Source organism: Azorhizobium sp. AG788 (assembly GCF_943371865.1).
Lineage (GTDB): Bacteria > Pseudomonadota > Alphaproteobacteria > Rhizobiales > Xanthobacteraceae > Azorhizobium.
Genome location: NZ_CALRWL010000011.1, coordinates 1 through 55,748, shown reverse-complemented (window position 1 = coordinate 55,748; position 55,748 = coordinate 1). Strand labels below are relative to the sequence as shown.

Genomic DNA, 55,748 nt, shown 5'->3' with positions numbered 1-55,748 from the left:
GCCTGACGCTCGCGGTGATGCCCAAACTGATGGATTATGAAGTGCCCATGCTGGTGGAGACCTCCTCCTCCGGCAAGATCACCACCTCGGGCAATCCCTATATCTTCCGCATCTCGCCGCCCTCGGCGCTGGAGGCGGAACTGTTCGCGCCCAAGGTGGACAAGCTGGGCCTGAAGAAGGTGGATTTCCTGGTCATCAACAATGACTGGGGCCGCGGCGCCTCGCTGGATTTCGGCGCCATGTTCAAGACCAAGGGCGTGCAGGTGGGCCTGGTGGAGACCATGGACCCTGCGGCGCAGGACATGAGCGCGCAGCTGGCCAAGATCAAGGCCTCCGACAGCGACACCATCATCATCACCACGGCGGTGGACCAGCTGACCCTCATCTTCAAGCAGATGGCGGCGCTGGGGCTTAAGAAGCGGGTGATCACCACCGGCGGCTCGCAGAATCCGGACCAGATCATCGCCCAGGCCGGGGCGGCGGCCGAGGGCACCATGCACCTCACCACCTTCCTGCCGTGGGATCCGGCCCAGACCCCCGATCCCGCCGCCACCGCTTATTTCCTCGGCGAGTGGAAGAAGCGCGGCTTCGAATTCGCCGGCGCCACCGAGAGCTTCCGCGGCTATGACGGCATCCGCACCATCGCCGCCGCCATCGAGAAGGGCGGCGCCGCCGAGCCGAAGGCGATCCAGAAGGGGTTCTGGGAAGTGAAGCTCACCGGCCTCAACGGCCCCATCGCCTTCGCCAAGTCCGGCCCCGAAGGCAAGGAGAGCGGCCAGAGCAAGCCTCTGGTCTATCTCATCAAGATCGAGGGCGGGAAGGTCAGCCTGGTCAATCTCTGACGGGCTGTGCCGGCAGGGGCGCAGGTCCCTCCCTTGGTCATGGCCGGGCTCGGCCTGGAGGGGTGCTCCTAGCCCTTCCTCCACACCCTCTCCATTCGTCATGGCCGGGCTTGTCCCGGCCATCCACGCGGTTGGGCTTGGACACGTCCTCTGACGTTGGCGCAAGCCGCGCGGCGTGGATGCCCGGCACAAGGCCGGGCATGACGACCGGTAGAGTCATTCGGGTCTGACGACCGAGGGCGCATCGAGCGCCTTTGTGGTCGCAAACGGCCACCAATCCCCGCCCGGCGCCGTGCCGGGCGGGGCCTTCTCTGACCAATTCCTGATCTTCCGCTCATTTCGGAGCCGCCCGTGACGCAAGCCCTGCAACATCTCGCCAATACGCTGGTGCTCGGCGGCACCTATGCGCTGCTGGGCATCGGCCTGACGCTGATCTTCGGCATCATGAATGTGGTGAATTTCACCCATGGCGCGCTTTATACCTTCGGCGCCTATGCCGCCTACATCGCCTCGGTGGCGCTGGGGCTGGACTTCTTCCTGGCGCTGCCGGTGGCCATCCTCGCCGGGCTGGTGCTGGGGGCGGTGATCGAGTTCGTGCTGCTGCGCCCGCTGCGCGGCTCGGATATCGATACCACCATGCTGGTGATGATCGGCGCCGGCATCATCCTGCAATCGGGCACATTGTGGATCTTCGGCGGCGTCGCCAAAGCCATTCCCTCGCCCTTTCCCGATGCGCCATTGCAGATCGGCCCGGTGTCCTTGTCCTGGCTGCGGGTGTTCGTGTTCGCCGCCGCGCTGGCGCTGATCGCGATCACCTATGGCGCCATCAACGGCACCAAATTGGGCCGGGCCATGCGCGCCAGCTTCCAGGATGCGGACACGGCGGCGCTGATGGGGGTGAATGTGGGCTTCATCTACACCGCCACCTTCGCCATCGGCTCCAGTCTGGCTGCTGCCGCCGGCGCCTTGCTGGGGCCGGTCTATGTGGTGTTCCCGCAGATGGGCGATCTGGCGGCGGTCAAAGCCTTCGCCATCGTCATTCTCGGCGGGCTCGGCTCCATCACCGGCGCCACCATCGGCGGCTTTATCCTTGCCTTGGCGGAGGAATTTGGGGCCGGCTACGTGTCCTCGGGCTATCGCGACGCCATGGGCTTTCTCATCATCATCGCGGTGCTGCTGGTCAAGCCCACCGGCCTGTTCGCCCGCGCGGAGCGGATCGGATGATGCGCTATTTCCCCCTTCTCCTCCTGGTCATCCTGGCGCTGCTGCCGCTGGGCTTGAGCGATCCCTATCTGCTCAATGCGCTGATCCAGACCGGCATCTTCACCATCGGCGCCATGAGCCTCAATCTGCTGCTGGGCTATACCGGCCAGCTCAGCCTCGGGCATGTGGCCTTCTTCGGCATCGGCGCTTATGTGAGCGCGCTCACCGCGCTGGGCTTCGATGCGGAGCTGCTGTTCGGCTGGCGGGTGGTGCATGAGCCGTGGCCGCCGGTCGTCGGCTTCGTCCTGGCGGTGTTGATCGCCGGCGCAACGGGCTATCTGGTGGGGCGGCTGTCGTTCCGGGTGCGTGGGGCCTATTTCGTTATCGTCACCATCTCGTTCGCCGAAGTGGTGCGGCTGGTGGCGCTGAATTGGGTGGAGCTGACCCAGGGGCCGCTGGCGCTCACCGGCATTCCCGCCATGCGCCTCGGCTTGCCGGGCGTGGGCGAGATGATCTTCCGCACCAAGGTGCAGAATTATTATCTGGTGCTGGCGGTGGCGGCGCTCAGCTATCTGGTGGTGATGCGCTTCACCCGCTCGCGCTTCGGCCGCGCCATGCGCGGGCTGAAGGAGAATGAGGCACTCGCCCTCTCCGTGGGGGTGAATGCCACCCGCACGCTGACCATCGCCGCCACAGCCTCTGCCGCCATGGCCGGGGCGGCGGGCTCGCTTTATGCGCATTATTTCCGCATCGTCGATCCGGATATCTTCATCTTCGCCACCACGGTGACCATGGTCATCATGGTGGTGAGCGGCGGCAAGGGCACCTTGGCCGGCCCGGTGGTGGGCGGGCTGATTTTCGGCCTTCTGCCGGTGGCGCTGCGGCCGGTGATGGCGCCGGAGGCGCAGTGGATCGTCTATGGCGCGGTGCTGATCCTGATCCTGTTCGTGATGCCCCGCGGCATCGTGCCGAAGCTGGAGGATCTGTTCGCCCCCCGCCGCCGGAAACCGATGGCGGCGCCCAAACCCCTGGAAGCGGAGGGCCAGCCATGAGTGTTTCGGTCAGCGAAGCAAAGCCCATCCTGTGCGTGGATCACGTGGCGGTGCGCTTCGGCGGCCTCACCGCCATCGCCGATCTGCATTTCGACGTGCGCCCCGGCGAGATCCTCAGCCTCATCGGCCCCAATGGCGCCGGCAAGACCACGGCGTTCAACGTCATCACCGGCTTCCTCAAGCCCACGCAGGGGGAGGTGCGGTTCCAGGGCGTGCCGCTGGCGGGGCTGAAGCCGCACGCCATCACCCGGCTGGGGCTGGCGCGCACCTTCCAGCGCACCAGCGTGTTCGCCAATGACACGGTGCTGGAGAATGTGCTGATCGGCCTCCATCGCGAGGGCTCGGGGCGGCTGATCGACGCCATCTTCAACCTGCCGCGCGAGCGCGCCGCCGAGCGCGCGGCGCGGGACACGGCCTATGGCATTCTCGATCTGGTGGGCCTGGCCCACCGGGCGGACGAGATGGCGGGGGCCTTGTCCTATGGCGAGCAGCGCCTGGTGGGGGTGGCGCTGGCGCTGGCCACCCGCCCGGCCATGCTGCTGCTGGATGAGCCGGTATCGGGCATGAATGCCTCCGAGACCCAGGTGTTCGTGCAATTGCTGCGCACCATCCGCGCGCGCGGCGTCACCATCCTTTTGGTGGAGCACGACATGCCCATGGTGATGGAGGTGTCCGACCGCATCGTGGTGCTGAACTATGGCCGCCTCATCGCCGAAGGCCCGCCGGCGGCGATCCGCGCCAATCCGGCGGTGATCGAGGCCTATCTGGGCAAGAGCGCCGCCAAAGCGGCAGAGCAGGAGGCCGCCCATGCTTGAGATCACCGATCTGGTCTGCGCCTACGGGCAGGTGAGCGCGCTCAAGGGCCTGTCGCTGGAGGTGGGAGCGGGGCGGCTGGTGGCTTTGGTGGGCGCCAATGGCGCCGGCAAGTCCACCACCTTGCGCGCCATCTCCGGGCTGGTGAAGCCGCGCTCCGGCACGATCCGGTTCGAGGGCCAGGATGTCACCGGCGCTGATCCCCGCCGCATGCTGGCTTTGGGCATCGCCCATTGCCCGGAAGGCCGGCGGGTGTTTCCGCATATGAGCGTGGCGGAAAATCTCGCCATGGGCGCCTATCTGCGCAATGACCCCGCCGGGGTGCGGGCGGATTATGCGCGGGTCTACAACGACTTTCCCCGCCTGGCCGAGCGTCGCTCTCAGGCGGCGGGCACGCTGTCGGGCGGCGAGCAGCAAATGCTGGCCATCGGCCGGGCGCTGATGTCGCGGCCCAAGCTGGTGCTGTTCGATGAGCCCTCGCTGGGGCTGGCGCCGAACATCGTCGAGCAGGTGCTCACCATCATCCGCGCCATCCGCGATGGCGGCGCCACCGTGCTGCTGGTGGAGCAGAATGCCTATGCGGCGCTGGAACTGTGCGACCACGCCTATCTCTTGGAGGCGGGGCGCATCGTCATGGAGGGCTCCGGCGAGGCGCTGATCGCCGATCCCCATGTGCGCGCCGCCTATCTGGGCGGCGAGGTGGAGGCGGCGGACCGCATCAGCGCCTGAGCCCCGCAGCTAGGGGGAGAGCCCCACGCTGCGCATGATCACGCGGAACGCCAGGGCGAACAGCCCCAGCGCGCCGACGCTCAGCGCCCAGATCAGCACCAGCCAGCCGATCCGCTTCAGCCAGGAGGGGCGCTCGGCGGCGGGGGTCAATGGTAGCCCTCCCCCGCCTTCACCTTGCCGCGGAACACATAATAGGACCACGCGGTATAGGCCAGGATGATGGGGATGATGAACAGCGCCCCCACCAAAGTGAAGCCCATGCTCTCGGCCGGGGCGGCGGCGTCCCAGATGGAGACCGAGGGCGGGATGATGTTGGGATAGAGGCTGATGGCCAGCCCACTATAGCCGAAGAACAACAGCGCCAGGGCCAGCAGGAACGGCGCGGCATGGGTCTCCCGCTGCAGCACCTTCAGCATCAGAGCCACCGTGCCCAGCACCAGCACCGGAATGGGCGCGAAGAAGAACAGGTTCGGCAAGGTGAACCAGCGCTGCGCCACCTCTTCATGCACCAGCGGCGTCCATAGGCTCACCAGGCCGATCACCACCAGCAGCGCCAGAGTGATGGGCCGGGCCAGCGCCACCATGCGCGCCTGCAGATTGCCTTCGGTCTTCATGATCAGCCAGGTCGCACCGAGCAGCGCATAGGCCACCAGCAGCGACAGGCCGGTGAAGATGCTGAACGGGGTCAGGAACTCCAGCGCCCCGCCGTCATAGGACGGGCCGGTGACGGTGAAGCCGTTGATGAAGGCGCCGAGGCACACCCCTTGCGAGAAGGTGGCGATATAGGAGCCCCAGGCGAAGGCATGGTCCCAGAACCATTTGTGGCTCTCGTCCGCCTTGAAGCGGAACTCGAACCCCACCCCGCGCCAGATCAGCCCGGCCAGCATGGTCACCAGCGGCAGATAGAGCGCGCTCAGCAGCACCGAATAGGCCAGCGGAAACGCCGCCAGCAGGCCGGCGCCGCCCAGCACCAGCCAGGTCTCGTTGCCGTCCCACACCGGGGCGACGGTGTTGACCATGGTGTCGCGGTCGGTGCGATCCTGCACGAACGGGAACAGGATGCCGATGCCGAGGTCGAAACCATCCATGACCACATACATCATCAGGCCGAAGCCGATGATGCCGGCCCAGATGAGGGGGAGATCGATGCCCATGTGCGTCAGGCTCCCGTGCTGGAAGAAGGGGTGGGCGACACGTCGTCGGGCGCCGCCGACAGCGGCCGGGACGGGCGCATGTTCTGCGGCCCGCCGGCCTGCTTCTTGCCGCCGTCGCTCTCGCCATGGGGCGGGGGCTCGTGGGCGTCGGGGCCGCGTCCCACCAGTTTCAGCATGTAGCTGAGCCCGGTGCCGAACACGAAGAAATACATCACGAAGAACAGGCCCAGCGTGGCGGACAGCGCCAGCGCCGAATGGTTGGAGACCGCGTCCTTGGTGCGCATCACCCCATAGACGATCCAGGGCTGTCGGCCGATCTCGGTGGTGAACCAGCCGGCCAGGATGGCGATGATGCCGGTGGGGCCCATGAGCAGGGCGAACCACAGGAACAGGCGGTTCTCATAGAGGGTGCCGCGCCAGCGCAGCCACGCCCCGCCCACCGCCAGCAGCAGCATCAGCATGCCCAGGCCCACCATGATGCGGAAGGTCCAGAACACCACGGTGGAGTTGGGCCGGTCCTCGGGGGCAAATTCCTTCAAAGCGGGGATCTGGCCGTCCCAGCTATGGGTCAGCAGCAGGCTTCCCAGATGGGGGATTTCCACCGCCCAGCGGGTGGTCTCCTTGGCCATGTCCGGCCAGCCGAACAGGATCAGCGGCACCGCCTCGCCGGGCACATTCTCCCAATGGCCTTCGATAGCCGCGAGCTTGGCCGGCTGATACTTCAGCGTGTTGAGGCCGTGGGAATCGCCCGCATAGATCTGCAGCGGGGTCACCAGCAGCAGCATCCACAGCGACATGGAGAACATGGTGCGCATGGCCGGGGTCTGGCGGCCCTTGAGCAGATGCCAGGCGCCCGAGGCGCCCACGAACAGGGCCGTGGCGAGATACGCCGCCAGCGTCATGTGGACGAGGCGATAGGGGAAGGAGGGGTTGAAGATCACCGCCAGCCAGTCGGTGGGCACCACCCGCCCGCCGATGATCTCGAAGCCCTGCGGGGTCTGCATCCAGGAATTGGAGGCCAGAATCCAGGTGGTGGAGACCAGCGTGCCCAGCGCCACCATGACGGTGGCGAAGAAGTGCAATCCCGGCCCCACCTTGTTCCAGCCGAACAGCATCACGCCGAGAAAGCCCGCCTCCAGGAAGAAGGCGGTGAGCACCTCATAGGCCAGCAGCGGGCCGGTGACGCCGCCGGCGAAGGCGGAGAAATAGCTCCAGTTGGTGCCGAACTGGTAGGCCATCACCAGGCCGGAGACCACGCCCATGGCGAAGTTGACGGCGAAGACCTTGGACCAGAAATGGTAGAGGTCGCGATAGGTCCCGTCCTTCTTCCACAGCCACAGCCCCTCGAGCACCGCCAGATAGCTGGCCAGTCCGATGGTGATGGCGGGAAACACGATGTGGAACGAGATGGTGAAGCCGAACTGGATCCGCGCCAGTTCCAGGGCGGTCAGACCGAACATGATGCGATACCTTTGCAGACGGTGAGATGTGCTGGGGCCGCCGCAAGACGCGGGCGGCTCCCGGAAGCGCACACTCCGGCACCGGCGACATCCGCTGCCATGAAGGGATACGCAGCGAGCCGGCCACCGGCGCGTGCGGCATAATGGGCGGGGCGGGGCGCACGGGCGGGGGCCGCGCCTGCGGGAGGCGCCGGGCGTGCCGTCGGGACGGTGCTCACGCGAGTTGTCCTTCTGCTGAACGCTGCCGGGCCGAAACGCGCCCGGTGGTTGCACATGAGAGGACTTATAACATTGCAACAGGTGTTGCGGCGACGATAGCCGGTGTCGCTGCGACGAGACGTACCCCCGCATTGCTGCAATGCCGCATGGGCGTTCAGCTTGGCCGCAGGGGCTGCGGCGGGCCGTCGCGCGGCTTGTGTCGCAGGGCGTTGGGGCGCCTCAGGGGGCGGTGAAACCGCAGGTGCGATCAATCCAGTCGGCCACCTGAACCGCCACCTGCTGCTCCTGGCCGGTATAGAAATGATCGCAATTCGGCAGCACCCAGACATCGCACGGGGCGGTGGCGGCGGCGCCGAAGGCCTCGGCGGGATAGCCGGCGGGGGATTCCTGGTCGCCGCGCAGATAGAGCGTCGGGCAGCGGACCCTTGGGGCATTGACCAGCGTATCGGGGGTGTTGTGCACCCGGTCGAGAAAACTCTCGGCGCTGATCACCCACCACCAGTCCGGCAGCAGCATCAGTTCGCGCCCGCGTCCCGCGTCCACCATCGCCTGCGCGGTGGCGGTGAGTTCCGGCAATCGATCCTGGGCGAACAGGCCGAGGCCGCTCATGAGCGGAACGTTCGAGGTGCCGCCGCTATGGGCCGACATCAGCACCAAAGCGCGCGGCGCGCCATAATCGTCGGCGCAATGCTGGGCCGCCAGCATGCCGCCATTGCTGTGGCCGATGACGATGGGATGGGTGAAGCCGCGCGCGGCGAGGAAGTCCGCGGCCGCCCGGTTGTCGGCGATGGCTTCGCGCGCCAATTGGAACGAGCCGCCGCCCACCGCCCGGCCGGTGAGCGAGGTCACCATGTCATGGCCGCGCCGGTTGAAGGCCAGGCACGCAATGCCGCGCTCCAGCAGCACCGGGGGCAGGAAGCGCGACGGGCCGGTGTAGAAATTATGGCAATTGCCGTGCATCAGCAGCGCCGCCGCGCGCACCGGCCCGGTGTCCGGCGTGTAGAGCAAGCCGTCGAGGGGCTCGGCTTCGGTGGCGATGGACACGAGCGCGAGCGGCATGGGCAAGCGATCCCGGAGCGTGGGAAGTGGGAAGACCAGAGGGGAAAGATGGCATGAAATGATCTTGCGGTCAGCGCCCCCGGCGCGGGGCGCGCTATAATCGAAGCGGCCGGCGCAGCACCGGAACCGCAGGGAAGACAGCCATGGACCCGCTCTCTCGTCGCAATCTGCTGGCCGCGGCCGCCGCCGGGACGGTGATGACCGCCGCCTCCGCCGCCCAGGCCGCCAGTTTCGGCAATCCCGACCGCCCGCCGCAGGGGGTGACCAACACCCTGAGCAATCCCTCCAGCGCCACCGATCCCGGCCCGCAGAATCCGGCGCTGGCCAGCCAGTTCCCCGGCGCCTTTTCGCCGCCGGCCACCGACGTGGGCGACATGCCGATGTTCTGGGCCTCGTTCAACAACGCTCCCCGCCGGGTGCAGAACGGCGGCTGGGCGCGGCAGGTGACCCAGGCGGATTTCGCCATCTCCGAGCAGATCTCCGGCGTCAACATGCGCCTGACCCGCGGCGGCATCCGCGAGATGCATTGGCACCAGCAGGCGGAATGGGCCTATGTCACCAAGGGCGCCTGCCGCATCACCACCATCGATGCCGCCGGCCGCGCCAATGTGGAGGACGTGGGCGAGGGCGGGCTGTGGTATTTCCCCGCCGGCCTGCCCCATTCGCTCCAGGGCATCGGGCCCGACGGCACCGAATTCATCCTCTGCTTCGACGATGGCAAGGCCAGCGAATACAGCACCCTGATGCTGACCGAATGGATGGCCCACACCCCGCCGGAGGTGCTGGCGCTGAACTTCGGCCTGCCGGCGGAGACCTTCGCCCGCATTCCGCTGGACGATCTCTACATCTTCCAGGGCGCCATGCCCGGCCCGCTCGCCGCCGAGCAGGCGGAGGCCGCCGGCAGCGTCGGGCGGATGCCGCGGGCCTCCACCTTCGATTTGGCCGGCATGGCCCCCAGCCGCAGCACCAAGGGCGGCGAGGCGCGCATCGTCGACAGCCGCAACTTCCCCGCCTCCACCACCATCGCCGCCGCCTTGGTGACGGTGCATCCCGGCGGGCTGCGGGAGATGCACTGGCACCCCAATGCGGACGAGTGGCAATATTACATCGCCGGCGAAGCGGAGATGACCATCTTCGCCACCGGCCCCAAGGCGGTGACGCAGAATTTCAAGCCCGGCGACATCGGCTATGTGAAGAAGTCGCTCGGCCATTATGTGCGCAACACCGGCACCACCGACCTGGTGTTCCTGGAGGTGTTCCGCGCCCCGGAGTTCCAGGATGTGTCGCTGTCCGACTGGCTCGCCCATACGCCGCGGGCGATGGTGTCTCAGCACCTGAATGTGGATGCGGCAACCATCGCCCGCTTCCCCGCCACCAAGCCGGTGGTGATGCCGCAATAGGGCGTGTCATGGGACATGCCCGTGCCACAGGGTGTCGCATTTGGTGAATTGTGGGAAAGCGTCACGGAATGTAGGTATCATACACACGTAAATCATGGGGAGTGGGGCGATATGCGCGTGACATTTAACTCTTTCGCGGGCGCACTTGTGGTCGGCGGCGTCCTGATGGCGAGCGCGCCTGGCGCCCTCGCCCAGACCATGGCCCCCACCATGGCCCCCACCATGGCGATGACCCACGCCGCCCCGCCCGCCGGCCAGCCGACCCCGGCGGCGCTGGCCGCGGCGGCCACCGTGCCCAGCACCAAGGCCTTCATCGAAACCGCGGCGGCGGCCAACCAATTCGAGATCGTCACCAGCCAGGTGGCATTGCAGAACAGCAAGAACCGCAAGGTGCGGGTGTTTGCGCGCAAGATGATTTCCGATCATACCAAGATCGGGAAGGGATTTGTGGCCGCGCTGGGCAAGTCCAATGCAGGCATCACCCCGCCGCCCGGCCTCGGGGCGGATTTTGATGCCATTCTGGCGCGCCTGAAGTCTGAAAAGGGCGCGGCATTCGACGCCGATTACATCGCGGTGCAGACCAAGGGCCACCAGGATGCGGTGGGCCTGTTCGCCGGCTACGCCAAGGGCGGCGACAATCCGGTGCTCCAGGCCTTCGCCAAGAAGACTTTGCCCATCATTCAGATGCATCTGGACATGTGCTACGCCTTGGCCAAGCCCAAGGCGTGATGCGTAGGTCTTGGCCTAACATGCTGTAAAGCAATGTATTTTCTTGTATCGGACGGAAGAGGCTGGCCGCGTGCCGGCCTTTTTCTTGCGCGGTCGCACCCACCCTGGGCGCGCCTTCGCGCTGGCGCCGGACGGCGGGACGATGCTATCGAGCAAACCGGTGTTGACGGGGTATTCCAGGCGCGAAGGGGATCACATGAGCGGGCAGTCGAATGGGCGCCAGCCGGCGCGGGTGGCCATTGCTGGCCTGGGGGCCGTCGGCCTGGACGTGGCGCGGGCGCTGGATTCCGGCCTTCCCGGCTGCCGCCTGACCGCGGTGTCCGCCCGCGACCGGGACGCCGCCCGCACCCGCCTCGCCGGCCTTGCCACCCCGGTGGAGGTGGTGGCCATTGAAGACCTGGAGCCCCTGGCCGATATCGTGGTCGAATGCGCCCCAGCGGCCTTGCTGCCGGAGATCGCCAGCCCGTTCCTGAAGGCGGGCAAGATCGTGGTGGTGCTCAGTTCCGGCGCCCTGCTCGCCCATCCGGAATTGATCGATCTGGCAAAGACTTATGGTGGCCAGATCGTGGTCCCGTCCGGCGCGCTGCTGGGCCTGGATGCGGTCACCGCCGCGGCGGAGGGCGAGATCCGCTCGGTGCGCATGACCACCCGCAAGCCGGTGAAGGGCCTGCTCGGCGCCCCCTATCTGGTGGCCAATAACATCGATATTTCAAGCCTTTCGGCGCCTCTGAAGGTGTTTTCCGGCACCCCGCGCGAGGCGGCGGTGGGCTTCCCGGCCAATCTCAATGTGGCGGTCGCCCTGTCGCTGGCCGGCATCGGCCCCGACCGCACCACCTTGGACATCTGGGCCGACCCGGCACTGACCCGCAACACCCACTCCATCGAAGTGGATGCGGACAGCGCCAGCTTCTCCATGACCATCGAGAACATCCCCAGCGACAACCCCAAGACCGGCCGCATCACCGCCCTTTCGGTGATCGCCTGCCTGCGCAAGATGGGCGCGCCCTTGCGGGTGGGAAGCTGAAAAAGCGCTTTCCGATCAGAGGGATGGTGGGGCGAACCGGCGCCGCAGCCGGTCCTCGAACTGGCGCGGGCGGTGGCGGAACAGCTGGGCGTGGCGGGCTTGCGCCTGCTTCACCAGCTTGCGCTGGAAGGTGCGGGTGGCGGCGGCGATGTCGGACATGACCGCCTCGTGCGCGGTGCCGAGGGCGGCGGCCAGGATCAGCTTGAGCGCCTCCAGATCCTGGTAGAGGCCGAGAATATCGCGCAGGCGCTGGGCGCTGCGCGCCCGCTTCCCGCCCTTGCCGCCGCGGCTGATGTCGGCGGCGAACGCCATCTGGTAGCGATGGGTCACCACGCGCTTGCGCAAGTCGTGCAGGCTCTCCGGCCGGCTCCAATCTTTTGCGGCGTAAGCCTTTGCATAGGCCTTGCGCAAGCCGGCCACCACATCGGCGGCCCGGGCGGCGGTATCGAGATGGTCGGCATGATCCGCCCGCGCGGTGGCCAGGAAGGCCAGGAGAACGGCCCGGTGGTCCGCATCCTCGGCGGCGGCATGGGGGAGGGCGTCGATCACCGCCATGGCCTGGGCGGCATGGGGAGCGGGGATCAGATCCGCGTCTTCCAGCGCCTCCAGCGCTTCGCGGGCCGCCTGCCGGTCCCGCGCCGCCGACAAGGTGCGCGCCGTGGCCGCCGCGGCGTGGCGGGCCGTCTTTGCCGCATCGCCGGGGACCAGCCGCAGCAGCGCGCGATATTCCTTCAGCGCCTTGCGGGCGTCATGGACCATCTCCACCGGATCGTCCGCGGTGGCCGCGTCCGCCACTTTGTCCAGGGCTGCGGTGAGGGTTTCCACCAGGGCGTCACCGGGCGGATTGGCGGTGACGGCAAGGGGAAGCTCTTCGAGCGGCGTGGGGGCTTCAGTCTGCAAACTCATGGGACAACTCTGCCACATTGCCGGGTGCCCGTCGCCTGGATCGTATCCCAAATGCGGCATTTGCTGCGAAAACCGGCCTTTGCAGCGCCTCAGCGCCGGCTGTTGCCGAGCGCGCCGCTGTCCTGAACCGTGCGGGCCGCAAGCGCCGCCAGAACCGCCTTGAGCATATCGCCGGGCACGAATGCCAGACTGCCCAGCAGCGCCTTAGTGAGCGAGATATGGGCAATCGCCGCCAGCGCGGGGACCCCGCAGAGATAGAGAACGCCAATGCCGCCGACCATGGCCGCCACGAGATTGGCGGCCAGCCGGGGCCAGGGCAGGCGTTGCGCGAGCCACCCGGTCACCAGGGCGGCGGGAATGAAGCCGAGGGCAAAACCCGCCGTGGGGCCGAAGAACACCCCCAGTCCGCCGCGTCCACCGGAGAGGAGAGGCGCGCCCAGGGCCACCACCAGCAGGAACAGCGCCACCGCCAGGGCGCCATTGCGCCCGCCCAGGACCAGCCCCGCCAGCATGACGGCCATGCTCTGGGCGGTCACCGGAACCCCGGCAGCCATGGGCAGATAGACCGGCGGCACCAGCCCCAGCACGCCGATGAGCGCGGCAAACAAGGCGATGCGGACCAGCGACCGGGTCTCCAGGGCAGTATTCTCAGCCAAAACAGTCTCCCAGATCATCATTTGAGTCACTCGGCATGGGGCCCTCGACCGCGCCCGAAGCCGCGGGCGTCAAGGGCCTCGGCGACACGGTCGGCCAGCCGCAGTGTGTCGGCCAGAAAGCCCGGTATCAGGGCCAAAGAGGGGCGTCGGGTGCTGCGGGCGCGCCAGGCTTCCTCTCGGGCATGCCAGGCGGAGAGCAGGACGGGCACGAAACGCAGCACCAGGGCTACCGCCAGCGCCAGCTTGCGCGGCGACACACCCAGGGGCCGCAGCGGCCTGAGGACGGTCTCCAGCGCATCCATCATGTGCTGGAGCGGCGTGCTGAGCGTGACCAGATCCGCCAGCAGCACCATCAGCACGATGCGCAGGACGCTGGCCATCCCCGCTTCGAGGCCGGCGCTGGTCCAATCGCCTGCCCAGGCCTGGAGCACGAACATGAGGACCAGAAGCGGCACCAGCGGCCGCAGCAAGCCGACGCGCGCCAACGCCGCGCGGCCCAAGGCGGCATAGACGGCCAGGGTCAGCACCAGGGCGCCAGCCAGGCGCCAAGGGGCGTCCATCGGCAAGATGAGGAGGCTCAGAAGCGCCAAAGCAAAAAGCTTCAGCCCCGCCGGAAGGCGGTGCAGAATGGAGTGTCCGGCGAGGTAGCCCGACATCATGACAGGGTATCCTGCGCGGCGGCGCGGGCCATCTCATGGGCGCGATAGAGCGGCAGCACCTCGCCGGGGGAGCCGTCGCCGACGATCCGGCCCGCATCCAGCCAGATCACCCGGTCGAAGGTCGCCAGCAGGTCGAGATCGTGGCTGGCCATGATGATCTGGTGCGGCAGGCGGGCGAGGCGCGCGGCCAGCGCCAGGCGGGTGGCCAGATCGAGGCTGGCCAGCGGCTCGTCCATGACCAGGATCGGCGGGCCGGGAGCGATGGCGGCCAGAATGCAGACCAGTTGCTTCTGGCCTTCGGACAGCGCGTCCACCGCCCGATCGCCCCAGTCGCCACATCCGTGCAGGGCCAGCAGCCGCTCGGCTTCCTCCCGCGCTTCGGCGCGGGAGCGGCCCTGCTCCACCAGGCCGAAGGTGAGTTCCTCGCGCACGGTGGGAAACAGGATCTGGTGGTCCACATTCTGAAACACGAAGCCGACGCGGGTGGGCAGGTCGCGGCGGTGGGTGCGGGCATTGAGCCCCGCCACGGTGATGTCGCCGCGATCCGCGGCCATCAGCCCGTTCAGCAGCCGCAGCAGCGTGCTCTTGCCCGAGCCGTTCGGTCCCACCAGGCCGATGCGCGGCTCCGTCAGATCCAGGCTCAGGCCGCAGAACAGCGGCGTCGGGCCACGGTTCAGCCAGACGTCGCGGATCTGGATCCCATGGGCATCCCCGCGGGTGACGGGAGGCGCGCCGCCGGGGCGGACGCCGGGACTGCGAAACACGCTCAGTGTCAGCCTCCTGGATGCCTCGCAATCGCAGCCTTTGCGGCGGGATGCAAGGCCGCCGCGTGATGGGCATCGCAGCGGCCGTAGGCCCACAAAGGTCGCACCGCCACCTGCTTCAAGTTTATAATTATTACAAATACAGTAAAGCGCAGTTTGGTGTGTCTCAAATGTGGCGCTTCTGAGGGGGTTTTTTGTTGCTGAAAGTCATGATCTGGAAATAGAACGCAAAGGATCGAAATCAACATATTGCTTGTGCTCGTCGCCGGGCACGCAATTTCAGAAGGAGGGTGCGTATGCCCCCGGTTGTATCTGCGGAAGGTATTCACTCCTCCAATCAGCCCGAGGGAATTCGCGCGGCGCTCATGGGGTCCCTGCACCTGACCGTCGGCGTCGCATCCGCCATGGTGGCAGGTCCGGCGCTGGCCCAGCAGGCCAGCACCGCCGGCTCCGAGCTGGAATTGCCGACGGTTCAGGTGCAGAGCGACACGGGCGGCTTCACAGCCGAGACCACGGGCGTCACCCGGCTTCCGGTGCCGATCTTCAACATGGCGCAGCAGGTCAATGTGGTCACCCAGGAGGTGATCCGCCAGCAGAACGACACCACGCTGGAGCAGGCGCTGCGCAACGTTTCCGGCATCACCTTCAGCGCCGGTGAGGGCGGACAGCAGGGCGACAATCCCATCATCCGCGGCTTCTCCGCCCGCGGCGATCTTTACCGGGACGGCATCCGCGATCCGGGTTGGTACACCCGCGACATGTTCAACATCGACTCGGTGGACGTGTTTCTCGGGCCGTCGTCCTTCGCTTTCGGCCGCGGCTCTACCGGCGGCGTCATCAATCTGGTGTCGAAGCTGCCGAAGAACGCCACCTTCGTGAATGCCGATGTGAGCGGCTATACCGCCGGGGGCTGGCGCACCACGGTGGATGCTAATGGCAAATACAATGATAGCGTCTACGCCCGCATCAATCTGATGGCGCAGGACGTGGACGTGGCCGACCGCGACAATGCGAACTCCACCCGCTGGGGCGTTGCGCCGTCGGTCACGGTCAAGCTCAGCGACAAGACGCAGATGACCGCGTCCTATTATTATCAGCATGAAGAGTCGGTGCCGGACTATGGCGTGCCGTATTTGCCGGCGCCCACGCAGAGCACATCGGCGAGCAATTTCGGCCAGAAGATCGGCGGCTATTACGGCAATGGCGCTGCCACCTCGCCGGTGCCGGTGGCCCGCAATACCTGGTACGGTGTCACCAACGGGCCATACGCCGACAAGGTGACCACGGACACCAATATGGCGACGCTGCAGTTCGAACACGAACTGAATGATTACATAACGCTGACCAACGGTACGCGCTACACCAGCAACGATCGTCTGGCGCGTGTCACCGCTCCGCGTGCGTTGGGCACCAGTGGGAATGTGTCATTTGCTTCGCCCTTGCCGAGCACGCAGGTGGGATATCCGGTCAATGCCATGACCATCGGCATGCAGCGGTTCCAGACCGAGACCGACAACACGCAATTGACCAACATCACCGACCTGGTGGCGAAGTTCAAATGGGGCGAGTTCGAGCACACCATGAATGTTGGCCTCGAGCTTACGCGCGAGACCCGGCACCAGCAGCGGTATAATCTGTGCAGCCAGACCGTGGCCGCGTGTCGTGTGTCCCTGGCGGCGCCGAGCGATGTATCGGCAACGTATGGTTTGGGCGGCTACACCAACTACCTGCCCACCACCACCAATAACACCACCATGACCGATGTGGCGGTGTATGCGGCGGATCAAATCAAGATCAATAAGTATTGGCAGATCATGGGCGGCTTCCGCTTAGACAATACCAATACAGAATATGATGCCTGGACGGTGACAACGACGGGTAATACCGCGACCGGGGTGCCGTCCTGGCTGAAGAACAGCGACAGCATGTTCAATTACAAGCTCGGGGTGATCTTCAGCCCGATCGAGACGGTGAACGTTTATGCCACCTATGGCACCTCTTCGAACCCCTCGTCCGAATATGGCGTGCTCGACACCGGCACCGTGAGCTTGGCGCCGGAGAAGAACACCACTGCCGAAGTCGGCGTAAAGGCCATGGTGCTCGACGGCAAAGTGACGCTCACCGGCGCTCTGTTCCGCACCATGAAGACCAATACCCGCCTGGCCACCGACCCGGCGGCGAGTTTGCCGCCGACGATCCTGGGTGGTGAGCAGCGGGTGCAGGGCTATTCGCTGGGCGTCGGTGGCGCCCTGACCAAGGACTGGAACGTCACTGCCAGCTTCACCCACATGGATACCGAGGTCCTCAGCGTCGGTCCCGGTGTGACGCTCGCCACGTTGGCGACCGTGGGCAACGAACTGCCCAATGCACCGCCGAACTCCTTCTCCTTCTGGACCTCCTACAACTTCACCCCGCAGTTCCTGGTGGGGGCGGGCGCGACCTACAATGACGATACGTTCGCCAACCTGGCGAACACTGTCTACGTGCCGTCCTACTGGTCGTTCGATGCCATGGCGAGCTACCAGATCAACAAGAACTTCCAGGTCCAGCTCAACGTCTACAACCTGACCGACGAGCTGTACTACGCCCAGTATTATGGCGGTCAGGCCGTTCCGGCCGCCGGGCGCTCCGCCACCCTCACCGCGCGCGCCACTTTCTGAGTGTTGCCCAACCCGCCCGCCGCACCGTCCGGTGCGGCGGGTTTTCGCGTTCGCGGCCGGTGATCGGCGCGCTGTCCCCGGTCCGGGGCCGCGTCGGGATCCGGCGGCGCGGAGTTTGACCCGACATGATGATCCGTATTCCCCAGGTGCTCAGCGCCGAACAGGTGGCCCGCTGCCGTGCGGTGATGGACCAGGCCGGCTGGATCGACGGCCGCGCCACGGCCGGGGCCCAGAGCGCGGCGGTGAAAAACAATCTCCAGCTTCCCGATGCCAGCCCCGAGGCCCGCGAACTGGGCGACATGGTGCGCGCGGCCCTTGAACGCTCGGTCCTGTTCATGTCGGCGGCGCTGCCGAACCACATCTTGCCGCCCATGTTCAACCGCTATGAGGCGGGCATGACGTTCGGCTCCCATGTCGACAATGCCATTCGCACCATCCGCGCCAGCGGCCAGCGCATGCGCACCGACATTTCCACCACCCTGTTCCTGTCTGATCCGTCGGAATATGACGGCGGCGAACTGGTGGTGGAGGACACCTATGGCGCCCACAAGGTGAAGCTGCCGGCCGGGGACGCCATCGTCTATCCCGCCACCTCGCTGCACCATGTGACGCCGGTGACCCGCGGCACCCGGATCGCCTCCTTCTTCTGGACCCAGAGCCTGGTGCGCGACGCCGGGCAGCGCGGCCTCTTGTTTGACATGGACATGGCGATCATGCGCCTCAACCAGGATCACCCCGGACACCTTTCGGCGGTGCAACTGACGGGCGTCTATCACAACCTCCTGCGCCAATGGGCGGAGATCTGAGCGGGCGTTCGGCGCGCGCGGGTGCGATCCGGCGGTTGCATCCGGGGAAGGCGGCAGCTTAGGTAGTCCCCGGCATGTGCAGGGGGGCCAGATGAAGAGCGCGACGCACCGCGGGGTTCTGCGCAAGGGCGATGGGGAGCAGCACCGCGTCACCTATGCGGAGTTGTTCTTCGATCTGGTCTTTGTCTTCGCCATCACCCAGCTCTCGCACGCGCTGCTGAACCACCTCAGCCCCCGCGGCGCCCTGGAAGCGCTGGTGCTGTTCATGGCGGTGTGGTGGGCGTGGATCGACACCGCCTGGGTGACCAATTGGGTTGATCCCAATCGTGCCCCGGCCCGGCTCATGCTGCTGGCCCTGATGCTGCTGGGGCTGGTGATCTCCGCCAGCCTGCCGACGGCCTTCGGCGACGGGGCGCTGGTGTTTGCCCTGGCCTATGCCACCTTCCAGTGCGGTCGCTCCGCCGTGGTGGCGTGGATGCTGCGGGGGGAGCATCGCACCCTCCAGCGCAATTTCTATCGCATCCTGGCCTGGAACGTGCTGACCGGCGCGGTCTGGATCGCGGGGGCCCTGGCAGATGACGGCGCTCGCCTCTGGCTATGGGTGCTAGCCATGGCGCTGGATAATTTTGCCCCCCTGGTGGGGTTCTGGACGCCATTCCTGGGCCGCTCCTCCACCGCCGACTGGGACGTGGAGGGCGGCCACATGGCCGAGCGCTGCGGCCTGTTCCTCATCATCGCCTTGGGCGAATCGATCCTGGTCACCGGCAGCACCTTTGCCGAGATGCCGTGGCAGTGGGACAATGTGGCCGCATTCGTGGTCGCCTTCCTGGGCAGCGTCGCCATGTGGTGGATCTATTTCGACACCGGCGTCGAGCGCGGCTCCGAACGCATCGTCAAGTCGAAGAATCCCGGCAAGCTGGCGCGTTTCACCTACACCTACGTGCATCAGATCATCGTCATCGGCGTGATCGTCTGCGCGGTGGCGGACGAACTGGCTCTGGCCCATCCCGGCGAGCCGGTGCATCTGTCGTCGGGCCTCGTGGTCCTCGGCGGGCCGGCGCTGTACGTGCTGGGTAACGGCATCTTCAAGCGCCCCCTGCTGAACCATTTCCCGCTGTCGCATCTCATGGGCCTGGTGCTGCTGGTGCTGGTGAGCATGGTCGCGCCGTTCGTCTCGGTCCTGGTGCTGGCCAGTGCCACCACCGGCGTGCTGGTGCTGGTGGCGATCTGGGAAACCATTGCGTTGCAGCATCTGCGGCGCGGCATCGATAGCGACTTGGAACCAGTCAAGGCTGATTGATTTCGCCGACCGCGAGGCGCATAAAGCCTGCGATCAAATCGATTGAAAATGGTCGCGCCAAGCGCCGATTCAGGGAGAATTCCGATGGTTGGACAAGGGGATCAGCCGGAAAAGCACGGCCGCAAGCTGCGCTCCCAGCTCTGGTTCGACAACCCTGACAATCCCGGCATGACCGCGCTCTATCTGGAGCGTTATCTGAATTTCGGCCTGACCCGCGCCGAGCTGCAGTCGGGCAAGCCGATCATCGGCATCGCCCAGACCGGCTCCGACCTCTCGCCGTGCAATCGCCACCATCTGGACTTGGCCAAGCGGGTGCGCGAGGGCATCAATGCCGCCGGCGGCGTGGCGTTCGAATTCCCCGTGCATCCGATCCAGGAAACCGGCAAGCGCCCCACCGCGGCGCTGGATCGGAACCTGGCCTATCTGGGCCTGGTGGAAATTCTCTACGGCTACCCGCTGGACGGCGTGGTGCTGACCACCGGCTGCGACAAGACCACGCCCGCCTGCATCATGGCGGCGGCGACCGTGAACATTCCCGCCATCGTCCTCTCCGGCGGGCCGATGCTGAACGGCTGGTGGAAGGGCGAGCGCACCGGCTCCGGCACCGTGGTGTGGAAGGCCCGCGCCCAGCATGCGGCGGGCGAGATGGACTACGACACCTTCATGAATGTGGTGGCCTCCTCGGCCCCGTCCGTGGGCCATTGCAACACCATGGGCACCGCTTCCACCATGAATGGCCTGGCCGAAGCGCTGGGCATGTCGCTGCCCGGTTGCTCCGCCATTCCCGCGCCTTATCGCGAGCGCGGCCAGATTGCCTATGAGACCGGCCTGCGTGCGGTGGAGATGGTGTGGGAGGATCTGAAACCCTCCGATATCCTCACCCGCGAGGCGTTCGAGAACGCCATCCGGGTCAATTCCGCCATCGGCGGCTCCACCAATGCGCCCATCCATCTCAATGCCATCGCCCGCCATGTGGGCGTGCCTTTGACCGTGGATGACTGGCAGCAGGTGGGCCTCGACATTCCGCTGCTGGTCAACATGCAGCCTGCGGGCGCCTATCTGGGCGAGGAGTTCCATCGCGCCGGCGGCATTCCGGCGGTGGTGTCCGAGCTGATCGACGCCGGCAAGATCCATGAAGGCGCGCTCACCGTGAACGGGCGCAGCATCGGCGAGAATTGCCGCGGCAAGACTTCGTGGGATCGCGATGTCATCCGTCCCTATGGCGAGCCGCTGAAGGAGGCCGCAGGCTTCCTGGTGCTGCGCGGAAACCTGTTCGACAATGCGCTGATGAAGACCAGCGTGATCTCGCAGGAATTCCATGACCGCTTCCTGTCGAACCCGGACGACCCCAATGCCTTCGAAGGCCCGGCCATGGTGTTCGAGGGGCCGGAGGACTATCACCACCGCATCGACGATCCCTCGCTGGGCATTGATGAACACACCTTGCTGTTCATCCGCGGCACCGGCCCGCTGGGCTATCCCGGCGGTGCCGAGGTGGTGAACATGCAGCCGCCGGCCGCGCTGCTGAAGAAGGGCATCAATGCGCTGCCCTGCATCGGCGATGGCCGCCAGTCCGGCACCTCCGGCTCGCCCTCCATCCTCAATGCCTCGCCGGAAGCGGCGGCGGGTGGCGGGCTGTCCATCCTCAAGACCGGCGACCGGGTGCGCATCGATCTCCTCAAGGGCACCGCCGACATCCTGATTTCGGACGAGGAACTGAACCAGCGCCGCGCCGACCTCCAGGCCCATGGCGGCTTCCCCATGCCCAAGAGCCAGACCCCGTGGCAGGAAATCCAGCGCTCCATGGTGGAGCAGTTCGACGAGGGCATGGTGCTCAAGCCGGCCGTGAAGTATCAGCGGGTCGCGCAGACGATGGGCGTCCCGCGCGACAACCACTAGGCCGCATCATGACCAGCGAAGCCGGTGCCGGGACGCAGTCCCTCGGCACGCCTGTGGAGGGCGGCCCCGCGCGCCGTCCTGCCCGCACCGTCCTCGAAGGGCGGCTCATCGACGTGCGCCCGTTCGACGTGGATCTGCACGCCGCCGACCTGTTCGCGCGCTCCCACGGGAGCGCGGAACTGGAGGCGCTGTGGGACTATCTGCCGGTGCCGCCGTTTGCCGATGCGGAGAGCTTCGCCCGGCATTACGGCGACGCCGCACGCAAGGACGATCCGCTGCTGTTCACCTTGGTGGACAAGGCCAGCGGCCACCCCGTGGGCCATGCCGCCTACATGCGCATCGATCCCGGCCATCGGACGATCGAGGTGGGCAACATCCTGTTCACGCCCGCTTTGCAGCGCTCCGTCGCCGCGACCGAGGCCATGTATCTCATGGCCCGGCACGTGTTCGAGGACCTTGGCTTCCGGCGCTATGAGTGGAAGTGCAACGCCCTCAACGGGCCCTCGCGGCGGGCCGCGGAACGGCTGGGCTTCACCTTCGAGGGCATCTTCCGCCAGCACATGATCGTCAAGGGCCACAATCGCGACACCGCCTGGTTCTCGCTGCTGGACAGCGAATGGCCCCGCGCCAAGGCGGCGTTCGAGGCGTGGCTCGCACCCGAGAATTTTTCCCAGGACGGCACGCAGAAGCGCCGCCTGGAACAGATCCGCAATTCATAAAGAGGAAAACGCCATGACCGGACGTCTGGAGGGCAAGACCGCGCTGGTGACCGCCGCAGGGCAGGGCATCGGCCGCGCCATCGCGGAAGCCTATGTGCGCGAGGGCGCCAAGGTGATCGCCACCGATTTGGATCTGGCCAAGCTCGCCGGCCTGGAGGGCGCGGAGTTGCGCGCGCTCGACGTGCGCAGCACCGAGGCGGTGAACGCGCTGGCCAAGGAGATCGGCCCGGTCAACGTGCTGTCCAACAATGCCGGCTATGTCCATCAGGGCACCATATTCGAGTGCTCGCAGAAGGACTGGGACTTTTCGTTCGATCTGAACGTCACCTCCATCCACCGCACCATTTCGGCCTTCCTACCGGGCATGCTGGAACTGGGCGGCGGCTCCATCGTCAATATCGCCTCGGCGGCGTCCTCCATCCGCGGCGTGCCGAACCGCTATGTGTACGGCACCACCAAGGCGGCCATCATCGGCCTCACCAAGGCGGTGGCGGCGGACTTCATCCTGAAGGGCGTCCGCGCCAACGCCATCTGCCCCGGCACCATCCAGTCCCCCAGCCTCAACGAGCGCATTGCCGCCGTTGCCGCTGAGACCGGCAAGAGCCTGGATCAGGTCCGTGCCGAGTTCGTCGGCCGCCAGCCCATGGGCCGCCTGGGCAAGCCGGAAGAGATCGCCGCTCTGGCCCTTTATCTGGCCAGCGACGAGAGCGCCTTCACCACCGGCCAGATCCACATCATCGACGGCGGCTGGGTGCTCTGAGCGCCCGCCGTGCCGGCCGCGCCCTTGAAGGTGCGGCCGGTGCCCCATCGCCCGCTTGGCCCCGCAGGATCGGGGTGTCCCTGGCTCGCGCCGCCAGCGGATCAGAACGCGCCCTTCCCGCCAAGGGGAGGCGGCGGGCCGTCCATTGAGGCGAAGAGCTTCTCGGCGCTGAGTTCCAAGGAGTGGTCCCATGCATATTCTTGTTATCGGTGGCGCCGGCATGGTCGGCCGCAAGCTGATCGAACGCCTGGCGAAGGATGGCCGCCTCGGCGGCGTGCCCATCACCGGCCTCACCGCCCACGATGTGGTGGCACCGGCGCGCATCGAGGCGCCATTCCCCATCGAGACCCGCGTGTCCGATCTCTCGGTGCCGGGCGAGGCCGAGGCGCTGATCGCCGGCCGGCCCCATGTGATCTTCCACCTCGCCGCCATCGTCTCGGGCGAAGCGGAAGCGGATTTCGACAAGGGCTACCGCATCAATCTGGACGGCACCCGCTTCCTGTTCGATGCGGTGCGCCTGGCGGAGGGCTATACCCCGCGCCTGGTGTTTACCTCATCCTTGGCGGTGTTCGGCGCGCCGTATCCCGAAACACCCATCGAGGATGATTTCTTCCTCACCCCGCTGACCTCCTATGGCACGCAGAAGGCCATGGGCGAACTTCTGCTGGCGGATTATTCGCGCCGTGGTTTCTTCGACGGCGTCGGCATTCGCCTGCCCACCATCTGCGTGCGTCCGGGCAAGCCCAACAAGGCGGCGTCGGGCTTCTTCTCCGGCATCATCCGCGAGCCGCTGGCCGGGCAGGAGGCGATCCTGCCGGTGAGCGAGGACGTGGTGCATTGGCATGCCTCGCCGCGCTCCGCGGTGGGCTTCCTGATCCACGCCGCGACGCTCGACACCGAGCCGCTGGGGGCCCGGCGGTCCTTGAGCATGCCCGGTGTGGGCGCCAGCGTGGGCGATCAGATCGAGGCCCTGCGCAAGGTGGCGGGCGACAAAGCGGTGGCCCGCATTCGCCGTCAGCCGGACCCGGTGGTGGCTCGCATCGTCAATGGCTGGCCGCGCACCTTCAATCCGGTGCGCGCGCTCAGCTTGGGCTTCAAGGCGGAAAGCTCCTTCGAGGAGATCATCCGCATCCACATCGCCGATGAGCTGGGCGGCAAGATCGCCGACTGAGCAGCGATGGAGGATCGGGTTCGCCGCCGTCAGGCGGCGGCGAACGTGGGGCCGCTGCGGGCGGCCACCAAACCGGAAATGCCGGCCCGCAGGCGCGGCAGCAGCATCCGATAGGCCTGCCGGCGCTGGCGCGGATTGGTCACGCCGGAGAGGTCCTCGAAGGTCCAGGTCTCCACCGCCACGCGGGGCGTTCCGGTGAGATGCTCGATGCGATCGCGGGCATCGGCGACCATGGAAATCACCAGATCGATGCGCGGTGCTCCGGAGAAGCCGAACAGCTCCAGCGGCTTGGACGACAAGCCGTCCGCGGGGATGCCTTCCGCATCCAGGCACTCCACGGCGGCGGCATCCACCGCCGAGCTGCCATGAATGCCGGCGCTGAAGGCGCGCACCTGACGGTGCGCGTGGTTGACGATGGCCTCGGCCAGCAGGCTGAGGCCGGAGTTGTCGCGGCAAGCGAACAGGATTGACGGGCGCTGCCCCACGGGGGGCAGCGGCAACGACCCCGGCGTGAGCCGGTTCTGCGCGCGCGAAGCGGCAAGCGTCATGAAATATGCCTCCTCAAGGCGGATGGGTTTCCGGCCGCAGAATCCGACCCGCCACGGACGCCTCTTTAGCCCCGGCCTCCGACGCAAAGATGACAGCGCGGTGGCCGCTTCGGGATCGCGAGGTGCCGGTGAAAAGAACCCTTCCGGCACGGCGGTGGCGCAGAACATGCAAGAAGATGCGCGATCCACGGACCGGGGGGCGGCGGACAGCGCGTCTCGGAGGGTAGGCATAAGTTTCTGAAAAATAGCGATAAACCGGAAAACGCGAGCCGGCTTGAAACCGCGTTAACCATTTTGAAGTTCTTAGCGGAGATCTATCGCATGCTGGCGCGCATCGTGATTCGGTGACATGCGTCTTCGCCGGCTGGTGTATTCGGAGGCATTAATGGCGAAGAGCGAAGTGACGGGCATCGAAGTCAGCCGCATTGCGGCGAAGGCGTTGCGCGACCCGGCGAGCGTATCCCTCGATGAGATCAAGGTGCTGGCCGCCTCTGCTCTGACCCAGGCCCCCGGCAAGCCGAAGGCGGCCATGGCCGCCAAGGCTAAGACCCCGGCGAAGGTGAGCGCCAAGGTGCCGGTCGCCCCCAAGGCCACCGCCGCCAAGACCGCTGCTCCCAAGGCCGCTGCCCCCGCAAAGGCCGCTGCCGTGGCCAGCGCCGCCAAGGCGCCCGCCGCGAAGGTGGCAAAGGCCCCCGTGGTGAAGCCCGTTGTGGAAAAGGCCCCGGCGAAGTCTGCTGCGAAGGCTGCTCCCAAGGCGGTTGCCGCGCCGGTGGCGAAGGCCCCCGTTGCCAAGGCCCCTGCCGCGAAGGCGGTGAAGGCTGCGGCGCCGAAGGTGGCCCCGGCCGCCAAGCCGGCCCCGAAGGCCAAGACTGTGGCCGCTGCCAAGCCAGTCGTCACCGCCCAGCCCGCCGCCGCCAAGGCGCCTGCGGTGAAGTCCGCTGCCGCCGCCAAGCCTGCGGCTAAGGCCAAGGCGGCCCCCGCTGCCAAGACGGCTCCGGCAAAGGCCGCCCCGTCGGTCGTCGAATCTACGAAGCCGGTTGCCGCCAAGGCGGTGGCCAAGCCCGCGACCAAGGCCCCGAAGGCCAAGGCCGCCCCGGTCGCAGCCGTGACCGCAGACGCACCGAAGGTGGAAGCGGTGAAGCCCGTGACCGCGAAGGCCCCCGCGAAGGCCAAGGTTGCGAAGCCGGTCGTAGCCAAGGCCGCTCCGGCCAAGCCCGCGGCGGCCAAGACGGCGGCCTCCAAGGCCGCACCCACAAAGCCCGCAGTGGCGAAGCCCATCGTGGCCAAGAAGCCTGCCGCGCCCAAGGTGGCGAAGGCTCCGAAGAAGGCGTGAGCCCGACGCTTCTGCCTGAGGGCAGGGCGAGGCCATCCCTGTGGATCCATGTTGAAACGCGCGCCCGGGTTGGCGCGCGTTTTCATTTCTGGGGTCCGTCGCCTCGTCGGTGGGCGCCCGGCGGTGCCTGTCGGGAGCACCTGCGGCGGCCAGTGCGGAGATGCGCACGGACGCCGTTGGTGCGGTGGCTCAGGCCTTGCTGGTGGAATGGTTCTGGCGCGGTGCCTGCTCTCCCCGGCGATCTGGCAGGGGGCATTTCCACGTCCGTCGGCGCCGATCGCTCCGGATGAGCGTGCTCAGCACCCATGCCCGTGCGCACCCGGATCAAGGAGCAGCGCCAAAGGCGCGCAATTCACGGCTTGCGGGGGAAGAGGGCAGGCACCTGAACGGCGCTGCTGGGGCCTCCCTCCATAGGCCTCGAGCGCGCCTGGAGGGCGTAGCCCTGGTAGGCTGGCGCACCGGGCCACCACCGGCGATGGCGGCGGCGGCGGCCCGAGCGCTTGACGCTCACATCTGGCGTTCGACCATCATCTTCTTGATTTCGGCGATGGCCTTGGCCGGATTGAGGCTCTTCGGGCACGCCTGGGCGCAGTTCATGATGGTGTGGCAGCGGTAGAGCCGGAAGGGGTCTTCCAGATTGTCCAGACGCGAGCCGGTGCGCTCGTCGCGGCTGTCGGACAGCCAGCGATGGGCCTGGAGCAGCGCTGCGGGGCCGAGGTAGCGGTCGCCGTTCCACCAATAGCTCGGGCACGAGGTCGAGCAGCAGGCGCACAGGATGCATTCATAGAGGCCATCCAGCCGCTCGCGGTCTTCCTTCGACTGGCGCCACTCCTTTTCGGGGGCGGCGGTGTCGGTCTGCAGCCAGGGCTCGATGGAGGCGTGCTGGGCGTAGAAGCGGGTGAGATCGGGAACGAGATCCTTCACCACTTCCATGTGCGGCAGCGGATAGACGTTGACCGATCCCTTCACCAGCACTTCATCCATGCCCTTGGTGCAGGCCAGAGTGTTGGTGCCGCCGATGTTCATGGCGCAGGAGCCGCACACGCCTTCGCGGCAGGAGCGGCGGAAGGTCAGGGTCGGGTCGATGCTGTTCTTGATGTAGATCAGGCCGTCCAGCACCATGGGTCCGCAGTTTTCGCGGTCCACATAATAGGTGTCGATGGAGGGGTTCTTCCCGTCGTCGGGGTTCCAGCGATAGACCTTGAACTCGGTGACCTTGGTCGCGCCCGCAGGCTTCGGCCACACCTTGCCCCTGGTGATCTGGGAATTCTTCGGGAGAGTGAGCTCAACCATGGTGCGTCCCAATCGTCGGCTGTGCCGGTCGTTCGGAAGGGGCCGGCGCCGCGCGATGCGGGCCGGCTCGAAAGATCAATACACGCGCTTTTTCGGCTCGATGTACTGGATGTCGTTGGACAGCGTGTAGGTGTGGACCGGACGGTCCTCCAGCTTCACGTCCCCGGTGGCCGTGTCGAAATAGGCCAGGGTGTGCTTCATCCAATTGTGGTCGTCGCGATCGGGGAAATCCTCGCGGGCATGGGCTCCGCGGCTTTCCTGGCGATTGAGTGCGCTGTCCATGGTCACGACCGCCTGAGAGATCAGGTTGTCATATTCCAGGGTCTCGATCAGATCCGAGTTCCACACCATGGAGCGATCGGTGACGCGGACACCGGAGGTGGCCTTGAACACGTCGTGGATCAGGGTGTGACCCTCTTCGAGGATCTCGCCGGTGCGGAACACCGCGCAATTGTTCTGCATCACCCGCTGCATGCGGCCGCGCAGTTCGGCGGTGGAGATGTCGCCGGAGGAATAGCGGAAATGATCCAGGCGCGAGAGCGCCAGCTCGGCGCTGTAGGCCGGGAGGTCATGATGCTTCTCGCCGGGCGTCACCAGCTCGGCGGCGCGCTTGGCGGCGGCGCGGCCGAACACCACCAGATCGATCAGCGAATTCGAGCCGAGGCGGTTGGCCCCGTGCACGGAGACGCAGGCCGCTTCGCCGATGGCCATCAGGCCGGGCACCACCGTGTCCGGGTCGCCATTGGCGCGGGTGAGTACCTCGCCATGATAGTTCGTGGGGATGCCGCCCATGTTGTAATGCACGGTCGGGATCACCGGGATCGGCTCGCGGGTCACGTCGACGCCGGCGAAGATCTTCGCGCTCTCGGAGATGCCGGGCAGGCGCTCGTGCAGGATCGCCGGGTCCAGATGGTCCAGATGCAGGAAGATGTGGTCCTTGGCCTTGCCGACGCCACGGCCCTCGCGGATCTCCATGGTCATGGAGCGGGACACCACGTCGCGGGAGGCCAGATCCTTCGCGGAGGGCGCATAGCGCTCCATGAAGCGCTCGCCGTCGGAATTGGTCAGATAGCCGCCCTCACCGCGGGAACCCTCGGTGATGAGGCAGCCCGAGCCGTAGATGCCGGTGGGATGGAACTGCACGAATTCCATGTCCTGCAACGGCAGGCCGGCGCGCAGCACCATGGCGTTGCCGTCGCCGGTGCAGGTGTGCGCCGAGGTGGCCGAGAAATAGGCCCGCCCATAACCGCCGGTGGCGAGAATGGTGAGATGCGAACGGAAGCGGTGGAGGGTGCCGTCGTCCATCTTCAGGGCGATGACGCCGCGGATGCGGCCGTCTTCGTCGCGGATCAGGTCGATGGCGAAATATTCGATGAAGAATTCCGCGCTGTGCTTCAGCGCTGCCCCATAGAGGGTGTGCAGCATGGCATGGCCGGTGCGGTCCGCGGCGGCGCAGGTGCGCTGGGCGGTGCCCTTGCCGTAGTGCGTGGTCATGCCGCCGAACGGGCGCTGATAGATCTTGCCGTCCTCGGTGCGGGAGAAGGGCACGCCCCAATGCTCCAGCTCGTACACGGCGGCCGGCGCGTTGCGCACGAGATATTCGATGGCGTCCTGGTCGCCCAGCCAGTCCGACCCCTTGACGGTGTCGTACATGTGCCAGCGCCAGTCATCCTCACCCATGTTGCCCAGGGAGGCGGCGACGCCGCCTTGGGCCGCCACGGTGTGGGAGCGGGTGGGGAACACCTTGGTGATGCAAGCGGTGCGCAGGCCCGCTTCCGAGCAGCCCACCACGGCCCGCAGGCCAGCGCCACCGGCGCCGACGACCAGCACATCATAGGTGTGGTCGGTGATGGGATAGGCCCGGCCATTGGTTCCGGGGGCGCTGGCGCCGTTCGTAGAGGATTCGGACATGTCAGCCTCCCAGGCTGATCTTGAGCACGGCAAAGGCTCCGGCCAGGCCGATCACGACGGTGAAGAAGGTGTTGCCGATAATTGCCAGCACCTTCAGACCCTCGCTGTGGACATAGTCCTCGATGACCACCTGCATGCCGATGCGCATATGCACTGTTACGGACAGCAGCATCAGGAGGATCACCACCGCCACGAAGGGGTTGCCCAAAGTGGCGTGGACGGTGTTGTAGCTCTCGCCCACCAGCGAAATGACGATCACCAGGAAGGCGATCATCAGGATCAGATTTCCCAAAGCGGTCAGCCGCTGGAGAAAGAACTCATGGGTGCCGGACCGGGCGGAGCCGAGACCGCGAACTCGCCCGAGGGGCGTGCGCATGGGGCTGTGCATGGGGCGTACCTCCTCAGGCCTTCACGGCCAGGCCGATGACCCAGACCAGGATGGTGAGAATGATGGAGCCGGCCAGTGACGCCTGGGCGTAGAGCAGGCGCTCCTTCGGGCCGAAGCCGTGGATGCTGTCCCAGATGAAGTGGCGGATGCCCCCCATCGCGTGGTGGAGCAGCGCCCAGGTGTAGCCGAGCAGGACGAGACGGCCGATCCACGATCCAGCCACATTGGCAAAGAGCGCGTAGGCGGTGGGAGATGCTGCCGCCGCCAACAGCCACCAGACCAGGAGCGCGGTGCCGAAATACAGCGCGCAACCGGTGATGCGGTGCACGATGGACATCATCATCGTGAACAGCGGTCGGTAGATCTGCAGGTGGGGAGAGAGCGGGCGCACAATGCGGGGCGGGCTGTCGGCCATGGGCCTCCTCCGGAAATCGATCGATCAGGTATCCCAATCGTTGGCAGTTCGCAACGATTCCAAAGGAGGATCTGATCCAATTCGCAGTGGTATGGCGCCGCGGGCGGCCGCTGCCAAGCGCTTCCACGCAGAAATGCTGCATGTGCGAGGGCGCCGGGGCGCAGCCGCAGCGGCGGAAAAGGCCAAGTTTGCGCCCTGGATGGGCACCGGAGCGGCAACTTTGGGGATTTCGCAGCAAACGAGAAAGGGGCAGCTCGGTCGATGCCGGGCTGCCCCTTTTTATTTTTCAGGTCTGCAGCGGGCAGATCAGAAGCGGTACGTGACGCCGGTGCTGATCATCCACGGGTCGAGGGCCGTGGAGCCGGTGAGCGGGGTGGTGCCCACGGTCACGTTGAAGTTGGGCTCCAGGAAGATCTTCTTGACGTCGACGTTCCAGCCCCAGTGCTTGTCCAGCATGTAATCGAAGCCGACCTGGAGTGCCCAGCCCCAGGTGTTCTTGATGTCGAGCGCGGTGACCTGGTTCGGATCGGTGCTGTAGAAGATGGTGTAGTTCACGCCGGCGCCGACATAAGGCTGGAACGCGCCGAAATTGGTGAAGTGGTACTGCAGCAACAGCGTCGGCGGCAGCAGCCAGGTCTTGCCGACGGCGAGGCCGTTCAGGCTGCCGGTGCCGTCGATATAGCTGTAGGTGGTGCCGAGCACCAACTCCACCGCCCAGTTCTGGGTGAAGTAATAGGAGATGTCGAGCTCGGGGATGACCGTGTCGGACGACTTGATGCCCGATCCGGCGACGCCGTTGACGTGGCCGCTGTCATTGGTGAAGACGCCGGTGGCGCGCACACGGATCTGCCAGGGGTTCCAGGTGTCCACCACGACGGGGGCCACCGGGGCCTTCACCGCCATGTCGGCGGCGGCCGCAGGCGCGGAGGCGCCGAAGCTCGCAATGCCCAGACCAAAAATCAGTGCCGAAACAGCGCTCAGTGCCCCGCGAGTCGCCTTTTGCAATCCAGTCATGCCCCATCTCCAGCTCAAATCGTGGCCAATGGGTGGACCTGGAGCGCACCTGAATATTTGAGTTAGATCAAATTTAGCCGTTGCGCCGCCACTGTGTGGCCTTGCTGCAACACCGTTTCCGCCCCAATTCCATCACAGAAACGCCGGATGCGATTGGTTTTTCGGAAAGACTTGAAGTCTTGATGGTTTTTCGCCTCCCGCGCGCTTTCGGCCATGTGCGGCGCGCCGCAGCCGCAAGTTCCCGCGCGTGCATCGAGGGCGAGGGCGTCGCCGCCCTCGCTCGTGTCTGCCGCTTTACGTGGGCTCTCTGTGCCGACAGAAATGATAGCCATCGGGCGGGCGGTACGGTTGGCGATTCGATTTTCGGGGTGGGCCCGAGCGTGCCGGGTCGCCGGGGACAGATCATCATGGGTTGTGTGGACGCCGGCCGCCGTCGGATGGGCCTTGTCGTGTGGGCTTTGGCCATCGCCGGCCTCTTTGGCACGCCGGCCATGGCTCAGGATGCGAGCGAGCGCAGCCTTACCGTGGGGCGCGAGCAGCGCACTTACCTTCTATCCCAGCCTGACGGGGCGGTCGGCCCACAGCCGGTGGTGATCGCGCTGCATGGTGCCGGGGAAAGCTCCGAGGGCTTTCGCGGTTATCTGGGGCTCGAAGAGACCGCCGCCAAGATGCGCTTCACCACCGTCTATCCCCAGGGTATCGGCCGGGTATGGAACGACGGCCGCCCCGCAGCCATGCGCCTCAAGGCGGTGCTGACGCCGGGCGATGACGTGGCCTTCCTGCTTGCTCTGACCCGGGACCTGGTGGCCGAGGGGATCGCCGATCCCAATCGCATCTATCTCATGGGCATTTCCAACGGCGGCTTCATGGTGGAGCGCATGGCCTGCGAACATGCGGAGCTCTATGCGGCCTATTCGGTCATCATGGCCACGGCGCCGGCCAATTACCGCGAGCAGTGCCGCCCCAGCCGCCCAGTCCCGATCATGTTCATTCACGGCACCGCCGATGCGGTCATTGCCTGGGACGGGTTCTGGACCCCCATGGGCGCAACCCTGTCCGCGCCTGACAGTGCCGAATTGTTCGCCGCCTTGGATGGCTGCGGCGAGGCAACGGTGCAGCAATTGCCGGACCTGGATCGTTTCGACGGCACGACGGTTTCGGTTCGCCGCTGGTCGCGGTGCGAGGGCGTGGGTGAAGTGGCGCTCTACCGGATCGAGCGCGGGGGCCATCAGTCGCCCGCACGGGTGAAGACCACCGCAGAGCTGGCGACGCCGTTCCTCGGCTTGCGCAATCGCGACATTGATGCGGGCGCGGAATCCTGGGCCTTCTTCTCGCGCTATTCCCTGGCGCCGGCGGTTCCTGCCGCTGCGGCGTCCAAGGCAGCCCCCTCTGCCGCCCCCACGACGGTGCCATTCCCGGTGCCGTCGCCCCTGCGGGTCCGTGGGGCTGCGGCGGCCGAGCAATCGGTACAGCGGTGATTCGATGGCGACCGACATTCGGCGTCTTGATGACGGGGATGCCTGACACAAAGGGACCGTATCCGATGGAGTGTCGGGCACGGTCTCTTGTTATTTGAGGCGCTTCGATCGAAGCGGTGCCTCGTCCCGCACGCCTTAGTGGGTGGCTTGGCTGCCAGTCCAGACCGGCGCCGAGGTGGTGGCCGCTTCTTCTGCCGCCCGGGCGATGAAGCGGGCCCGCATGGGCTTCAGCACGAATATGGCGAGGAACGCCGCGGTCAGGTTGAGGCACATGGCGATGGCGAACACGGCGGACCAACCGAAGTGGACCGCGACGACGCTCGCCGCCGGCACCAGCAGCGCAGCGGTGCCCTTGGCGGTGTAGAGCATGCCCGCGTTGGTGGCGGCGAACTTGGAGCCGAAGGTATCACCGCAGGTGGCGGGGAACAGGGAGTAAATCTCGCCGAACACCCCGAAGAACAAGGCCGTGAACAGCACGAACACGATTGGGTTCTGACCCTGGTAGACCAGCATCAGCAGCGAGCCAGCGGCAACCGTGAAGGCGATGAACATGGTGTTCTCGCGGCCGATAGTGTCCGAGACCCAGCCGAACAGCGGGCGGCCGCAGCCGTCGAAGATCCGGTCCAGGGAGATGGCGAAGGTCAGCGCCGCCATCTGCACGCCCAGCAGGCTGACCGGAACGTCGGCCACCTTGAAGTCGTGGGCGATGGGGCCGATCTGCGCGGCGGCCATCAAGCCGCCGGAGGCTACCATGACGAACATGGCATACAGCAGCCAGAACACCGGCTTGGAGAGCGTGGCGCGGGGCGGATAGTTGATCTTGCTCTGTGGCAGGCTGGACAGCTTCTTGGGGGCCGGCATGTCGCCCGGCGGCTTGCGGACCAGGAAGGAGAGCACGAAGACGATGACGCCCTGGCCGATGCCGAAGGTGAGAAACGCGGCTTCGTAGCCCTGGGACGCGATCATATGGGCGATCGGCACCACGGTGACGGCCGCGCCGGCGCCGAATCCAGCGGCGGTGATACCGGCGGCCAGGCCGCGGTTGTGCGGGAACCACTTCAGCGCATTGCCGACGCAGGTGCCGTAGACCGCACCCGCACCGATGCCGGCGACCACGGCAGCGGCATAGAGCATCGGCAGGGATGTGGCGATGGAATTGAGCGACCAGGCTGCGGCGATCATGACGGCGCCGAACATCAGCACCACGCGCGGGCCGTAGCGGTCCACGAACCAGGCCTCGACCGGCACAAGCCATGTTTCGGTGAGCACGAACAGGGTGAAGGCCAGCTGGATGGCCGCGCGGCCCCACTGGTGCTTGGCCTCGATGGGATCCACGAACAGCGTCCAGCCATACTGGAGGTTCGCGATCATCGCCATACAGACGACACCACAGGTCAATTGGACCCAGCGCTGCCTATTGCTGGCCAGGGAAGCGGCTTGTTGCATGTCTAACCTCGTGCGTTTCCATGAAGGCGGCCATCTTGGGTGGCCTTGAGAACCCGTCCGCCTTCGAAGAGGGGTTTGGGAAGTGGTCTTCGACGTGACGTGGGACTGCGGTTGCTGCGTGTCGTACGGGCCCGTGGCGTTCGGGCCGTGCAGGGCTCCCGTGAGGGTCTCCTGAGAGGTAAATTTGCGTTTGGTATGCCAGATGCAAAATACAACGAGCCCCAGATGAGCAGGCATCGGCGCGCCGCGCAAGTCCTCACGCAGGGGAATACGTAACGGTATCAATGGGTTAACGTTGGGGTATGTGTGGCCCCTGGCGCAAGGTCAGCCGATGCCACCGGGCGGCGCAGGTCCCCTTGCGGCTTGGACGGCATGCAGGAAGCGCATGCGCGCGCCAGACCTGCCCGGCCCGTCGATCAGGCGGGGCCGGTTCGGGGATTCACGTCTGGCGCAGGTCTTTCAGGCCTCAGCGGCACATCGCCGGATTGAACGGCGGGCGCGGGATCAGCGCGGAATCAGCACCCAATAGTCCAGATCCAGGATCACGCCGGGGTCATACTCATCGCCGGTCTTCAGGGGCAATTCGGCGCAGGGCTGGTCCTTGGTGGCAATGGTGCGCAGGCGCAGGGCGCCCACATCGTCGCGTCCGGAAATCTCCTGGACGTCGAGGATCTCGCTCCAGGCGAACACCGTCTGGCCGGCAAACAAGGGGGCCACATGGCGCCCGCCGTTGATGCCGGCCACATGGAAGGCATTGGACAGGCCGTTGAAGGACAGAGCGCGGGCGATGGAGATGACGTGCCCACCATAGATCAGGCGACGTCCGAAGCGGCCCTGGCCTTCGGTATATTGGTTGAAATGCACCTTGGCCGTGTTCTGATAGAGACGGGTGGCGGTCATATGCTCCGCCTCTTCGACGGTGGTTCCGTCCACATGGTCGATGCGCTCGCCCACCTCATAGTCCGCGAAGCGATAGGGGCTTCCGGACAGGTCGAAGCGCCAGGCGTCCCCATCCAGCGGCGGCACCGCGTCGCCCAGCGCATCGGCCGCCAAGGCGGCGGGCAGGGTCGGAATGTGGGTCTCCGCCACCACGGCGTTGGGGTCGCGCTTGCGCACCATCACCCAGCGCACATAGTCCACCACCTCGGTGCCGTCCTGATTGAAACCGGTGGAGCGCACATAGACGACGCCGCTCTGGCCGTTGGAATTTTCCCGCAGGCCAATCACCTCGGACACCGCGGTCAGGGTATCGCCCGGATACACCGGCGCCAGGAACCGCCCCCCCGCATAACCGAGATTGGCGACCGCATTCAGCGAGATGTCCGGCACCGTCTTGCCGAACACCACATGGAACACCAGCAAATCGTCCACCGGGGCGCGGGGATAGCCAATGGCCTCGGCGAAGGTGTCGGCGGACTGCACGGCAAAGCGGGTGCCGTAGAGGGCGCTATAGAGCGCCACGTCGCCGGTGGTAAGGGTGCGCGGCGTGGCGTGCCGGATCACCTGGCCCAGAGCGAAGTCCTCGAAAAAATTGCCGGTGTTGGTCTTGGTCATGCCGATCCCCCTGTTCCGCCATGTTTGCAGAGCCTTCAGGTGCGGCGCAACAGAGGAAAAGCGCCACCCGCCGTCCTCATCCCGCACGGGGCGCTTGACCTGACCCGCGCGCCACGGTCCTTTTGCCAGAGAATGCAGGAGGAGCGTGCGCGTGTCGGGGTCTGCCAGTCAAAAATTGTCGTTTCAGGCGATGGTGTTCGTTGCCTGCCTGTTCCCGTTTTATATTCTTGCCGCCACCATGACCAATTCGGCCGCGGTGTTGACCGATCTCCTGGCCACCTCGTTCGACCTGACCTCGCTCACCACCTGCTGGCTGGTCTTGCGCATCGCTCATGGGCGCGAGCGCGGCAAATATGCCTACGGCCTCGGCAAGTTGGAAAATCTGGCGGAACTGATGATCGCCGTCCTGCAGGTGGTGCTGGTGATCGTCGCCGGCATGCGGGCCATCGAGGGGCTGCTCCATCCCGAGCCGGTCAGCGGCGCCGGCCTTGGCCTGGCGGTGACGGCGGTGGCGGTGGTCGGGAATGTCTTCCTCAACCGCCGGGCGAAGCGCGTCTCCGAGCAGACGCACTCCCCGGTGGTCGCCGCGCAAGCGCGGGTGCACTTCATTTCCGCGGTCTCCAGCGGGTCGGTGTTCGTGGTGACCATCATCACCTCGTCCTTCGAGCACATCCATTGGGTGTCCTATCTGGATCCGCTGGCGTCCTTCCTGGTCATCGGCCTGATGGTGTTCAACATCTTCGAGATGATGACCAACTCCATCGGCTCGCTGCTGGACCAGGCCATCGGCGAGGCCGGCCAGATGCGCATCCTGCGGGCGCTGGCCAGCCATTTCGATGATTTTGAGGAACTGGGCGACATTCGCACCCGACAGCACGGCGGCAAGATGATGGTGGACCTGCACCTCGGCTTTGATTCGCAATGGACCGTGGCCCAGGCCCGCGTCGCCGCGGCCGGCATCAGCGCCGCCGTCATCCGCGAATTTGCCGATGCGGGGGACGAGGTGGACGTGTCCATCGTCCTGATGCCGGGCTCCGAAGACGCGGCCGCCCTGCCGCAGCCGGCCGCTTAAGGCACATGCCGTTCGGATGGTGCGGCCATCCGAACGGCATGGGGGCCTTGGTCCGGCCGGGCCAGTGGACCGGGCGCTCCGCTAATGGTCCGAGAGCACCACGTCGTCCGACCAGTCTCCGGCGGCATCCTTGACGATCGCCTGGCCGCAGATCACCCGGCCCTTCACGGGATCGAAGGTCAGGGTCGGGGCGCCGTGAAGCTGCCAGCCCTTGTTGAGGGCCGCCGAGACGCGCTTGCAGAACGCCGCATCGTCTGGCCCGGTGAGATAGCGGTAGAGTTTCATTTGAGGCCCTTCTGGGGACGTCGGATCGGGTTGCCCCTGGCGCAGAGGTGCGGACGGGCGTGCGCGCCAGGCGACAATGCCCATCTGGGCCGCCACGTCACGGGCCACTTCGGCGCGGCGCTGCTGAAAGGCCGCAGTGCGCTCGCGGACGGCAGCCACCAGCGCCGGATCCGTGTCTCTCAACGGCTCGAACGGCGGCGCCGGGTCATATTCGATGCTGAGGCCGATCCTGCGGGCCTCGTCACCGCCGGCGATGATCTCCGCCATCTGCAAGGCGAAGTCGATGCCCGACGTGACGCCCGCCCCGGTGATGCGGTTGCGATCCACCACCACGCGCTCGGGCACCGGCTCCACACCGAACAGCGCCAGTTGCTCCAGGGAGAGCCAGTGGCATGTGGCGCGATAACCGGTGAGCAGACCGGCCGCCGCCAGCACCAGCGAGCCGGTGCACACGGAGGTCACATATTGCGCCCGGCTGGCCATGTCCTTCAGAAAGGCCAGGGTCTCCGCGTCCTCCATCAGCGCCAGCTGGCCCGGCCCGCCGGGCACGAACAGCACGTCGCAGACCGAGACGTCGGCGAAGGTGGCGCTGGGCAGCAGTCGCAGGCCGGACGAATCGGTGATCGGCCCCGGCGTCTTCCACACCAGATCCACCTTGGCGCCCGGCAGGCGGGCGAAGACTTCGAACGGGGCCGTGAGATCGAGCTGGGTCATCTGCGGATAGGCCAGCATCACGATGGAGAGGGCCATGCGTCAGGCTCTCCCGGCAATGGCATCGGCCAAAGCGACCGTGCGCCGGGCCATATCCGCATGCATGCGTTCCACCATGCGTCCGTCCAGCTGTAGGACGCCCTTGCCGGCGTTCTCCGGCTGGTCGAACAGCGAGATGATGGCGCGGGCGCGGGTCACCTCCGCTTCCGGCGGGCTGAAGGCGGTGTTGCACGGCTCGATCTGGCTGGGATGGATCAGGGTCTTGCCGTCCATCCCCATGTCCACGCCTTGGGCACATTCGGCCTGGAAGCCGTCCTGGTCCTGAAACTGGTTCCACACCCCATCCAGCACGTCGATGCCGAAGGCGTGGCCGGCGGCGAGGACGGTCATCAGCCAGCCCATCATGGGCGCCCGGCCGGGAACAAGGGCCGCGCGGGTCTCCTTGGCCAGATCATTGGTGCCCAGAACGAACACCGCGAGCCGGGTGAGGGGATCGCGGGCGGCTTGGGCCACCGCCTTGATGTCGAGGATCGCCAGCGGCGTCTCGATCATCGCCCAGACCTTGATATGGGCGGGGGCGCCCAGCGCCTCCAGCCGGCGCCCCACCAGGAGCAACTGCTCCGGGTCCTGGACCTTGGGAATCAGGATCGCATCAGGGGCGGCAGCGATGGCTGCGGTGAGATCGTCATGGCCCCACACCGTATCCAGGCCGTTGACCCGGATCACCACTTCGCGCGGTCCGAAGCCACCGGCCCGCACCGCCTCCGCCACGCGCGTGCGCGCCTCAATCTTGGCATCGGGCGCTACGGCATCTTCCAGGTCGAGGATCAGGCCGTCGCACGGCAGGGACCGGGCCTTTTCCAGCGCGCGGGCATTGGATCCGGGCATGTACAGCACACTGCGGCGCGGTCGGATGCTCATGATGGCTCAGCTCCCCCTGAAACATGGGCGCACCGGTCCTGCAAACCGCAGGGCCGACTGCGCAGATCGAACTCCAAGGTAGCGGGCCGAAAACATCGCTGCCACTGTTTTACCGCAGAGCGGCAAAGAGGGCGGAGCATGGATCTGGTGCGTGAGGTGATCGGCCTGGACGGGTGCCCCGGCGGCTGGGTGGGGGCGCGCTGGGATGGCGGCTCCGGACTCGTGCTGGAGCGGTATGGCAACCTCACCGCGGTGTTCGCGGGGCCGACAGCGTGGCTGCAGGCGGCGGTCGACATGCCCATCGGCTTGCCCGAGATGGCCGGGCCACGGGGGCGGGCGCCGGAGCGGCTGGTGCGGCCCTTGCTGGGGATGCGGCAATCCAGCGTGTTCTCGGTGCCGTCGCGGGCGGCGGTGGAGGCCGGGGGCGATGCAGATGGTGATGACGCTACCCGCTACCAGGCCGCCTGCCGGATTGCCCGCGCCACCTCGGAACCGCCGCGGGCCATTTCCAAGCAGGCCTTCAACATCTTCCCCAAGATCCTGGAGGCGGACGCGCTGCTGCGGTCACGGCCAGGATTGCCGCTGGCGGAATGCCATCCGGAGGTCAGCTTCTGGGCCATGAACGGCCGCAAGCCTCTGGCTCTGCCGAAGAAGGTGAAATCCACGCCGTCCCCGGAGGGGATGGCGCTGCGCATCGCGCTATTGGCGGCGCAAGGGATGCCGGTTGCGTCTCTGACGCCGGCTCAGGCCCGAAGGCTTCGCGTGGGGCTGGATGATCTGGTGGATGCCTGCGCCTGCGCCTGGACGGCGCTGCGCATTGCCCGAGGCACCGCCGAGGCGTTTCCCGACCCGCCTGAAACCGACAAGCACGGCTTGCCGGTGGCGATCTGGGCGTAGGTCCGGGAGCCCGTCACATGAAAGCCGGCCTGCGTACGGGACGCAGGCCGGAAAAGGTGTTCCGGTTCTGGTGTCGTCGTCGGGCGCGCGCAGCCGCTTCTCTCGGCAGAGCCGAGCGGCCGCGCGCGCTCAGGGGCATCAGAACTTGTAGTTGATGCCGGCCTTCACGGTGTGGAACTTGTTGTCCACGTTCACAGAGGTGCCGGTGAGGGCGCTGCCGTAGGTGCTGTTGTCGAGATCGACGTAGAGATATTCGGTCTTGAACGTCCAGTTGTTGGCGAAGGCATATTCCGCGCCGGCACCGATGGTCCAGCCGGTCTTCACGCCCGAGCCTTCAGCGGTGGACAGGCCGTTGCTGATGCTGGACTTGCTCTCGCCATAGGCGAAACCGCCGGTGACATAGGGCAGGAACCGATCAAAGGCATAACCGGCGCGGGCACGCACCGTGCCGAAATAGTCCAGCGAGGACTTCAGGCTGGTGGCGCTGCCCAGGGTGGTGGTGGTGCTGTTGCCTTCGATGCCGGACCACTGGATGTCGGTCTCGACGCCGAGCACGACATTGTTGCCGAACTGGTAGTTGTAGCCGGCCTGGCCACCGGCGAAGAAGCCGCTGGAGTTCACCGACTGGCTGCCATTGTTGCCCGGGTTCGGCACGCTGGCGAAGGTGTACTCATACTTGTCGCCGCCGAAGCCGGCGTTGGCGCCGATATAGAAGCCGGTCCAGGAGAACACGGGAACGATCGGGACGACGGCTGCCTTGACCGGATAACGGGCCGACAGATCCGCCGCCGATGCGGGAGCCGCAATCGCCAGAGCAATCGCGGAAGTGATCAAAAGACGCTTCATGTTCGTAACCTTCAATGCCAGCCCCCGATGGCATTGATTTAGCAAATGTCGGCTGAAAATAGTGTTGCGACAACGCAACAAGGCCCTCAGGGAGGAAAAGGTAGGGTTGAGTTGACCGCTAAAAATACACGCATAACGCGAAAAATGGTACATTTAGACCGTTTTACAACCCTTATAATACCGTCTTGGCGCTATGGTACCGCTCTAAAAATGAATCCAGCAAAGTAAATAAATATTATAGAAACGTGGAACCGCGACCAGTTTGAAGTAAAGCCGTTTTTTCGCCACAAGGCTGCGCCCTGTTCTCCACACTGTGGCGGAAGCCGGCCTTAATCCGTCGGCTGCAGCCGGCCGCCTAGACCGACGGCCTAAGGATAAGTCCTGGCTCGCGCTTCACGCGCGCATGTGGTGGCTTCCGCGCCTGACGCCCGAACGCTGGACACCGCAATGCCCCTGGATCGTATCCGCCTCTCCTCCCTCGCCGATAAAGTCGTCTCCGCCGAGGAGGCCGCCAGCCACATCCGGGACGGGATGATCGTCGGCATGAGCGGCTTCACCCGTGCCGGCGAGGCCAAGGCGGTGCCGCGGGCGCTGGCGGAGCGGGCCAAGCGGGAACCGTTCAAGATCACCCTCATCACCGGCGCCTCGCTGGGCAATGACCTCGACAAGCAATTGGCCGAGGCCCATGTGCTGTCCCGCCGGATCCCGTTCCAGTCCGACCCCGCTTTGCGCAAGGCGATCAATGCGGGGGAGGTGATGTTCGTGGACCAGCATCTGTCCGAGACCGTGGAACATCTGCGCACCCACCAGTTGGGTCCCATCGATGTGGCGGTGATCGAGGCGGTGGCCATCACCGCCCAGGGCGGCATCATCCCCACCACCTCCGTGGGCAACAGCGCCACCTTCGCCATCCTGGCGGAGAAGGTGATCGTGGAGATCAACCTCTCCCAGCCGCTGGAACTGGAGGGCCTGCACGACATCTACATCCCCACCCGCCGGCCGTTCCGGGAGCCGATCCCGGTGGTGACGCCGGAAAGCCGGGTGGGCCTGCCCTTCATCCCCATCCCGCCGGAGAAGATCGCCGCCATCGTGGTGACCACGAAGCTCGATTCGGCCTCAACGGTGCTGCCGCCGGACCCGGAAACCGGCGCCATTGCCGGCCATCTCATGGAGTTCCTCAAGCGCGAAGTGCGGCTGGGGCGGCTCACCGACCGGCTGCAGCCGCTGCAGGCGGGCATCGGCACCATCGCCAATGCGGTCATGCACGGCTTCATCGACAGCCCGTTCTATGACCTGACCATGTATTCCGAGGTGCTGCAGGACTCCACTTTCGACCTGTTCGACGCCGGCAAGCTCAATTTCGCCTCCGGCTCATCCATCACGCTCTCAAAGGCGAAATACGACGCGGTGATCCCGGACATCGCCCGCTACAAGCCGCGGCTGATCCTGCGGCCGCAGGAGATTTCCAACCATCCGGAGATCATTCGGCGCCTGGGCATCATCGCGATCAACACCGCGCTGGAATTCGACATTTACGGCAACGTCAATTCCACCCATGTGGGCGGCACCCACATGATGAACGGCATCGGCGGCTCGGGGGACTTTGCCCGCAACGGCTATGTGTCGGTGTTCGTCACCAAGTCCATCGCCAAGGGCGGCGCCCTGTCCAGCGTGGTGCCCATGGTGTCCCATGTGGACCACACCGAGCATGACGTGGACGTTCTGATCACCGAGGTCGGCCTTGCGGACCTGCGCGAACTGGCGCCGCGGGAGCGGGCGCGGCAGATCATCGCCAATTGCGTCCATCCGCTCTATCGCGATGCGCTGACAGACTATTTCGACCGGGCGCTCACCCGCGGCGGGCACACGCCGCATCTCATCGAGGAGGCCTTCTCCTGGCATGCCCGGGCGCGGGAGACCGGCTCCATGCTGGCGGCCGGGACGTAAGGGGCCGCCAAACCCGACGCACATACGAAAACGGCCCTCTCGCGAGGGCCGTCTTCAGTTCATAAGGGTGGGCCGAAGGCCGATCAGGCCGCCTTGCGGCGGGAGGTGATCAGCTTGCGGTTGATCAGCACTTCGGCGATCTGCACCGCGTTCAGCGCCGCGCCCTTGCGCAGGTTGTCGGACACGCACCAGAAGGAGATGCCGTTGTCCACGGTCGGGTCATCGCGCAGGCGCGAGATGTAGGTGGCGTCTTCCCCCGCCGCTTCATGCGGGGTGGTGTAGCCGCCGGTCTCGCGGGTATCGACCACCAGGATGCCCGGCGCCGCCCGCAGGATCTTGCGCGCCTGTTCCGCGGACAAGGGCTCCTCGAACTCCACGTTCACCGCTTCCGAATGGGAGATGAACACCGGCACCCGCACGCAGGTGGCGGTGAGCTTGATCTTGGGATCGAGAATCTTCTTGGTCTCGACCACCATCTTCCACTCTTCCTTCGTGTACCCGTCCTCCATGAACGTATCGATCTGGGGGATGAGGTTGAAGGCGATGCGCTTGGGGAACTTCTTGGGTTCCACCGGATCCGACACGAACACCGCGCGGGTCTGGGAGAACAGCTCGTCCATGGCGTCCTTGCCGGCGCCGGAGACGGACTGATAGGTGGCGACCACCACCCGCTTGATCCTGGCGGCATCGTGCAGCGGCTTGAGGGCCACCACCAATTGCGCCGTGGAGCAGTTCGGGTTGGCGATGATGTTCTTCTTCTTGAAGCCGACGATGGCGTCGGCATTCACTTCCGGCACGATCAGCGGCACGTCGGGATCGGTGCGCCATTGCGAGGAATTGTCGATCACCACGCAGCCCTGGGCCGCGATCTTGGGCGACCATTCCTTCGACACGGCGCCGCCGGCCGACATCAGGCAGATGTCGGTGTCGGAGAAATCGTACGTCTCCAGGTTTTTGATTTTCAGGGTCTTGTCGCCAAAAGACACTTCCACGCCGACCGAACGGCGCGATGCAAGTGCCACGACCTCGTCCGCGGGAAAGCCCCGCTCGTCGAGGATCGAGAGGATCTCCCGGCCCACGTTACCCGTGGCGCCGACAATGGCGACCTTGTAACCCATGACAGTCCCTTGAATGGCTGTGCCGGCGCCGCGCGCCGGAAACACGCGCTTTTATGAAATACAGCGCAGGTTTGCAATGTGGTGTGGCGGGCCGGCTTGCGCAAGGTGAGAGCCCACTGTTGCCCGCTCGCCACGCAGGGCGCTGATCCGACGCGGGAACTTGCCTCGACGATCAGGGGTTTCTTGCTTACACTGGGCGAGTGCCGTAATCGGGAGCGAGACGGTTCCGTACCGTGCTGGAGGCTTTTATGCGTGTCGCGCCGCTTTTCATTCTCGCCGCTGCGTTGACGTTCGCGGCGTCCGCACAGGCGCAGACCGCTACGAGCGGCCAGACGGCGCCCGCTGCTGCCACCACCACCGCTGCGACGCCTGCGCCGAAGCCCGCCAAGCCCAAGGCGAAGACCCGCATCGAAATCACCAAGCGCTCGCCGCTGGATGCGGGCACCACGGTGAAGCCGGGCTCCAAGTCCTATCTGGATTACGCGCTGCCGGCGGAATACAGCTTTCCCACCTATGGCGCTGGCCAGAGCGGCATCGTTCCGGGCCGTTACCCGCTGCCGGATCGCTGGTATCTGCCGGGCTACTGATCGGCCTCAGCCTCAGCGATATCCAAAGGCCCCTGCGGGGGCCTTTTTACATTGTGGACGTGGGTAAGAACGCGATCGCCGTGAGCACATGACAAATGCGCCCGGGGTCGGCATAAGTCGGGCGTACCTTTTCGCTCGCTTATCCGTCAGAAGGCCCGTTCATGTCCCGCGTCATCCCGGGCTTCCGCCTCTCGCTGGGCCTCACACTGACCTATTTGTGCCTCATCGTGCTGCTGCCGGTGGCAGCGCTGCTGCTGAAGGCCGGCGATGTGGGGCTGGCACGCTACATTGCCATCATCACGTCGCCCCGCACGCTCGCTTCATTCCAGGTGACCTTCACCACGGCGGCGGTGGCCACCGCTTTCAACGCGGTCTACGGGCTTGCGCTGGCCTGGGTGCTGGTGCGCTATGAGTTTCCTGGCAAGCGCCTCCTGGATGCCCTGGTGGATGTTCCGTTCGCTTTGCCCACGGCGGTGGCGGGCCTCGCCTTGACCGCCTTGTTCGCCAAGAATGGCTGGTATGGGGCGCCCCTGGCGCAATGGGGCATCCAGGTGGCCTATGCCCCCGCCGGCATTGCCTGCGCCATGGCCTTCACCTCCATCCCGTTCGTGGTGCGCACGGTGCAGCCGGTGCTGGAGGATCTGGCGGCGGATGTGGAGGAGGCCGCGGCGACGCTCGGCGCCTCCGACCTGCGGATCTTCTTTACGGTGATCCTGCCGGCGCTGTTCCCGGCCTTCCTGGCCGGATGCTCGCTGGCCTTCGCCCGGTCCCTGGGCGAGTTCGGGGCGGTGGTATTCATCGCCGGCAACCAGCCGTTCCGCACCGAGATCGTGGCCCTGCTCGCCTTCATCCGGCTGGAAGAATATGACTATCCCGCCGCCGCCGCCATCGCCGCCACCATGCTGGGCATCGCCTTCCTGATGCTGCTGACGGTGAACGGCATCCAGTCCTGGCATCAGCGCCGCACCATCCGGGAGGATTGAGCATGTCCGATGCCCCCATCCGCCGCCGGGTCGGCGATGGCCGCGCCACCCGCATCATCCTTCTGGCTCTGGTGTTGTCAGTGACCGCGGTGGTGCTGCTGGCGCCCCTTGCCGCCATCTTCAGCGAGGCACTGAAGCGGGGGCTGGGCGTATATTTCAGCAGCCTCACCCAGCCCGACACGGTGCACGCCATGGGACTGACCTTGCTGGCGGCCCTGATCTGCGTGCCGGTCAATGTGGCATTTGGCATTGCCGCCGCCTGGGCGGTGGCCAAGTTCAGCTTTCCCGGTCGCGGCGTGCTGTTGGCGCTGATCGAACTGCCCTTCTCCATCTCGCCCATCGTGGCTGGCGTCGCCTATCTGTTCGTCTACGGCGCCCAGGGGCTGCTGGGGCCGCTGCTGGAAGCCTATGACATCAAGATCATGTTCGCCGTGCCGGCGATCATTCTGGCCAGCCTGTTCGTCACCGCGCCGTTCGTAGCCCGTGAGATCGTGCCGCTGATGATGGCGCAGGGGCGGGAGGAAGAGGAGGCAGCGGTGACGCTGGGCGCATCCGGCTGGCGCATCCTGCGCACGGTGACGCTGCCCAATGTGCGGTTCGCGCTGCTGTATGGCGCTGCTCTGTGCAATGCGCGGGTGATGGGTGAGTTCGGCGCCGTCTCCATCGTGTCCGGCAACATTCGCGGCCGCACCTCGACCCTGCCGCTGCAGATCGAACTGCTCTATCAGGACAGTCAGGTGGCCGGAGCCTTTGCCGCCGCCACGGTTCTGGCAGCGGTGGCATTGTTCACGCTGGTGGCGAAACTCATCATCGAGCGCCTCGACCAGGAGCGGGAACGCTTGAACGTGGTGCGCGGCCCCGGTCACTGATCGGGGCGCATGTGAGCACCCCGCCGACGAGGGCGCCCGCACAGCCCCGCTGAGACCAACAGCTCCGCTGAGACGAGCCCCGCTGAGACGGGGGGCACCGCCGAACCCGGCGCTCAGCGCCGGATGGGGGCCGAGAGCGCTGTGCCCGTGGCGCGCTGCGGCGCATAGGTTTCGTCGGTCCGCTCGCGTCCGCGGCGGAGGCGGCGCGCCTCGCGGCGGTAGCGGCCCTGGCGCATCCAGGTGACGAGACCGCCAATGACCAGGCCCAGAATCACCGCGCCGAGGATCACCGCGAACAAAGGCACGGTCACCGCCAGGGCCGGAGCCTCGGGGCTGAAGGGATCCAGCGAGAGCGTCACCGGGCGGCGGTTGGCCACCGCCAGCGCCACGATCAGGATCGAGGCGGGAACGCCGAGGAGGATGGAAAGGAAACGACCCAAAGGATTCTCACGCCTCGCCGTTGAGACGCTCGCGCATCTCCTTGCCGGTCTTGAAATAGGGCACGCTCTTGCTGGAGACGTCCACCTGCTTGCCGGTGCGCGGGTTGCGGCCGGTGCGGGCATCGCGCTGCTTCACCGAGAAGGCGCCGAAGCCCCGCAGTTCCACCCGGTCGCCCTGCGCCAATGCTTCGACGATCTGGTCGAGGATGGCATTGACGATATTTTCCACATCCCGCTGGTAGAGATGCGGGTTGGCTTCGGCGATTTTCTGAACCAGCTCGGATTTGATCATGACCGCTCCGTCTCTCTTCCCGACCGCTCCGAAATCTGGCTCTCTAACGGTCGCGCGCCCACGGCGCAGCGGCAAGGAGACATGAGACCGGCGACGGTCATTCAATACCCCTTCAATTCTGCGCGGGAGCCTGCCAGAGGGCCAATAGGCCGTCAAGCCGAGCGCGCTCCCAGGCGGTCTCCGTCGCCTCGGACAGCAGGGTGGCCAGGGTTCCAAAGCCGCTGGCCGCCGCAATCTGCGCGCCGAGGCCCTTCAGCCAGCTGAATTCCGTGCCGGCGCCCTTGGCGTGCCAGGTGCGCACCCGCAGGGTTTCCGGAATGCCCTTCTCCCGCGCCAGCCAAGCCCGGGCGGCACGCTCGTCGCCGATCTCGTCCACCAACTGCAAGGCAAGTCCCTGGTGGCCGGTGAAGACGCGACCGTCGGAGACCTCCAGCAGGCGTGCGTCGGACAGCTTGCGCCGCTCGCTCACCAACCCCTTGAACCAGTCATAGCTGTCCACCACCAGGGAGTTGATGGCGGCGCGCGCTTCCGGGCTGGTGGGCTGGTAGCCATTGGGCACCGCCTTCAGCGGCGACGATTTGATGTCCTCCACCGTCACGCCGATCTTGCCGAGGAGGTCGGTGACGTTGGGAAATTGGAATATGACTCCGATGGAGCCCACCATGGCGTTGCGACGCGCCACGATATGGTCCGCGCCGATGGCCGCGATATAGGCACCGGAGGCGGCCATGCCATCCACCACCGCGACCACGGGCTTCTTCTCCGCCAGACGGCGCAGGGCGTCATAGAGCTGTTCCGCCCCGGTGACCGTGCCGCCGGGGCTGTCGATGGACAAGATCACTGCGGTGGCGCGGGACTTGGCAATATCGTCGAGCATTTGCACCCGCTCGCGGTCATTGCGGATGATGCCGCCGATGACCACCCGGGCCACATGGGGCGTCGACGGGCCATGTTCGCGCCCGAACATCACGTAACTGCCGATGGCCACGGCGCCGACCACCGCCAGCACGCCTACGGTACGCCAAAAGCTGAGCTTCCGGCGCAGACGACGGCGATCTACGATCTGGTCCACATCGAGCGACATCTAGAACTCTCCGGCCACACGGTGCGGGCGCGCACTAAAGCCTTGCGCGGACCGCTTGGCAAGCGCTGCCACGCAATCGCACGGCCTGCTGCGCCGATTGGGCTTTGAGGGGGGTAAGATCGGATGGTGTCGACCGCCGGTCCCCGCCCATCATTGAGGGCGGACTGCTGCAAAACAACAAAAAAGGCCGGCGCTGGGCGCCGGCCTTCCTGTCTTCGAACCGTGCGGTGAGGCGCGGTCTCAGTCTTCCTTGTCAGCGGTTTCCACCGCCGGTTCGGCCGCATCGCCAGAGGTGCGCTGCTTGAGGGCGGCGCCCAGGATGTCGCCCAGCGACGCGCCGCTATCCTGCGACCCGTAAGCTGCCACGGCTTCCTTCTCTTCGGCGATCTCGAGCGCCTTGATGGACACCTGCACCTTGCGCGCCTTGCGGTCGAACAAAGTGACGCGGGCGTCCAGCTTCTCGCCAACGGAGAAGCGCTCGGGGCGCTGGTCGTTCCGCTCGCGGGCCAATTCGGAGCGCTTGATGAAGGCCGAGAGGTCGGTGCCCGTGAGCTTGACCTCGATGCCGCCGTCCTTCACGTCCGTGACTTCGCACGTGACGATGGCGCCCTTCTTCACTTCGCCCGCGTCGGCGAAGGGATCGCCGGCCAGCTGCTTGATGCCGAGCGAAATGCGCTCCTTCTCGACGTCCACGTCGAGAACAACCGCCTTCACCATGTCACCCTTGCGGAACTCGTCGATGACCTGCTCGCCGGGACGATTCCAGTCCAGGTCGGACAGATGCACCATGCCGTCCACATCGCCGTCGAGGCCGAGGAACAGACCGAACTCGGTCTTGTTCTTGACTTCGCCTTCCACGACCGCGCCGGGGGCATACTTCTCGCCGAAGGCTTCCCACGGATTCTGCAGGGTCTGCTTGAGGCCCAGAGAAATGCGGCGCTTGGCGGGATCCACCTCGAGCACCTGAACTTCCACTTCCTGCGAGGTCGAGACGATCTTGCCGGGGTGAACGTTCTTCTTGGTCCAGGACATTTCCGAAACGTGGATCAGGCCTTCGATGCCCGGCTCCAGTTCCACAAACGCGCCGTAGTCGGTGATGTTGGTGACGCGACCCTTGAAGCGGGCCTCCACCGGATACTTGGCTTCGATGCCCTCCCACGGATCGCCGAGGAGCTGCTTCATGCCCAGCGAGATGCGGTGCGTCTCGTGGTTGATCTTGATGATCTTCACCTTCACCGTCTGGCCGATGTTCAGCACTTCGGTGGGGTGGTTCACGCGGCGCCATGCGATGTCGGTGACATGCAGCAGGCCGTCGATGCCGCCCAGGTCAACGAACGCACCGTAATCGGTGATGTTCTTGACCACGCCCTCGATGGCCTGACCCTCTTCGAGGTTCTGGACCAGTTCGTGGCGCTGCTCGGCGCGGGTCTCTTCCAGCACGGTGCGGCGGGAAACGACGATGTTGCCGCGGCGGCGATCCATCTTGAGGATCTGGAACGGCTGCTGGTTGTGCATCAGCGGGCCCACGTCGCGGATCGGGCGGATGTCCACCTGAGAACGCGGCAGGAAGGCCACGGCGCCGTCTAGATCGACGGTGAAGCCGCCCTTCACCTGGTTGAAGATCACGCCCGTGACCTTCTCATTGGCGGTGAACGCCTTCTCGAGCTTGACCCAGCTCTCTTCGCGGCGCGCCTTGTCGCGCGAGAGAACGGCTTCGCCCATGGCATTCTCGACGCGCTCGAGATAGACCTCGACCTCGTCGCCAACCTGGATGGGGGTATCGCGGCCGGGACCTGCGAACTCGCGCAGGGCGACACGGCCCTCGGTCTTCAGACCGATATCAATGATCGCCAGATCCTTTTCGATCGCGACCACAATGCCCTTGACGACGGCGCCTTCCATGAGGTCGGCGCGGCCGAAGCTCTCTTCGAGCAACGAGGCGAAATCTTCACGCGTGGTTTCTACGGCGGACATCTAGTCTCCGAATGTCTGGCGCCGGCGTCTGGTGTTGAGACGCCCGAACCGCACGGATGGCCTGGGAGACACCCAAGCCGCCGCCGGCAAAAGCCAGCGGGCCGGCGCGAAGGCCGTGCGGAACGATGCAAGATGAGGATGTCCCGCGGCCGATACGCGCGAAAACCAGGGCGGGCAACCTCCGGTGCGTCGATAGTACGTATCCCGCACCATCGGCCCGCCCAGGCGGCTCCCGCGAGGGAATGAGCAGCCAGGAACGCCGGTTACCTAGTGGAAAATCCGCTCATCCGCAAGGGTTCCGGCACCTGCGTAGCCGGATTCGACCTGTTTTCGCCGGATTTTGATCGCAGCCGGCTTCGGCCTGGCGGCAAAACCCGCCGCATCGCCTATTCGGTGACGATCTTGACCTTGTCGCCATAGTGCAGCTTGGCGTCGCGATCGAGGCCGTTGAGGATCAGGAACCGCTCCATGGGGCGGTCCGGCACCTGCATTTTCGCCGCCATCTTCTCCACATTGTCGCCGAGGCCCACGGCGACGATGCGGATGCGCAGCGGCTTGACGGTTTCCGCCTCGTTGGTGGCCACCCGGCGGAAGGTCTCCGCCGCCGCCCGGAACTGCTTGTCCAGGTCGGGGGTCAGGGTGCGGGCGGCGAAGATCAGGCGGTAGACGTCCGAGCCGAAGCGGATGGCGAACATGCGGAACGACCATTGCTCGCCCCGCGCCACCGCGGTGGCTGCGGAAAATCCGTTCACGCTCAGGGTTTCCACCGAATTGACCTCGACCCCGTCAATCCAGCCGGAGGCGAGATACTGCCCCAGCGACTGGTCGCCCGGCACCCGCACCGCATCCAGCCGCAGCGCTTCGGAGCCGGACGGGGTGGCGCCCAGCACCGCCTGCGAGGTGTTTTCCAGCGAGAAGCCGTCCGGCGCGGTGAAGGTGAAGCCGAGCTTGGGATGGAAGAAGTTCCGCCCCCGCACGAAGCCTTCCTTGGGATCGTCGCCATAGACCATGCCGTCGATGGCCGAGAGATAAGCCGCCTTGTCCCGCTCGCCATTGCCCGGTGCCGCATATTCGCGGGCATTGGCGATGGCGATGGAGATGCGCTCGGGCGTCGCGGGATGGGAGGACAGGAAGTCCATGTCCGGCGTGGTGGAAGGGGCGCCGCCGAAGGCGGTGGTGCGCAGATTGGCCTGCTTGCCCATGTCGGTGAGGAAGCGCGAGGCGCCATAGGGGTCAAAGCCCGCCCGCGCGGCGATGCCGACGCCGATGGCGTCCGCTTCCAATTCCTGGCCGCGGGAGAAGGTGGCCAGCGTCTGGCGGCTCTTCTGCATGGCCAGCGCCCCCATGTTGGGGTCATTGACCACATCGGAGATGACCCGGCTCACCAGCACCGCCTGCTTCACCTGATCCTCGCGGATGGAGGCATGGCGGGCGATCACATGGGCCATCTCATGGGACAGGACCGAGGACAGTTCGGACGTGTCATTGGCCAGCGAGAGCAGCCCGCGGGTGACATAGAGCGAGCCGTCCGGCAGCGCAAAGGCATTGATGGCCGGGGAATTGAGCACGGTGACGCGATATCTCAGGTCCGGCCGCTCGGAGGCTGCCACCAGGCGCTCCACCACCTGCTGGATCAGCGCCTTGAGCTGGGGATCGTCATAGGCGCCGCCATAGCTGGCCACCAGGCGCTCGTGCTCCCGCCGCTGCGCCGGGGTCATGTCGGCGGTATCCGAAGTGGATAGCGAGGCGCGGGTGAGGGGGATGTTGCTGCGGTCGAGATCGACGCTGCCGCAGCCGGTCAGCAGGCCGGCGATGGCGATCAGGGTGATGCTGCAGCGCACGGCGCGGCGCATGCGGCCGGCGGCGTGGCGCGCGCGCAGCGGCTGGCGCACGGGGGCACCTTTCCGCTCATGCGGCGTCATGGCCGATCCCGCAAGGCTGCGCCCGCTCACCTGGTCCTCTCCTCCACCGCGTCCATCTGACCGGGCAGACGCACCGCGATCACCGGCCCGCCATCCTCCCGCACCACACCGCGCACCCGTATCAAAGTGCCGCGCAACATGGCGGGATCAGGGCCATAGCGCAAAATTGTGGCATCCAGTTCCGTCGGCACCGTCACGATCAGCGCGCGATGCCCCGGTGGGGCAAAATAGAGGTAGGTGATGCCGCGGGTCTTGCGCACGCCGCTGACCCGGCCTTCCACCACCGCAAAGGTGCCGACGCGGGCGTGCAGTGCATCACCCGCCTCGGCCCGGGCCAGGGCCCCGTCCACCGCCCAGATGCCGCGGCGGGCCTGACGGGCGGTCCCTTCGGCCGCCAGCACTTCGCGCCGGCATTCGGGCAACGCGGTGGGATCGGCATAGCCGGCGCCGTTCTGGAGTAGGGCTTCGGCCAGGCTCGGCCCATCCGGGGAGTCCAGGCGGCCGTGCAGCCGGCTGACGCCGTAGCGGTCCGTTTCCGTGCCCGGAGCCGGGAACAGAAGGCGGCCGCGGATGCTGCGGGTGGCGGCGGTCTGGGCGGTATCGGCGAGGCCCGGGACGGTTTGCGTCCGGGTGGGAATGACGATGCCTTTCGCCACCAGTTCAACCCCGGATGCGGCGATCAGCCGGCCGTTGCGGATGCTCTCCAGCCGCAGGGGGAGGGCCGCCGGGCGCGCCGGGGCTGCAGCGGTGGCGCGCTCCGCCAAGCATGGCGCCGCTCGGACCGGCGCGATGCCGAAAGGCATCGCCAGGGCCAGTGCGAGGGCCGAAGCACGGGGGGCGCCTGACTGCATCATCATCCCAAGCCTGCGGGCCGGACACTCACGGGGCCGCGCAAATTGTGTAGGAGATGCAAGCTTACCGGAACGTGACGTTCCGCTCCAGCGGTGTGGCGCTGGAACACTGTTCACCCTTTCTTACACCGTCTTTCCCCCACCGGTGCCTTGAGCTATGAGGGGGGCGGCGTCCCGGTAGCTCAGCAGGATAGAGCAGCGGTTTCCTAAACCGCAGGTCAGGGGTTCGAATCCCTTCCGGGACACCATTTGCCGGACATCGGCAGCTCCGGCTCATGTCATGCGACCCCGTAAGACACGGTGTGCCACACGTGGGCGGGCGCGCACCCGGCGGTCGCGCAAAATCGGATGTCACCCACGGCAGGTGTAGCGCGCAAAATCGAATGTCACCGCGCGCAGGATCATATGTCACCCACTGAGCAGTGGATTTGGGCGGCGGTTGAAGGCGCTTGGAAGGCGGTTTCAATGGGCAGCGCCAGGGCATGTCCACTGGCAGAATCAGGGGCGTCTGGCGGTCTCTTCGGATAGGGCTGCGGTGGCAGGCGAAGGCGTTTGCGCCAGCTCTTGCGCAGGAAGAAGACGTAGCGGAACTGGCGGAAGCTGCACCGATGCGCGCGGTGAAGGTTGGCGCGCAGGTGATCGCCCCGGCCGCCCTTCTTGTGCGCGGTGAGCAGCATCTCGTGGAAGTAGGTGCCGTCCAGCTCATAGAAGCTGGTGCGGTGGGAGCCCACATACAGGAAGTTGGCGGCTTGGTAGACCACGCCCCATCCCCCGCAGCGCTCATCGGCGAAGGATTGCAGCCAGCTGACCTGGGGCATCGTTGCCCGGATGTAGCGCACCGCATAGGCAATGGCCCGGCTTTCGCTGTTGCGCGGGGCCGCATCGGACAGCCACATGCGGTTAAGTTCCAGATAGTCGGTGGAACTCGATCCCGCGACCACCTTGCCCATGGCGGCAGGATTGAGCGCATAGCCCAATTGCAGAACGCCGTGCAGCTGGCCGTCGATGAACACGCCCAGGTGCACATAGCTGTTGTTGACGATCCGCCCGGAATAATGGTGGCGCACCACCATGTCGCAGGCGAGCGCGCGGGGAATGACCGCCACATAGAACCAGCGGGTCCCGAAGCCGGCGACGGCTTCGGTCCCTTCGATGTAGCGGGGAACGTCACTCCAGGGACGCTGATAGGTGCCCGGGATGGGCGGATGATGGGGCTTCCTCGCCATGCGAGCGCAACCTTTCGGAAGGACGCTCGCGGCGCTCGGATGAGGGCTCGGGGGGCCTCAGGGCGTTCAGGGTGCCGCAGCGGCGGCACTTGATTTCGATGGTGCCGGAGATGGCACCCCGGCCGGCGCGGAACAGCAGCGCGCGGCACGATCCACAACGGATGTTCTCCACTTGTTAAGGCCTTGCGGGTTACCGGCCCCATTGGGGGACCGTTCCGCTTTCTTCGGTCGCGCGGGGCTTTGCTGCCAGGCTGGCCCGCGTTCGGGGCACTCGCGCCCCGCCCCACCTCAGGCAACAGTGCCGCCCTCCGGATCGCCGGCCATGGTGCCGGTGCCGGACGCACTGTCGCCGCTGTCGTCCTCGCTCTTGCTCTTGGCGGCCTCCTTGGTTTCCAGGGTCAAAGTGGTGACCCAGCCGGCGCCGGGTTCGATGTGGTGCTCGACGCTCTCGGCACACCAGGCGGTGCCGTCCGCATCGGGGCCGAAGCCGGTGACCTGCACCGGGCAGCCGGCCACGGCGGCGGGATCGCCCGCCACGGTGACGTGACCAGTGGCGGACTGGCGGCCCCGCTCACGCGCGGCTGCGCGGGCGCCATGGCGTGCCTCGTCCTTCGAGGGCCAGGGGTGGGGACGGGCCAGCCGGCCCTTGCCGGCGTCACTCTCGTCGTCCTCGTCCTGCCAGGTGCCGGTCGCCTCGTCGTACCAGCGGCCCTGACTGGAGCGGTACGCCCCGCGCGGCTCGAAATCGAAGGCGAAGTCATAGGCTGGGTCATAGGCGACGGTGAGGGTGGGCAAGGCCGCGCCGGAGGCGGTGCGGCCGGCGCCGCGCTCGGTCATCATCAGCTTGCCGCCGGCCACCTTGATGGCGCCGCCGAAGTCGTCGGCCAGGTCGGAGAGGAAATCCAACGCCTCCTGCTGGACGCGGGCGCGGTAGGGAATGGCAATCGCCTTCAGCGCCGGATCGATCACCACCTGCAGGCCCAGCCCCTTGGCCACGTCAGACACGATTGTCCCAAGCGTCGCCTTGTCCCAATGGCCGCTGTCCACGGATTTGGCGGTGTCGATCAGATCGGCCGCCCGGCATTCCACGCTCATGGCGTGGCCGCCTTCGGGGTCGCCGGTGAGGCCGGTGCGCTGCACGGTGTAGATGCCGGCCAGGGCCATGGCATCCTGCGCCCAGCCGATCTGCACCGCGTAGCGGGTGCCCTTGGGAGGCATAGCGGGGAATGGCGGCGCCACCCGGAAGGTGAGCGTGCAGGTGTCGCTCTCATGGCCCACCGCGTCGCGGATGCGCACGGAGGTCAGCGTGTCGCCCCAGACCGACAGCAGGTTCGCGGTCTTGGGGCCTTGCACCATGACGATGGGCGTGCGGATGGCCATGCGCTACTCCCAGGCCCGCACATAAGCGCTGGACGGCGCCGCGGCGGGAAGCTCCGGCACCACGATGGCCGTGCCGGCCGGGATCACCGGCCCCAAGGCGGCAAGGCCGGGATTGGCGGTGACCACCGCCTCCACCGCACCGTTGCCAGCGGTGCCCATAAGCACGTCCACCAATTGGTCGAGGCGGATGTCGCGGGTGACCAGATAGCGCGTCATCGGAACGACCTCAGGGCGCCGGCCACGGTGGAGCCCACCGCCACCGCCGAACCGAGGGCCGAGGTGCCGCCCAGGGCGTTCACCGCGGCGCCCAGGCCGGTGCCCAGAGCACCGCCGGCCAATGAGGTGGCGCTGCCCACATGCAGCAGTTCCGCCTCGCCATGGACGATGCGACCGACGCCACTGCGCGGATGAAACCGCTCCTCGCCGACGTCGAGGAATTGCACCACTACCAGCCCCTCCAGGCTGCCGGCATAATTGGCGCCGAGGCGGATCAGCGGCACCACGGTCTGCTGCTGGTGGATCAGCTTCAGGATGGCCAGGGCATCCATGCCGCCGAACATGGCCGGCCAGGTGGCGAACTCGATGCGGCTGGTCTTCGGCCCGGCGCCGGTGAGCTGGAAATCCATGCCGGAAAAGGTCGCCGCCGCCGGCACGCGGGTTTCCGAACGGGTGCCCAGGCGCTGGGGATTGAGCCCCACCACTTTGAGCACTGCGGCGCCGATGGCCATCAATCCGCTCATGCCCAGGCTCCGATGTCATGCAGGGCACCGGCGCGGGCCTGGCGGATGGCCCGGTCCTGCTCACGCTGGGCAGCGCGGGCGATGGCGTGGGGATCGCTGCCGGTGATGTGCTGGTTGATGGTGGTGCTGCCCAGGCTGGACTGCCGGCCCGGTGTCGCCGCCGCCCCGCCGCCTGCGGGCGCCGCGGCACCCGCCGCACCGGCGGGCGCGATGGTGGGGGTGGCGGTGATGGACAGGAT

Annotated in this window: 54 protein-coding genes and 1 tRNA gene (1 of these 55 running past the window's edge); 24 read left to right on the top strand and 31 right to left on the bottom strand. The window is 66.4% G+C overall.

What is annotated here, in order from left to right; translation table 11 throughout:
- The 5 genes from AAG816_RS08955 to AAG816_RS08935 form a co-directional block, all read left to right on the top strand.
- Positions 1–842: the 3' portion of an ABC transporter substrate-binding protein gene (locus AAG816_RS08955; RefSeq protein ID WP_341989261.1), read on the top strand. Its footprint begins 313 nt before the window's first position; only the last 842 of its 1,155 coding nucleotides appear in the window; its start codon lies off the left edge, out of view; it ends in the stop codon at positions 840–842.
- 351 nt (positions 843–1,193) lie between these two features.
- Positions 1,194–2,066 (top strand): branched-chain amino acid ABC transporter permease, encoded by an 873-nt coding sequence (locus AAG816_RS08950; protein ID WP_341989260.1) that lies wholly within the window; start codon positions 1,194–1,196, stop codon positions 2,064–2,066.
- On the top strand, positions 2,063–3,097 hold the full coding sequence (locus AAG816_RS08945; protein WP_341989259.1) for a branched-chain amino acid ABC transporter permease: 1,035 nt from the start codon (positions 2,063–2,065) through the stop codon (positions 3,095–3,097). Before AAG816_RS08950 ends, AAG816_RS08945 begins: the two co-directional genes overlap by 4 nt.
- Positions 3,094–3,912, top strand: coding sequence for an ABC transporter ATP-binding protein (locus AAG816_RS08940; RefSeq protein WP_341989258.1), 819 nt, complete (start codon positions 3,094–3,096; stop codon positions 3,910–3,912). The genes AAG816_RS08945 and AAG816_RS08940 overlap by 4 nt, the downstream gene beginning before the upstream one ends.
- Positions 3,905–4,639, top strand: coding sequence for an ABC transporter ATP-binding protein (locus AAG816_RS08935; protein WP_341989257.1), 735 nt, complete (start codon positions 3,905–3,907; stop codon positions 4,637–4,639). Before AAG816_RS08940 ends, AAG816_RS08935 begins: the two co-directional genes overlap by 8 nt.
- 9 nt (positions 4,640–4,648) lie before the next feature.
- On the opposite strand, the gene AAG816_RS08930 is transcribed toward AAG816_RS08935, so the two are convergent.
- The 4 genes from AAG816_RS08930 to AAG816_RS08915 all read right to left on the bottom strand — a co-directional run bounded on the left by AAG816_RS08930 (position 4,649) and on the right by AAG816_RS08915 (position 8,531).
- Complete coding sequence (locus tag AAG816_RS08930; protein WP_341989256.1) at positions 4,649–4,789, bottom strand: DUF2474 domain-containing protein; 141 nt, start codon at positions 4,787–4,789, stop codon at positions 4,649–4,651.
- Positions 4,786–5,793, bottom strand: coding sequence for a cytochrome d ubiquinol oxidase subunit II (gene cydB / locus AAG816_RS08925; protein WP_341989255.1), 1,008 nt, complete (start codon positions 5,791–5,793; stop codon positions 4,786–4,788). Before cydB ends, AAG816_RS08930 begins: the two co-directional genes overlap by 4 nt.
- Before the next feature lie 5 nt (positions 5,794–5,798).
- Entirely contained in the window at positions 5,799–7,253 is a 1,455-nt protein-coding gene (locus AAG816_RS08920) for a cytochrome ubiquinol oxidase subunit I (RefSeq protein WP_341989254.1), read from the bottom strand.
- A 438-nt stretch (positions 7,254–7,691) separates the two neighbouring features.
- Positions 7,692–8,531, bottom strand: coding sequence for an alpha/beta hydrolase (locus tag AAG816_RS08915; protein WP_341989253.1), 840 nt, complete (start codon positions 8,529–8,531; stop codon positions 7,692–7,694).
- Between the two features lie 143 nt (positions 8,532–8,674).
- Between AAG816_RS08915 and AAG816_RS08910 the strand changes: the two genes are divergently transcribed.
- From AAG816_RS08910 to AAG816_RS08900, 3 genes are all read left to right on the top strand, one after another.
- Entirely contained in the window at positions 8,675–9,931 is a 1,257-nt protein-coding gene (locus AAG816_RS08910) for a cupin domain-containing protein (protein ID WP_341989252.1), read from the top strand.
- A 165-nt stretch (positions 9,932–10,096) separates the two neighbouring features.
- Positions 10,097–10,660, top strand: coding sequence for a DUF4142 domain-containing protein (locus AAG816_RS08905; protein WP_341989251.1), 564 nt, complete (start codon positions 10,097–10,099; stop codon positions 10,658–10,660).
- A 196-nt stretch (positions 10,661–10,856) separates the two neighbouring features.
- On the top strand, positions 10,857–11,684 hold the full coding sequence (locus AAG816_RS08900; protein WP_341989250.1) for an aspartate dehydrogenase: 828 nt from the start codon (positions 10,857–10,859) through the stop codon (positions 11,682–11,684).
- A 15-nt stretch (positions 11,685–11,699) separates the two neighbouring features.
- On the opposite strand, the gene AAG816_RS08895 is transcribed toward AAG816_RS08900, so the two are convergent.
- The 4 genes from AAG816_RS08895 to AAG816_RS08880 all read right to left on the bottom strand — a co-directional run bounded on the left by AAG816_RS08895 (position 11,700) and on the right by AAG816_RS08880 (position 14,669).
- Positions 11,700–12,590 (bottom strand): CHAD domain-containing protein, encoded by an 891-nt coding sequence (locus AAG816_RS08895; RefSeq protein WP_341989249.1) that lies wholly within the window; start codon positions 12,588–12,590, stop codon positions 11,700–11,702.
- A gap of 89 nt (positions 12,591–12,679) precedes the next feature.
- Entirely contained in the window at positions 12,680–13,246 is a 567-nt protein-coding gene (locus tag AAG816_RS08890) for a biotin transporter BioY (RefSeq protein WP_341989248.1), read from the bottom strand.
- Between the two features lie 26 nt (positions 13,247–13,272).
- Positions 13,273–13,905: an energy-coupling factor transporter transmembrane component T gene (locus AAG816_RS08885; RefSeq protein ID WP_341989247.1), complete on the bottom strand. Its 633-nt coding sequence runs from the start codon at positions 13,903–13,905 to the stop codon at positions 13,273–13,275.
- Entirely contained in the window at positions 13,902–14,669 is a 768-nt protein-coding gene (locus AAG816_RS08880) for an ABC transporter ATP-binding protein (RefSeq protein WP_341989246.1), read from the bottom strand. Before AAG816_RS08880 ends, AAG816_RS08885 begins: the two co-directional genes overlap by 4 nt.
- Positions 14,670–14,965: 296 nt before the next feature.
- Here AAG816_RS08880 and AAG816_RS08875 point away from each other — a divergent pair, with 296 nt between their 5' ends.
- The 7 genes from AAG816_RS08875 (at position 14,966) to denD (ending at position 23,984) form a co-directional block, all read left to right on the top strand.
- Positions 14,966–17,329 carry a TonB-dependent siderophore receptor gene (locus AAG816_RS08875; RefSeq protein ID WP_341989245.1) on the top strand — a complete coding sequence of 788 codons (2,364 nt, stop codon included), beginning with the start codon at positions 14,966–14,968 and terminating at the stop codon, positions 17,327–17,329.
- 125 nt (positions 17,330–17,454) lie between these two features.
- Positions 17,455–18,135, top strand: a complete 681-nt coding sequence (locus AAG816_RS08870) for a Fe2+-dependent dioxygenase (RefSeq protein ID WP_341989244.1) — start codon at positions 17,455–17,457, stop codon at positions 18,133–18,135.
- A 91-nt stretch (positions 18,136–18,226) separates the two neighbouring features.
- Entirely contained in the window at positions 18,227–19,435 is a 1,209-nt protein-coding gene (locus AAG816_RS08865) for a low temperature requirement protein A (protein WP_341989243.1), read from the top strand.
- 84 nt (positions 19,436–19,519) lie between these two features.
- Entirely contained in the window at positions 19,520–21,334 is a 1,815-nt protein-coding gene (locus AAG816_RS08860) for an IlvD/Edd family dehydratase (protein WP_341989242.1), read from the top strand.
- An 8-nt stretch (positions 21,335–21,342) separates the two neighbouring features.
- Positions 21,343–22,053 (top strand): GNAT family protein, encoded by a 711-nt coding sequence (locus AAG816_RS08855; RefSeq protein ID WP_341989241.1) that lies wholly within the window; start codon positions 21,343–21,345, stop codon positions 22,051–22,053.
- A gap of 13 nt (positions 22,054–22,066) precedes the next feature.
- The gene (locus AAG816_RS08850; protein ID WP_341989240.1) at positions 22,067–22,813 is read left to right on the top strand and encodes an SDR family oxidoreductase; all 747 of its coding nucleotides are present in this window, start codon (positions 22,067–22,069) and stop codon (positions 22,811–22,813) included.
- 190 nt (positions 22,814–23,003) lie between these two features.
- Positions 23,004–23,984: a D-erythronate dehydrogenase gene (denD, locus tag AAG816_RS08845; protein WP_341989239.1), complete on the top strand. Its 981-nt coding sequence runs from the start codon at positions 23,004–23,006 to the stop codon at positions 23,982–23,984.
- A gap of 29 nt (positions 23,985–24,013) precedes the next feature.
- On the opposite strand, the gene AAG816_RS08840 is transcribed toward denD, so the two are convergent.
- Positions 24,014–24,532, bottom strand: coding sequence for a hypothetical protein (locus AAG816_RS08840; RefSeq protein ID WP_341989238.1), 519 nt, complete (start codon positions 24,530–24,532; stop codon positions 24,014–24,016).
- A 385-nt stretch (positions 24,533–24,917) separates the two neighbouring features.
- Here AAG816_RS08840 and AAG816_RS08835 point away from each other — a divergent pair, with 385 nt between their 5' ends.
- Positions 24,918–25,865 (top strand): hypothetical protein, encoded by a 948-nt coding sequence (locus AAG816_RS08835; protein ID WP_341989237.1) that lies wholly within the window; start codon positions 24,918–24,920, stop codon positions 25,863–25,865.
- 507 nt (positions 25,866–26,372) lie between these two features.
- Here the strand turns inward: AAG816_RS08835 and AAG816_RS08830 are convergent.
- The 5 genes from AAG816_RS08830 to AAG816_RS08810 all read right to left on the bottom strand — a co-directional run bounded on the left by AAG816_RS08830 (position 26,373) and on the right by AAG816_RS08810 (position 30,886).
- Positions 26,373–27,158, bottom strand: coding sequence for a succinate dehydrogenase iron-sulfur subunit (locus AAG816_RS08830; RefSeq protein WP_341989236.1), 786 nt, complete (start codon positions 27,156–27,158; stop codon positions 26,373–26,375).
- Positions 27,159–27,233: 75 nt separating this feature from the next.
- Positions 27,234–29,069 carry a succinate dehydrogenase flavoprotein subunit gene (gene sdhA, locus AAG816_RS08825; RefSeq protein WP_341989235.1) on the bottom strand — a complete coding sequence of 612 codons (1,836 nt, stop codon included), beginning with the start codon at positions 29,067–29,069 and terminating at the stop codon, positions 27,234–27,236.
- Position 29,070: 1 nt separating this feature from the next.
- Positions 29,071–29,457: a succinate dehydrogenase, hydrophobic membrane anchor protein gene (gene sdhD, locus AAG816_RS08820; protein WP_341989234.1), complete on the bottom strand. Its 387-nt coding sequence runs from the start codon at positions 29,455–29,457 to the stop codon at positions 29,071–29,073.
- A 13-nt stretch (positions 29,458–29,470) separates the two neighbouring features.
- A complete protein-coding gene (sdhC, locus tag AAG816_RS08815) occupies positions 29,471–29,872 on the bottom strand; it encodes a succinate dehydrogenase, cytochrome b556 subunit (RefSeq protein ID WP_341989233.1) in 402 nt (133 codons plus the stop codon).
- Positions 29,873–30,178: 306 nt separating this feature from the next.
- Positions 30,179–30,886 carry an OmpW family outer membrane protein gene (locus tag AAG816_RS08810; protein ID WP_341989232.1) on the bottom strand — a complete coding sequence of 236 codons (708 nt, stop codon included), beginning with the start codon at positions 30,884–30,886 and terminating at the stop codon, positions 30,179–30,181.
- A 407-nt stretch (positions 30,887–31,293) separates the two neighbouring features.
- Here AAG816_RS08810 and AAG816_RS08805 point away from each other — a divergent pair, with 407 nt between their 5' ends.
- The gene (locus AAG816_RS08805) at positions 31,294–32,364 is read left to right on the top strand and encodes a PHB depolymerase family esterase (RefSeq protein WP_341989231.1); all 1,071 of its coding nucleotides are present in this window, start codon (positions 31,294–31,296) and stop codon (positions 32,362–32,364) included.
- A 135-nt stretch (positions 32,365–32,499) separates the two neighbouring features.
- On the opposite strand, the gene oxlT is transcribed toward AAG816_RS08805, so the two are convergent.
- The gene (oxlT, locus tag AAG816_RS08800) at positions 32,500–33,810 is read right to left on the bottom strand and encodes an oxalate/formate MFS antiporter (protein WP_341989230.1); all 1,311 of its coding nucleotides are present in this window, start codon (positions 33,808–33,810) and stop codon (positions 32,500–32,502) included.
- A 504-nt stretch (positions 33,811–34,314) separates the two neighbouring features.
- Positions 34,315–35,364, bottom strand: a complete 1,050-nt coding sequence (locus tag AAG816_RS08795) for a MaoC family dehydratase (RefSeq protein ID WP_341989229.1) — start codon at positions 35,362–35,364, stop codon at positions 34,315–34,317.
- Positions 35,365–35,515: 151 nt separating this feature from the next.
- On the opposite strand from AAG816_RS08795, the gene AAG816_RS08790 reads away from it, so the two are divergent.
- Positions 35,516–36,436, top strand: a complete 921-nt coding sequence (locus tag AAG816_RS08790) for a cation diffusion facilitator family transporter (RefSeq protein ID WP_341989228.1) — start codon at positions 35,516–35,518, stop codon at positions 36,434–36,436.
- Between the two features lie 81 nt (positions 36,437–36,517).
- Here the strand turns inward: AAG816_RS08790 and AAG816_RS08785 are convergent, their stop codons facing one another.
- Both AAG816_RS08785 and AAG816_RS08780 read right to left on the bottom strand, forming a co-directional pair.
- Positions 36,518–37,471, bottom strand: a complete 954-nt coding sequence (locus AAG816_RS08785) for a DJ-1/PfpI family protein (protein ID WP_341989227.1) — start codon at positions 37,469–37,471, stop codon at positions 36,518–36,520.
- Between the two features lie 3 nt (positions 37,472–37,474).
- Complete coding sequence (locus tag AAG816_RS08780) at positions 37,475–38,353, bottom strand: CoA ester lyase (RefSeq protein ID WP_341989226.1); 879 nt, start codon at positions 38,351–38,353, stop codon at positions 37,475–37,477.
- Positions 38,354–38,491: 138 nt separating this feature from the next.
- Between AAG816_RS08780 and AAG816_RS08775 the strand changes: the two genes are divergently transcribed.
- A complete protein-coding gene (locus AAG816_RS08775) occupies positions 38,492–39,250 on the top strand; it encodes a DUF429 domain-containing protein (RefSeq protein ID WP_341989224.1) in 759 nt (252 codons plus the stop codon).
- Between the two features lie 138 nt (positions 39,251–39,388).
- Here AAG816_RS08775 and AAG816_RS08770 read toward each other — a convergent pair whose 3' ends face one another.
- Positions 39,389–40,096 (bottom strand): outer membrane protein, encoded by a 708-nt coding sequence (locus AAG816_RS08770; RefSeq protein WP_341989223.1) that lies wholly within the window; start codon positions 40,094–40,096, stop codon positions 39,389–39,391.
- Positions 40,097–40,543: 447 nt separating this feature from the next.
- Here AAG816_RS08770 and AAG816_RS08765 point away from each other — a divergent pair, with 447 nt between their 5' ends.
- Positions 40,544–42,043, top strand: coding sequence for an acetyl-CoA hydrolase/transferase family protein (locus AAG816_RS08765; protein ID WP_341989222.1), 1,500 nt, complete (start codon positions 40,544–40,546; stop codon positions 42,041–42,043).
- 83 nt (positions 42,044–42,126) lie between these two features.
- On the opposite strand, the gene AAG816_RS08760 is transcribed toward AAG816_RS08765, so the two are convergent.
- Positions 42,127–43,161, bottom strand: coding sequence for an aspartate-semialdehyde dehydrogenase (locus AAG816_RS08760; RefSeq protein WP_341989221.1), 1,035 nt, complete (start codon positions 43,159–43,161; stop codon positions 42,127–42,129).
- Between the two features lie 248 nt (positions 43,162–43,409).
- Here AAG816_RS08760 and AAG816_RS08755 point away from each other — a divergent pair, with 248 nt between their 5' ends.
- The 3 genes from AAG816_RS08755 (at position 43,410) to cysW (ending at position 45,600) form a co-directional block, all read left to right on the top strand.
- A complete protein-coding gene (locus AAG816_RS08755; RefSeq protein WP_341989220.1) occupies positions 43,410–43,748 on the top strand; it encodes a hypothetical protein in 339 nt (112 codons plus the stop codon).
- A 161-nt stretch (positions 43,749–43,909) separates the two neighbouring features.
- A complete protein-coding gene (gene cysT, locus AAG816_RS08750; RefSeq protein WP_341989219.1) occupies positions 43,910–44,731 on the top strand; it encodes a sulfate ABC transporter permease subunit CysT in 822 nt (273 codons plus the stop codon).
- A 2-nt stretch (positions 44,732–44,733) separates the two neighbouring features.
- Entirely contained in the window at positions 44,734–45,600 is an 867-nt protein-coding gene (cysW, locus tag AAG816_RS08745; protein ID WP_341989218.1) for a sulfate ABC transporter permease subunit CysW, read from the top strand.
- A 113-nt stretch (positions 45,601–45,713) separates the two neighbouring features.
- Here the strand turns inward: cysW and AAG816_RS08740 are convergent, their stop codons facing one another.
- The 6 genes from AAG816_RS08740 to AAG816_RS08715 form a co-directional block, all read right to left on the bottom strand.
- Complete coding sequence (locus tag AAG816_RS08740) at positions 45,714–46,040, bottom strand: lipopolysaccharide assembly protein LapA domain-containing protein (protein WP_341989217.1); 327 nt, start codon at positions 46,038–46,040, stop codon at positions 45,714–45,716.
- 7 nt (positions 46,041–46,047) lie between these two features.
- Positions 46,048–46,332 carry an integration host factor subunit beta gene (gene ihfB / locus AAG816_RS08735; RefSeq protein ID WP_341989216.1) on the bottom strand — a complete coding sequence of 95 codons (285 nt, stop codon included), beginning with the start codon at positions 46,330–46,332 and terminating at the stop codon, positions 46,048–46,050.
- Positions 46,333–46,444: 112 nt separating this feature from the next.
- Positions 46,445–47,416 carry a signal peptide peptidase SppA gene (gene sppA, locus AAG816_RS08730; protein WP_341989215.1) on the bottom strand — a complete coding sequence of 324 codons (972 nt, stop codon included), beginning with the start codon at positions 47,414–47,416 and terminating at the stop codon, positions 46,445–46,447.
- A 240-nt stretch (positions 47,417–47,656) separates the two neighbouring features.
- A complete protein-coding gene (rpsA, locus tag AAG816_RS08725; protein WP_341989214.1) occupies positions 47,657–49,390 on the bottom strand; it encodes a 30S ribosomal protein S1 in 1,734 nt (577 codons plus the stop codon).
- 386 nt (positions 49,391–49,776) lie between these two features.
- Positions 49,777–51,243 carry a M48 family metalloprotease gene (locus tag AAG816_RS08720; RefSeq protein ID WP_341989321.1) on the bottom strand — a complete coding sequence of 489 codons (1,467 nt, stop codon included), beginning with the start codon at positions 51,241–51,243 and terminating at the stop codon, positions 49,777–49,779.
- Positions 51,244–51,338: 95 nt separating this feature from the next.
- Entirely contained in the window at positions 51,339–52,076 is a 738-nt protein-coding gene (locus AAG816_RS08715) for a hypothetical protein (protein ID WP_341989213.1), read from the bottom strand.
- A 258-nt stretch (positions 52,077–52,334) separates the two neighbouring features.
- Here AAG816_RS08715 and AAG816_RS08710 point away from each other — a divergent pair.
- Positions 52,335–52,411 (top strand) — tRNA-Arg (locus AAG816_RS08710).
- Positions 52,412–52,564: 153 nt separating this feature from the next.
- On the opposite strand, the gene AAG816_RS08705 is transcribed toward AAG816_RS08710, so the two are convergent.
- From AAG816_RS08705 to AAG816_RS08685, 5 genes are all read right to left on the bottom strand, one after another.
- Positions 52,565–53,389, bottom strand: coding sequence for a hypothetical protein (locus AAG816_RS08705; RefSeq protein ID WP_341989212.1), 825 nt, complete (start codon positions 53,387–53,389; stop codon positions 52,565–52,567).
- Positions 53,390–53,677: 288 nt separating this feature from the next.
- Positions 53,678–54,769, bottom strand: coding sequence for a hypothetical protein (locus AAG816_RS08700; protein ID WP_341989211.1), 1,092 nt, complete (start codon positions 54,767–54,769; stop codon positions 53,678–53,680).
- Between the two features lie 3 nt (positions 54,770–54,772).
- Positions 54,773–54,985 (bottom strand): tail protein X, encoded by a 213-nt coding sequence (locus AAG816_RS08695; protein WP_341989210.1) that lies wholly within the window; start codon positions 54,983–54,985, stop codon positions 54,773–54,775.
- Positions 54,982–55,509, bottom strand: coding sequence for a hypothetical protein (locus tag AAG816_RS08690; RefSeq protein ID WP_341989209.1), 528 nt, complete (start codon positions 55,507–55,509; stop codon positions 54,982–54,984). The genes AAG816_RS08695 and AAG816_RS08690 overlap by 4 nt, the downstream gene beginning before the upstream one ends.
- Positions 55,506–55,748, bottom strand: a 243-nt coding sequence (locus AAG816_RS08685; RefSeq protein WP_341989208.1) for a hypothetical protein, incomplete at its 5' end; no start/stop codon positions are given. The genes AAG816_RS08685 and AAG816_RS08690, both read right to left, overlap by 4 nt.

What these genes read in the sequence shown, in the direction of transcription:
- AAG816_RS08770 (WP_341989223.1), bottom strand. Translation starts at nt 40,096, where the DNA reads ATGAAGCGTCTTTTGATCACTTCCGCGATTGCTCTGGCGATTGCGGCT.
- AAG816_RS08850 (WP_341989240.1), top strand. Translation starts at nt 22,067, where the DNA reads ATGACCGGACGTCTGGAGGGCAAGACCGCGCTGGTGACCGCCGCAGGG.
- AAG816_RS08765 (WP_341989222.1), top strand. Translation starts at nt 40,544, where the DNA reads ATGCCCCTGGATCGTATCCGCCTCTCCTCCCTCGCCGATAAAGTCGTC.
- AAG816_RS08690 (WP_341989209.1), bottom strand. Translation starts at nt 55,509, where the DNA reads ATGAGCGGATTGATGGCCATCGGCGCCGCAGTGCTCAAAGTGGTGGGG.
- AAG816_RS08795 (WP_341989229.1), bottom strand. Translation starts at nt 35,364, where the DNA reads ATGACCAAGACCAACACCGGCAATTTTTTCGAGGACTTCGCTCTGGGC.
- AAG816_RS08785 (WP_341989227.1), bottom strand. Translation starts at nt 37,471, where the DNA reads ATGGCCCTCTCCATCGTGATGCTGGCCTATCCGCAGATGACCCAGCTC.
- AAG816_RS08780 (WP_341989226.1), bottom strand. Translation starts at nt 38,353, where the DNA reads ATGAGCATCCGACCGCGCCGCAGTGTGCTGTACATGCCCGGATCCAAT.
- AAG816_RS08695 (WP_341989210.1), bottom strand. Translation starts at nt 54,985, where the DNA reads ATGACGCGCTATCTGGTCACCCGCGACATCCGCCTCGACCAATTGGTG.
- cysT (WP_341989219.1), top strand. Translation starts at nt 43,910, where the DNA reads ATGTCCCGCGTCATCCCGGGCTTCCGCCTCTCGCTGGGCCTCACACTG.
- sdhA (WP_341989235.1), bottom strand. Translation starts at nt 29,069, where the DNA reads ATGTCCGAATCCTCTACGAACGGCGCCAGCGCCCCCGGAACCAATGGC.
- AAG816_RS08920 (WP_341989254.1), bottom strand. Translation starts at nt 7,253, where the DNA reads ATGTTCGGTCTGACCGCCCTGGAACTGGCGCGGATCCAGTTCGGCTTC.
- sdhD (WP_341989234.1), bottom strand. Translation starts at nt 29,457, where the DNA reads ATGCACAGCCCCATGCGCACGCCCCTCGGGCGAGTTCGCGGTCTCGGC.
- AAG816_RS08865 (WP_341989243.1), top strand. Translation starts at nt 18,227, where the DNA reads ATGAAGAGCGCGACGCACCGCGGGGTTCTGCGCAAGGGCGATGGGGAG.
- AAG816_RS08885 (WP_341989247.1), bottom strand. Translation starts at nt 13,905, where the DNA reads ATGATGTCGGGCTACCTCGCCGGACACTCCATTCTGCACCGCCTTCCG.
- cydB (WP_341989255.1), bottom strand. Translation starts at nt 5,793, where the DNA reads ATGGGCATCGATCTCCCCCTCATCTGGGCCGGCATCATCGGCTTCGGC.
- AAG816_RS08775 (WP_341989224.1), top strand. Translation starts at nt 38,492, where the DNA reads ATGGATCTGGTGCGTGAGGTGATCGGCCTGGACGGGTGCCCCGGCGGC.
- AAG816_RS08840 (WP_341989238.1), bottom strand. Translation starts at nt 24,532, where the DNA reads ATGACGCTTGCCGCTTCGCGCGCGCAGAACCGGCTCACGCCGGGGTCG.
- ihfB (WP_341989216.1), bottom strand. Translation starts at nt 46,332, where the DNA reads ATGATCAAATCCGAGCTGGTTCAGAAAATCGCCGAAGCCAACCCGCAT.
- AAG816_RS08720 (WP_341989321.1), bottom strand. Translation starts at nt 51,243, where the DNA reads ATGCGCCGCGCCGTGCGCTGCAGCATCACCCTGATCGCCATCGCCGGC.
- AAG816_RS08830 (WP_341989236.1), bottom strand. Translation starts at nt 27,158, where the DNA reads ATGGTTGAGCTCACTCTCCCGAAGAATTCCCAGATCACCAGGGGCAAG.
- AAG816_RS08875 (WP_341989245.1), top strand. Translation starts at nt 14,966, where the DNA reads ATGCCCCCGGTTGTATCTGCGGAAGGTATTCACTCCTCCAATCAGCCC.
- AAG816_RS08835 (WP_341989237.1), top strand. Translation starts at nt 24,918, where the DNA reads ATGGCGAAGAGCGAAGTGACGGGCATCGAAGTCAGCCGCATTGCGGCG.
- AAG816_RS08810 (WP_341989232.1), bottom strand. Translation starts at nt 30,886, where the DNA reads ATGACTGGATTGCAAAAGGCGACTCGCGGGGCACTGAGCGCTGTTTCG.
- AAG816_RS08905 (WP_341989251.1), top strand. Translation starts at nt 10,097, where the DNA reads ATGGCGAGCGCGCCTGGCGCCCTCGCCCAGACCATGGCCCCCACCATG.
- cysW (WP_341989218.1), top strand. Translation starts at nt 44,734, where the DNA reads ATGTCCGATGCCCCCATCCGCCGCCGGGTCGGCGATGGCCGCGCCACC.
- sppA (WP_341989215.1), bottom strand. Translation starts at nt 47,416, where the DNA reads ATGTCGCTCGATGTGGACCAGATCGTAGATCGCCGTCGTCTGCGCCGG.
- denD (WP_341989239.1), top strand. Translation starts at nt 23,004, where the DNA reads ATGCATATTCTTGTTATCGGTGGCGCCGGCATGGTCGGCCGCAAGCTG.
- AAG816_RS08935 (WP_341989257.1), top strand. Translation starts at nt 3,905, where the DNA reads ATGCTTGAGATCACCGATCTGGTCTGCGCCTACGGGCAGGTGAGCGCG.
- AAG816_RS08705 (WP_341989212.1), bottom strand. Translation starts at nt 53,389, where the DNA reads ATGGCGAGGAAGCCCCATCATCCGCCCATCCCGGGCACCTATCAGCGT.
- AAG816_RS08900 (WP_341989250.1), top strand. Translation starts at nt 10,857, where the DNA reads ATGAGCGGGCAGTCGAATGGGCGCCAGCCGGCGCGGGTGGCCATTGCT.
- AAG816_RS08760 (WP_341989221.1), bottom strand. Translation starts at nt 43,161, where the DNA reads ATGGGTTACAAGGTCGCCATTGTCGGCGCCACGGGTAACGTGGGCCGG.
- oxlT (WP_341989230.1), bottom strand. Translation starts at nt 33,810, where the DNA reads ATGCAACAAGCCGCTTCCCTGGCCAGCAATAGGCAGCGCTGGGTCCAA.
- AAG816_RS08860 (WP_341989242.1), top strand. Translation starts at nt 19,520, where the DNA reads ATGGTTGGACAAGGGGATCAGCCGGAAAAGCACGGCCGCAAGCTGCGC.
- AAG816_RS08915 (WP_341989253.1), bottom strand. Translation starts at nt 8,531, where the DNA reads ATGCCGCTCGCGCTCGTGTCCATCGCCACCGAAGCCGAGCCCCTCGAC.
- AAG816_RS08945 (WP_341989259.1), top strand. Translation starts at nt 2,063, where the DNA reads ATGATGCGCTATTTCCCCCTTCTCCTCCTGGTCATCCTGGCGCTGCTG.
- rpsA (WP_341989214.1), bottom strand. Translation starts at nt 49,390, where the DNA reads ATGTCCGCCGTAGAAACCACGCGTGAAGATTTCGCCTCGTTGCTCGAA.
- AAG816_RS08910 (WP_341989252.1), top strand. Translation starts at nt 8,675, where the DNA reads ATGGACCCGCTCTCTCGTCGCAATCTGCTGGCCGCGGCCGCCGCCGGG.
- AAG816_RS08895 (WP_341989249.1), bottom strand. Translation starts at nt 12,590, where the DNA reads ATGAGTTTGCAGACTGAAGCCCCCACGCCGCTCGAAGAGCTTCCCCTT.
- AAG816_RS08855 (WP_341989241.1), top strand. Translation starts at nt 21,343, where the DNA reads ATGACCAGCGAAGCCGGTGCCGGGACGCAGTCCCTCGGCACGCCTGTG.
- AAG816_RS08700 (WP_341989211.1), bottom strand. Translation starts at nt 54,769, where the DNA reads ATGGCCATCCGCACGCCCATCGTCATGGTGCAAGGCCCCAAGACCGCG.
- sdhC (WP_341989233.1), bottom strand. Translation starts at nt 29,872, where the DNA reads ATGGCCGACAGCCCGCCCCGCATTGTGCGCCCGCTCTCTCCCCACCTG.
- AAG816_RS08940 (WP_341989258.1), top strand. Translation starts at nt 3,094, where the DNA reads ATGAGTGTTTCGGTCAGCGAAGCAAAGCCCATCCTGTGCGTGGATCAC.
- AAG816_RS08805 (WP_341989231.1), top strand. Translation starts at nt 31,294, where the DNA reads ATGGGTTGTGTGGACGCCGGCCGCCGTCGGATGGGCCTTGTCGTGTGG.
- AAG816_RS08870 (WP_341989244.1), top strand. Translation starts at nt 17,455, where the DNA reads ATGATGATCCGTATTCCCCAGGTGCTCAGCGCCGAACAGGTGGCCCGC.
- AAG816_RS08755 (WP_341989220.1), top strand. Translation starts at nt 43,410, where the DNA reads ATGCGTGTCGCGCCGCTTTTCATTCTCGCCGCTGCGTTGACGTTCGCG.